Source organism: Kribbella sp. NPDC050470 (assembly GCF_044458365.1).
Classification (GTDB): Bacteria; Actinomycetota; Actinomycetes; order Propionibacteriales; family Kribbellaceae; genus Kribbella.
The window spans coordinates 1-55038 of record NZ_JBITHV010000013.1 but is presented as its reverse complement, the minus strand read 5'-3'; the positions used below and the strand labels follow the sequence as shown (position 1 = coordinate 55038).

Below are 55038 nucleotides of genomic sequence, written 5' to 3'. Positions count from 1 at the left end.
CAAGCGCTGCCATGACCGCAATTCAACCGGAATCGTGTTTCGCATGCGTAACGCAACCCGCAACATCACGATAAGTCACAAGAATTCCGGAACCGCTTGTTACCGGGTGGTCCATTAACCGGGCAGCCAGGAAAGCCGGACCTGCCGGCGCGGATTGTCCACGTTGGTGTCGACCAGGCAGATCGACTGCCAGGTGCCGAGCATCATCCGGCCGTCGAGCACCGGGATCGTCGCGTACGGCGGGATCAGCGCCGGCAGCACGTGGTCGCGACCGTGCCCCGGCGTACCGTGCCGGTGCCGCCAGCCGAAGTCCCGCGGCAGCAGCTCCTCGAGGACCGCCAGCAGGTCGGTGTCGCTGCCGGCGCCGGTCTCCAGGATCGCGATCCCGGCGGTCGCGTGCGGCACGAACACGTGCAGCAGTCCGTCGCCCTGGGCCTGGTGGGCCTCACGGTCGACGAACTGCTCGCACCTGCTCGTCAGGTCGAAGACAACCTCGCTACCACCGGTCGCGACATCGATCAGCTCGGAACGCATCCCGTCAGCTTAGGCCGGGACGATGTTCACCAGCTTCGGCGCGCGGACGATGACCTTGCGGACTCCGCGGCCGTCCAGCGCCTTCTGGACCGCCTCGGACGCCAGCACCAGCTGCTCCAGGTCGGCCTCGGCGATGTCCGGGGACACCTCCAGCCGGTCCCTCACCTTGCCGGCGATCTGGACCACGCAGGTGACCGTGTCCTGGACCAGCAGCGCCGGGTCGACCTTCGGCCAGCCCGCCTTGGCGACGGTCGGCTCGTGGCCCAGCGTCTCCCACATGTCCTCAGCCGTGTACGGCGCGACCAGGCTCAGCAGCACCGCCACCGTCTCGACCGCCTCGCGGACGGCCGGGTCGGCCGCACCCGGTCCGGCGTCGATCGCCTTCCGGGTCGCGTTCACCAGCTCCATGATCCGGGCCACCATCACGTTGAACCGGTGCGAGTCGACCAGCTCGGCCGCGTCCGCCACCGTCCGGTGGGTGATCTTGCGCAGCTCGACGTCACCGGCCGCGGGGTCCGAGCCCAGCGGCGCCTCGACAGACCCGGCCAGCCGCCAAGCGCGCTGCAGGAACTTCAGCGCGCCACCCGGCGACATGTCGGCCCAGTCGATGTCGTCCGACGGCGGGCCGGCGAACACCATGGTCAGCCGGACCGCGTCGACGCCGTACAGGTCGATCTGGTCGCCCAGGTTGACGCCGTTGCCCAGCGACTTGCTCATCGACTTGCCCTGGTTGATCACCTGGCCCTGGTTCAGCAGCCGGGTGAACGGCTCGACCGCGGACAGCAGGCCCATGTCGTGCAGCGCCTTGACGAAGAACCGCGCGTACAGGAGATGCAGTACGGCGTGCTCCTTGCCGCCGACGTACTGGAACACCGGCATCCAGCGCTCGGCCGCAGCCGGGTCGAACGGGCCCTCGGTGTAGTCCGGCGACAGGTAGCGCAGGAAGTACCAGGACGAGTCCACGAAGGTGTCCATGGTGTCGGTGTCCCGCTCGGCCTTGCCGCCGCACTTGGGGCAGTCGACCTCGACCCACTCGCGTGCGGCCGCCAGCGGCGACACACCCTTCGGCGCCAGGTCGGCGCCGCGCAGGTCGGGCAGCTCCATCGGCAGCTGGTCGTCCGGGACCGGCACCTCGCCGCAGGACGGGCAGTGGATGATCGGGATCGGGCAGCCCCAGTACCGCTGCCGGCTCAGCAGCCAGTCGCGCAGCCGGTAGTTGATGGTGCTCTCGCCCAGGCCCTTGCTCTGCAGCCACTCGCTGATCCGCGCCTTGGCCTCGACGACGCCCAGCCCGTTCAGGCTGATTTCGTCGTTCGCGCTGTTGATCGCCGGGCCCTCGCCCGTGTAGGCCTTGCCCTCGAAGCCGTCCTCCGGCTGCACGGTCCGCACGATCGGCAGGCCGAACTTCTCCGCGAACTCCCAGTCCCGGGTGTCCTGGCCGGGCACCGCCATGATCGCGCCGGTGCCGTAGTCGGCCAGCACGTAGTCGGCGGCCCAGATCGGGATCCGCTCACCGGTCACCGGGTTGATCGCGTACGAGCCCAGGAAGACACCGGTCTTCTCCCGCTCGGTGCTCAGCCGCTCGATCTCGGTCTCACCCTTGACCTTGGCCAGATAGGTGTCGAAGGCCTCCCGCTGCTCCGGCGTGACCAGCTCGGCGGCCAGCTTGGCGTCCGGCGCGACCACCATGAAGGTGGCGCCGAACAGCGTGTCCGGACGGGTGGTGAACACCCGGATCGGCTCGTCGCGGCCCTCGACCTGGAAGTCCGCGAAGGCGCCCTCGGACCGGCCGATCCAGTTGCGCTGCATCAGCAGGATCTCTTCCGGCCACTGCAGCAGCTCCATGTCGTCCAGCAGCCGCTGCGCATAGTCGGTGATCTTGAAGTACCACTGGGTCAGCTCGCGCTTGGTGACCTCGTGCCCGCACCGCTCGCACCGGCCCTGCACGACCTGCTCGTTGGCCAGCACGGTCTGGTCGTTCGGGCACCAGTTCACGTACGACGCCTTGCGGTAGGCCAGACCGCGCTCGTAGAACCGCAGGAACAGCCACTGCGTCCACCGGTAGTACTCCGGGTCGGACGTGTGCAGCCGGCGCGACCAGTCGAAGCTCAGGCCGTAGCGCCGGATCGACTCCGCCTGGGTCTCGATGTTGCCGTAGGTGTACGTCGCCGGGTGCTCGTTGCGCTTGATCGCCGCGTTCTCGGCCGGCAGCCCGAACGAGTCCCAGCCGATCGGGTTCAGGACGTCGTACCCCTGTTGGAACCAGTAGCGCGCCAGCACGTCGTGCAGCGCGAACACCTCGGCGTGGCCCATGTGCAGGTCGCCGGAGGGGTAGGAGAACATCGTGAGCGCATACCGACGCTCCGCGGAGCCGTCGTCGCGCGTCTTGAACGGGTCCAGCTTCTCCCATACCGGCCGCCACTTGGCCTGCAGGACGTTGAAGTCGTACCCACCCCGGTCGATCGGGGCGTCCTCCACCTGCTCGCTCACGGTCCTACTCCATGTATTTCGTGTGTTGGTTGAGCCTAAATCTGCCAGAAGGCACACCGCGAAATGACAGTGCCCTAAAAAAGAAGAGCCCCTCGCGCAGGAGGGGTTGCCGCACTGACCGGCGCTCAGGCGCCTGGTTGCCAGTACGGCTAACTAAGGAGCAGGCTCACTCGCATGTGATCAGTCTAGCGCCTTCGGCTCGAGTCCGGACAGCAAGGCGTCGAGAGCGAACTCGAAGCGGGCTTCAGTGCCTCTGGGAGCCGTCTTGCTCACCGCCTCCGCCAGCAGCGGGTACTCGGCCGGGTCCAGTGCGTCCAGCTGGTCCACGGGGTCGCCGTCCGGGGACGTGACGACGTGTCCCAGGACGAAGCCGGTCACTGCGTACAGCACGTCCAGAGCGTCGGCAGGCTGCAGTCCGGCGGCTCGCATGCTCTCAAGGGCGGCCTCCATCACCTGCAGGTTCTGCGCGGTGACGGCCGGCCGGGACGCGACCAGGGGGATGACGTTCGGGTGGGCGAGCAGGGTGGTGCGGAGCTCGCTCGCGTAGGCACGCAGCGCCTCCTGCCATGAGCCCGCCTCGAACGCCGGTGGGGCGATCGGTGCGACCAGCAGCTCGACCAGACCGTCCAGCAGCGCGTCCTTGCTCGGCACGTGGTGGTAGAGCGTCATCGCCTCGACATCCAGCTCTGCTCCGAGCCTGCGCATCGAGAGCGCCTTCAGTCCTTCGCGATCGGCGAGTGCCAGCGCGGCCTGCAGCACCACCTCACGGGTAAGGCCGACGCGCTGACCAGGGGTACGGCGACTCACTCGAGGCTCCTCGCTTGAAGATTCTTACGGCGTAAGTATAGAGTCAATCTTACGTTGTAAGAATGACGTGGGGAGGAAGTTTCGGATGAGCACCATCACCGCGCCGGCACGGACGGCGTCGTACGTCCGGCGGGCGCTGTACGGCGGGCTGCTGCTGACCGTGGTCGCAACGCTGGCCCCGGTCGTCGACCTCATGACGGTCGACACCATCGGGGATCACGTGCGGGCCGCGTACCCGGACTGGTCAGCCAATCTGGTGACCAAGGACCGGAACGCCATCACGATCTACCTGGTCGCCGTCGGCGTACTCGGGCTTGTCGGCTGGGTGTGGTCGATCGTGGCGGTGGCTCGGGCCTCGCGCCGGGTCCGGGCGATCTGCACCACGCTGTTCGCCGTCGGGGCGACGATTCAGCTGATTGGGCTGTCCGTCGGCGGGGAGGCGTACACGACGATCGTCCCGCCACTGCACGGCGTGATCGGCTTCCTGCCGTCGTTGGCAGGGCTGGTGGTCGTTGTCGGTGTCTGGAGACGTCGGCAGCAGCCCGGGCAGCACTGGTGCCGCGACCCCACTGACACGGGTCGCGGCACCAGTAACGACGAGCGTCAGCCGATCGGTACGCCGAACGTCTTCAGCCAGTCCTGGACAACCTTGATGTCGATCCGCTGCAGACCGTCGAGGTAGCGGCAGTTCTGCGTGTAGCCGTAGCTGGTCACGGTCACGACGTAGCCACCGTGGTACGTCGGGCCGCCGGAGTCACCGAAGCAGGTGCCGCCGGTGCCGCGGTTGTCGTTCTCGTTGCCGTTCACCTGCAGGATCTGCGGGGTGAGCTTCTGGCCGGGCTCCTCGGCCCGGCGGCGCAGCAGCGGGTACGACATCGGCGTCGGCTTCTGCGGGCCGGAGTCGGCCTTGCGGACCTCGGTGCCGTAGCCGACCGACAGGAAGATGGTGCTGTTCAGCTTCGGCTGCTGGTAGGCGTTGAGGTAGTTGGCCGGAGCGATCTTGGCCGGAGCGATGTTCGTCACCGGCCGGTCGAGCACGATCACACCGACGTCGTTCCAGTTGTCCAGATCGGTGAAATCGGAGTACTGCGGGTGCGTGGCCGCCGTACCGGACTTGTAACCGGCCTTCTCGAGCTCGGCCTGGGTGTAGCCCTTCGACGGGTCCGCCGCGACCGGGAACGGCGACGGCGGCTGCTCGGCGATCACCGAGTCGAACGTGATCAGTGTCTTGCCCAGCGTGCCCTTCGTGCAGTGCGCTGCGGTCACCAGCACCGTCGGCGACACCAGGGTCGCCGTACAGCGGAAGCGCCCGTCAGGCATGTAGAACAGGATCAGGCCGACGTTCGGATGGCCGTTTCCGTCCGGCTCGCCTCCGGTGATGGCGGACGCGGGAACCAGGGATGTGGCTGCGAGGCCGAGCGCCAGCGCGATGACGCCGGCGATACGGCTGAGGCGACCCCTCATATGTCTCCTCCAGGAGTACGGCGGAAATACCTGGATGCATTTGAGCAGTCACGGTCTGCCCTGTCCATGATTTTGATTGACTACTCTGAGTGACAGATCCTTCGGGCCGAGCGGGCAGAGCTCGGCGGGAGCCGCTTTTTGCCGTGATTGCGCGGTTAACGTTCCAGCCACACCACGACTTCTTGGGGGACCAACCGCATGATGCACCTGGGCAAGACGACCGCGACGGCCGCAGAAATCCGCGACACCTACGAGAAGAAGTTCCACCAGCAATCAGTCCTACGAACCGACACCACCGAACAGGTGTCGTCTAGAACCAGTCGCGCTGGGCAGGACTACATGAATTCGGTGCCGCCGGTTTGGCGGTGGTTGCCTGGGGTTCGGCCGTAGTGGCGGCGGAAGGCGGTGGAGAAGGGGCGTACGTCGGAGTAGCCGCAGGCTCGGGCTACTTCGGTGACGGTCAACGACGGGTCGAGCAGGAGTTGGGCGGCTAGCTCGAGACGTAGGCGGCGCAGAGTGGACATGATCGACGCGCCGGTTTGCTGGTGGAAGAGGCGTTCGGCGTGGCGTTCGGACAGGTGGGCAACGGCGGCGACGTCCCGGACGGTGATCGGGCGGGAGAGGTTGTCGCGGAGGTGGCGTTGCATCGCCTCGACCACGAGCGGTCCGCGGTCACGCCGTACCGGTTCTACTGCGAGATCGTCGTCCAGGGCGAACGCTCTGGACGTCTCCATCACCAGCGTGGCCCCCAGCGCCGCAAGCGCGGCGCTGTAACCGGACACCGGCGCCGCAGCCTCAGCCGCCAACGCAGTGATGAGAGCCGGCAACGAGCCGACCCGGTCGGACATCACCGGCCCGTCCTGTCGAGTCAGCCCTGACCACCACCCCGGTTGGTCCGAGCCCGGCCGGAACGTGAAGCCCCAGAAGGCGATGCCCAAAGGCTCCGAGTGACTGGACTCGATTTCGTGGACGTCGCCTGGACGGGCGAGGAAGACAGCACCCGGGTACACCTCGTACTGCGAGGAGCCGGAATTGAAGCGGCCGGCGCCGGAGTAGGCGAGGCAGACCTCATGGAAGGAGTGGGTGTGCCAGTAGTTGCGCCAGTACTCCGGGCGGTAGTGGCCCCAGCTCAGGAAGTCCGCGCGGAAGCCGTCGACCTCGCAGGACTCCAGGAGCCCCGCGAGGTCGACGAAACGGTCCGCGGAAGCGACGGACTCCAGGGTCAAGAAGCGCTCCTGCCGGTCGGGTCGACTCCTCGCAGCATCATGCCCTGACCGAGCGAGTGATCGTGGGTCTTGACCGTCGGCGGGTCTCCCGGGTCGCGGTACTGGACCAGCCAGGTGGTCCGCGCCTCGTCGCTCACGTTCACCCCGGACCCGTGCACGGTCAGGTAGGTGAAGAACAGTACGTCGCCCGCCTCGGCCGGCTGCGGTGTCGCCGACTCGAACGGTACGTCGGGCAGGTGGAACGAGCCCTCCGGGTCGTGCTCGCGCGGCCCGTCCTTGTGGCTGCCGGGGATCACCCGCACGCAGCCCTTCTCCTCCGGCGCGTCGTCGAAGTGGAAGATCGCCGCACCGACGCGGTGGTACTTGTGCGGGAAGAACGGGTAGTCCTGGTGCAGCGGGAACGGCGACCCGTTCTCCGGCGGCTTCACGAACAGCTTGGTGTGATGCAGTTGCACGCCGTCGACACCCATCACCGCAGCGGCCACGTCGGTGAACCGCGGGTCCACCAGCAGCCGCGAGAAGGCAGCGTCGTAGAACTGTGCGTCGTGCAGGTGCTGCAATCGGGTCGCACCGTCGGACAGGCCCATCGCCGACTTCCAGGTCGGGTCGTCCTTGCGGTTCAGCTGGGCCAGCAGGTCGTGGCTGCGCTGCCGGTAGTAGGCCGCTTCTTCCTTGCTGAGCAGGCCTTTCACGAGCACGAACCCGTCCTCGGCATACTGCTGAGCGAGCGTGGACAGATCCGCGCCGCTGGATGTGATCGTCATCTCGAAGTCCTCCTGATCGGGTACTTCGAGCCTAGGAAAGTCGGCGCCGGGACGGCAGGACCGCCCCGGACGCCGATGTTCGTCAAACGGACACGAACCCCCAGGCCATCACAATTCCCTGCCGGCGCGCCGACTGAGCGGGCGCTGGCGCCCGTAGGCGTAGTTGTGATGGCCTGGCGGTCCGCAGTCAGAGCCCGAGTTGCCCCAGCCGGACGCTGATCCGCGGATCCGTGGACACCACAGGGGAGCTCGAGTGCACCCACGGGTCACCGTCGAAGTAGGTCTGGAAGATCTTCTCCGCCGTCCGCGTCGCCAGCGCCTGCGCCGTCAGCGTCGGGTTCGGCCCGCCGAGCCCGTTCGACAGGGCGGAGTTGTCGGCCACGAACAGCCGCTTCACCGCGCGGGTCTCACCGCGCGGGTCGAGGACCGAGGTCCGCGCCGACGATCCCATCCGCATCGACGACTGGACGTGCAGGATCAGCGGCGCCCCGTCGATCCGGTAGACCTTGCGAGCGCCCGCGCCACGCAGCAGCTCAGCCGCCTTCCGGGCCATGAACTCCCGGTTCCGCAGCGTCCGCGCGGTCCGTTGCCGCTGCTTGAAGGTGACCTTCGGGATCGGCCCGTTCTCGTCCGCGGGCAGCGCCGAGAGGATGACCCGGTTCTGCGCCTCGACGTCGTCGTCGGTGATCACCAGCACGCTGAGCAGCCGGTCCAGCCCGTGCGACAGGACCTCCTTGAGCTCCGGCCCCATCACCCGCCCGGCGGGCCCGTCCCACGGTCCGCCGCGTCCGCGCCCGTTCTTGTACTGACCGCGGATCCCGCTGTCCGACAGCGTTGCGGAGAAGGCCATCAGCGCGGGTGGCAGGCCGACGTTCTCCAGGCCGCCGTACGGCGGATAGTCGAGCCGGGCACTCGAGCCGACGCCCTTCGGGTTGCCGGTGTAGTCGTCGAAGACCCCGAACACCCAGTCGAAGAAGTGGTCGGTGTAACCGCGGCCGACCCAGCCGTTCGGGTTCGGCAGGCCGCTGTTGAACCAGAGCCGCGGGTTCTCGGTGCAGCCGCCGGACATCACCACGACGCGGGCGTCCTCGCGATGCTCCGCTCCCCCGGACCGCCACGTGACCCCGGTCGCGGTCAGTACGCCGTGCCGCTTCTCGGCGTGGACCCGGGTGACGAAGGCGTCCGCGATCAGCTCGACCGGACGACCGCCACGCCACCACACCTCGGCGGTGAGCGCCATCGGCACGTAGCTGTTGTCCGTCGACCGCTTGGCGAACTGGTTGCGTGGGGCACCGTTCGGCCGCATGCAGCCCTGGAAGCAGTAGCCGCAGAACGTGCACCCGGTCGCCTTCGGATAGACCAGCAGGTCCGAATTCGACGTCTTCCCCGCCGTTCCGCCCGGCTGCAGGATCGCGTTCTCCTGCGGCCGGTACGACGGCCGGTGCGTAGTCTTCGTGGTCTGCACCGGCAGCCCGAGCGTCTCGGCGCCGCGGAAGAACGTCTGTTCCTTGTGCCCCATCGCGGCCGTCATCACCGGCATGGTGGCTTCGACCCACTCGAAGTACGGCACCAGCTCGCCGTAGGTGAACGGGAAGCGGTGGTTGACGTCGTACCCGGACTTGTCGGCTCCGTCGTACCCCTCGAAGACGCCCGGGTACGCGCGCGGGTGGTTGCCGTAGAAGTGCTGCGTGGTGCCGCCGACCCCGGACAGCTGCCAGACGAAGGAGTTCTGCGGCCACGTTGCGGTCGCTGTGCTGTCGACCTCCCGGCCGGCCGAACCGTGGGCCTGGCTCGTCCTCGGCGGCGGCTTTGCCGTCTTCGTGGCCGGCACCCTCCTGATGACGGTGCGTCCGGGCCTCGCCTTCGGCCTCCTCACGTCCGTTGCCGTCAGCAACGCCTTGATCGCCGGGATGGAAGGCTCGAACGCCCTCGTCCTGGTCCCCGTCGCGGTGGCGGACATCGCGGTGATGGACTTCCGCCGGAGGGACGACTCAGCCGGCTGCCGGAACAGCAACCGGCCGATCGTCGGGGTCGGTACCGGCGTCGTCATTGCCTTCGCCCTGTCGGCCGTGTGGTTCGACCAGCCGGACAGCTGGTACTTCAGCCAACTGCTGTGGACCGCGGTGCTGGCCGCGTTCGGCCTGAACCGGCGGCAGTACGAGATCCAGGTCCGGCAGACCGAGCAACTGCTGGAGCAGACGCGCCGCGCGCAGAGCCAGCAGTCCCGTGCGGCAGCACTGGAGGAGCGCGGACGGATCGCTCGCGATCTCCATGACGTGCTCGCCCACTCGCTCGGCGCGCTCAGTGTGCAACTCGAGTTGGCCGAGGCACTGCTGGACGAACGGGACGACAGAACGGCTGCCCTCGACCACATCCGGCGCTCGCGACGACTCGCCGTACAAGGGTTGAGTGAGGCGCGGAACGCGGTGGCTGCGTTGCGGGCGGACGACGTACCGGAGGTGCCGCAGGCGCTTGCGGCGCTGGCGGAGCAGCACGAGGCGGATCACGGGGTCGCCGTCCGGGCGACTGTGGAAGGTACGGCGCAGACCGAGTCGGGTGTCACGGTCGCGCTGTTGAACGCGGCCCGGGAGGCGCTGACGAATGCGGCGAAGCACTCGCCTGGACAGCGCGTCGACGTGGAGCTCAGGTACCAGGACGGCGTACGGCTGACGGTGCGGAACAAGGGTGTGACGGCCGGGGAAGGGTTCGGGCTGGCGGGGATGCGGGAGCGGCTGGCCCTGGTCGGTGGGACGCTGACGGCGGGTCCGGACGGGGACGACTGGCTGGTGGTCGCGGAGGTGCCTGATGAGTGATGTGATCCGGGTGGTCGTGGCCGACGACCAGCAGGTGGTCCGGGAGGGGCTGGTCGCGCTGCTCGGCCTGCTGGACGGGATCGAGGTCACCGGCGCGGCCGCGGACGGGGTCGAGGCCGTCGATCTCGTTGCTCAGGGCAACGTGGATGTGGTGCTGATGGACCTCAGGATGCCGGTCCTCGACGGGGTCCAGGCGACGGCCCGGATCACGGCCGGATTCCCGGACGCCGTCCTGGTGCTGACGACGTACGCCGACGACGACTCGATCGCGACTGCGCTGCGCGCCGGCGCCCGCGGGTATCTCACCAAGGACGCGGGCCGAGCCGAGATCGGGGCTGCGCTCCGGTCGACCGCGGCCGGCCAGTCCACGTTCGACCCCGAGGTGTCCCGGCGGCTGGTCGCCGGGCTGAACCCCGGCCGGGCCAAGGAGACCGACGGCCTCACCGCCCGGGAGACCGAAGTACTGCGCTTGATCGCGCAGGGACTGAGCAACCCGGAGATCGCCGGGCGGCTCTACATCAGCGAGGCAACAGTGAAGACGCACATCAACAACACCTTCGCCAAGATCGGCGCCCGGCACCGCGCGGAAGCCGTCCGCTACGCGACCGCAAAGGCATCGCCGAGAACTAGACGCGAAGCTCGGCGACGACCGGGCGGTGGTCGCTGCCGGTGTTGCTCATCACCCAGGCCTTCGTCGGGGTGACGCCGCGCACCATGATGTGGTCGATCCGCGCCATCGGGAACTTGGCCGGCCAGGTGAATCCGAACCCGTAGCCCGCCGCGCCCTGGGCCGACCGTAGTCCGGCGGTCAACGGGGCCAGGCTGCGGTCGGTCGCCGTACCGTTGAAGTCGCCCATCACGACCACGCCGGCCAGTTTCTCGTCGGCGATCTGCCGGCCGAGCGCCTTGATCGTGTCGTTGCGCTGGTCCGAGGTGAATCCGCTCGCTCCGACCCGGACCGAGGCGAGGTGGGCGACGTACACCGCGACCTTGCCCTCCGGCGTGCTGACCTCCGCGCGCAGCGCCCGGGTCCACTTGAAGCCGACGTCGACCGACGTGCTCTCCTCGACCGGGAACTTCGACCACAGCGCGACCGTGTCCCGGGAGACCTCGTACGGATAGTCCTTGGCGAACGCGGCCTTGTAGATCTTCATGTCCGCCGCGGTGATCTCCTCCAGCGCCATCACGTCGGCGTCGGCCTTCAGCAGGTCCTGCGCGGTCCGCTGCGGATCCGGGTTGGCCGCGTCGACGTTGTGCGACAGCACCCGCAGGTCGTGCGCGCCACCACCCTTGCCCGGGATCAGCAGGTTGCCGAACATCAGGCCCCACACGACGATGGGCAGCAGCAACGCGACTCCGGCCGTGGCGGACCGGCGTACCAGCGCGGCGACGGCCAGGATCGGTACGGCGAGGCCGACCCAGGGCAGGAACGTGTCGAGCAGACTGCCGAGGTTGCCGACCGAGTTCGGCACCCAGCGGTGGAACAGCAGCGGCAGCACGGACAGCACCGCAAGGAACGCGATCAGCCAGCCGCGGCGCCACATGCTGCTCTTCTGGCGCCGACGGGCTGTGCTGCGCGTCGGCGGCTTCCGGGAGGCGACGGCGGTCTGGCGGTCCGGCATGCAGCGATTCTTGCGGACGGCCGCGCCGTACCAAAGTCCGCGTCCGGTCCTGGAGCCCTTTTCATCCCTATGGACGAGTGGTACGGACCGAAATGATTAGGGTTGCGTGAGGGTGCTGGTGCGTACGGCGGATGCGCCCGACAATGCCGGTATGCCGCCCGAGCAGACCACGCAGCCGTTCGTCGTCAAGCGCCGCGGCCTCGGCACTACCAAGACCGCGTTGTACCTCGGCACGCTGCTGTTCGGGCTGATGGTGCTGCTCACTGCGCTCGTGGTGGTGGCTCAACTGGTCAAGGGTGAATCGGTCCGCGAGCCGCTGGAATCCATCTGGCTGTCCTGGGGCGGGATGCCGTTGATCTTCGCAGTCGGGTTGCCGGTGCTGCTGCTGGTCGGCGCCGTGACCGCGTTCGAGGAGTCCCGCGAGGCCGACGACGAGGACGTGCTGCTGACGATCGACGAGAGCGGGATCTACCTCGGCGGCGAGCAGCCGCGGACGATTCCGTGGGCGGACGTCCGCGGCGTCTGCCGGATCGAACGGCACGAGGTGAACCCCGACGGCGGCGAGTGGTGGGCGCCGTACCTCGTCGTCCTCCTGCACGACGCCGACCCCCTCCCCCACAACCCGAAGTCCTGGGGCCCCTCCTGCCCCTGGCCCGGCACCTTCGAAATCCTAGGCCGCGAACTCCCGTACGACGACCTAGCCACAGCGGTAGCCCGCTACGCCCCCCACATCCAGGTAACCAACCGAGGCCGAGTGCCGAACTAACCCCGGCGGAGAACGCCGCCGCGGGGAGTCGATCGCACGCGACACAGAAGCCTCCAGACCGCACCAGGCTGGCTGTTGTGGTCGCCTACCGCGGCGGACGACACCGCGCGGAGAGCCGGGGACAAACGGACAGGTAGTGCACCGGCGGGACGCCGTACACACTGACCCGAACGCGCTCAACCGCACTACCGGCGGCTCCGCACTACCTGTTGAAATGCACGCCCTCCCGTCTCGCCGCCACCGCAGACTCACCCACGGCCCGGCCTTGAGACCCCGACGCGGGGGTCGAACGCACGCGACGCAGGAGTGTGCAGCCGCGGGCGGTAGCCCGCAGGAGGTTCGGGTGGGTGGGAGCGCGCGTAGCAGGTGCGACGGAGGAGTGCCTGCGTAGCACGCGTGGGCTACTTACCCCTTGGGGCCGAGCAGCTTCTCGAGGTCGGTGAGGACGTCCATGGCGCCGAGCGGGCCGAGGCCGAGGAACCAGACCTCGTCGTCGACGCGGGCGACCTGGCCGGACTTCACGGCGGGCAGCGCCTTCCAGAGGTTGCCGTTGACAACGACGTTCTCGGCGGTGGTCTCCGGCTTGCCGTAGCTGGAGTAGAAGATCCAGTCCCCGGTCGCCTGCCCGATGTTCTCCTGCGACACCTCGACCGCGAGGTCCTGGACGTCCTGGATCTTCGGCCGCGGCAGCCCGATGTCCTTCAGGATCACGCCGATGAACGACAGGTTGCCGTAGAGCCGGATCTCGGCCGGCCGGAACCGGACCAGCGAGATCGTCGGCGTCCCCTGCACCTTCGACTTCACCTCGTCGGCGCGCTTCTGGTAGTCGTTCAGGATCCCGGTGGCCTTGTCCTCCTCGCCGACCGAGTCCGCGACCAGCAGGAAGTTCTCCTTCCACGGGAACCCGGGCCGGATGCTGAACACCGTCGGCGCGATCGCGCTGAGCTTGTCGTACAGGTCGTTGGCCCGCAGCTTGCTGCCCAGGATCAGGTCCGGCTTCAGCGCCGCGATCGCCTCCAGGTTCAGCTCGCTGATCCCGCCGACGGTCTTGATCCCCTGCGCCTTGTCCGCCAGGTACGACGGAACGCCCGCCTGGCCCGCGGTCGTTGCCATCCCGACCGGCGTGATGCCGAGCGCGAGCACGTCGTCGAGCTCACCGCTGTCCAGCACCACGACCCGCTCGGGCCTCTTCTCCAGCTTGGTCTCGCCGAGCGCGTGCTTCACGGTCCGCGGGAAGGCGCCCGGTTGCGCGTCCGACCCCAGCTTGGCGGTCTCCTCGTCGGCGGTCTTGAACAACCGCCCGCCGGTCGCCACCTCGGTGTCGCCGACGCCGGTGTCGGCGGATCCGCTGTCATTACTTCCACCACACCCGGCCAGCACCAGCAGGGCGGCCGTAACGGCTATTACGATGCGCATTTTCACGGACGCGAGGATACAACAACTTTGGTTAGGCAGTCCTAACCAGGTCCATCTTCTGACCAACCTCCAGCGAGACTGTCCGTTCCCCGGACGGCAGGGCGATCCGGTACGTACCGGACTGAGCCGCCACCACCGACGCAGCGACCAGAACCCCGCCCCGCCAGCTGACGTCGAACACCAGCCCGCCACGAGCCCGGAGACCGCGGAACGAGCCGTCCGGCCAGTCGGCCGGAAGCGCGGGCAGCAGCCGGATGGTGTCCGTGTGGCTCTGAATGAGGAGCTCGGGGATGCAGCCGGTCATGCCGAAGTTGGCGTCGATCTGGAAGATGTCGCCGTCCCGGTGCAACAGGTTGTCCGAGACCAGACGGCTCAGGTAGTCCTGGATCACCGCGGACGCCTTCTCCGGCTTGAGCAACCGCGCCCAGAGCGCCACGAGCCACGCGGCCGTCCAGCCCCCGTTCGTCGCGCCCTTGGTCCGCAGCTCAAGCGAAGCACCTGCAGCTGCGGCCCACTCCGGCGTACGCGTCGGGTCGATCTCGACGCCCGGGTACAGGCCGTACAGATGCGACTGGTGACGGTGGTCGGTCTCCGACGGTTGCCAGTCCGTCGGCCATTCGAGCAGCCGGCCGTCGGGCGTCGTACCGATCTCCGGAAGGCGTTCGCGGGCTTGGCGCGCACGTGCTGCGAGATCGCTGCCCAGGTCCAGCGCGGCCTCGGCTTCCAGCAGGTTGGCGAACAGTTCGCGGATGAGCCAGATGTCGTACGTCGAGGTGAGATCGACCGATGCCTTGTCGCCGGAAGGCAGGACGAAGTGGTGTTCCGGCGCGGTCGACGGGATGAACTGCAGTCGCCCGTCCTGATCCTCGACGAGCATCGCCAGCACGAACTCGGCCGCACCGGCGATCAGCGGATAGGCGCGATTGCGCAGGAACTCCAGGTCCAACTGGAACCGGTAGTGCTCCATCAAGTGTGCGGTCAGCCAGACACCACAGGTCGCGCACATCGCCCACACCGGGTCGTCGCCGCCTTCGCCGACCGGCCAGGTCGCACGCCAGATGTCGGCGTTGTGGTGCGACACCCAGCCCGGGGCGTCGTACAGGATCCGGGCGGTTTCCGCACCCGACTCGGCGAGGCCCTCGATCAGGTCGGTGAGTGGGTCGAAGCACTCCCCCAGGCCGGTGAGGTCGGCGGGCCAGTAGTTCATCTGGGTGTTGATGTTGTTGGTCCAGTCGCTGGCCCACATCGGCCGGCGGTCCTGGTTCCAGATGCCTTGCAGGTTGGCCGCCTGCGTCCCGGGGCGAGAGGACGCCATCAGCAGGTACCGGCCGAAGTTGAACGTGAGCGCGACCAGATCCGGATCGGTCCCGCCGGCCGCGACCGCCCTGATCCGCTCGTCTGTCGGTAGATCGCGCGATTCACCGAACTGAAGCTCAGCTCGCTCGTACAGCGCGGTGTGATCGTCGACGTGCCGCTCCCGCACCTTCTCCAGGCTGACGTTGCCGAACACGTCGGTGGCCTCGCGCAACGCCACCAGCGGATCCCGTCCCGGCGGCACCTTCCACCCGGCGAACGTGCTTGCCGCCGACAACAACACCGTCAAGCTGTCGGCCCCGCGGACGCTCACGCCCGCCTCGCTCACCACCGCAGTTCCACCAGCGTTGTGGACCTGCAGCGCGACACCGAAGCCGATCCCGCGCCCCTCCTCGTAGCGGATCGGGTCCGGACTCTGCCGGTACTCGATCGTGAGATCCGACGGCGCGTGCCCGACGACTCCATAGGTGCCGTCGGCAGCCTCCGCCCGGATCGGGTGCTGACTGGTCAGCTCCAGGTCGAGGTCGATCGACCCCGGCCGGTCGGCGGTGATCGTCCACACCATCACCTGGTCCGGTGTGGACACGTACGTCTCCCGGCGGAACCGCACGCCGTCGACCGTGTATTCGACGGCGGCGGTCCCCGTACGGAGGTCCAGGCTCCGCCGGTAGTCCTCCAGTTCCTGCGGTTCACCAGCTGTCCGGATCAGCAGGTCGGCGAGCGGTTGGTACGACTCGACCAGCGGCCCCTGCAGGGCCCGGGTCCGTTCCGTCGCCGCCAGCTGATCACGCTCGTCCAGCAACAGCCGCCGTACGTCGGCCAGCGCCTGCGGACCGTCCGTCACGGTCAGCGTGCGCGGGCCGTCGCCCGACCAGACGTCGTCGAGGTTGAGCGCGATCCGCTCCTCGCCGACCCGGCCGAACACCTTGGCGCCGAGGTGCCCATTGCCGAGCGGCAACGCCTCGAACCAGTCCGGCGCGGCAGTGGTGAACCACAGTTCGTGGGACATAGGAGTTACTTGCTCCCGGACTTGTACTTGTCGTAGGCCTCTTGCTGGATCTGCAGGTACCTGGTCATCCCGGTGCTGTCCAGACCCTTCACGTAGGCGTCCCACTCGGCGTCGATGTTCTTCGACCCGGTGATGAAGGCCAGCTGGTTCTGGTTCACGTAGCTGTTCAGGTTGGTCTGCAGGGTGGCGAGCTCACCGCTGAGGCTCGGGTCCGGCCAGACCGAGGTCTGCGGGAACCACTGCGCCTTGTCCTCCTTGCCCTCGTACAGCTTGGTCGCCTGGAACAGCCGCCGCTCGAGGCCGGCGCCGGTGTAGATGTCGGCCGGCACGACCTGGGCGTTGCGGTAGGCCAGCGTGTTGTTGTACTGCCCGAGCGCACCCCAGTTGATGTTCTTCGGCGCGTCCTGCTTCGGCTTGTACAGCGGCTTGACCTTGTCGTCGAGCGCGATGTCACCCGGTCCGGGCTTGGTCCAGCCGACGTTCTCCGGGCCCATGTTGGTGATCATCTGGCCCTCGTCGGTGTAGATCCAGTCCAGCATCTTGATCGCCGCGACCTGTGCCTCCTTGCTGGCCTTGTTGGTCAGCATGAAGGTGTAGCCGGTCGACGTCGGGTAGTTCAGGCCGGTGTAGCTCTTGCCCTCCGGCCCGGTCAGCGGCGGCACCGCGTCGTACTGCTTGTCCCGGCCGTCCTTCGAGTCGAGCTGGACGAAGATGCCCGGCCAGAGCACCGGCACCGAGCCGAGCACGACCGCCTTCGGGTTGTTGCCCTGGGCCTGCAGCGCCTGCGCGTTCTGGGTGAACGCAGCCTGGTCGATCAGGCCTTCCTTGTAGAGGGAGTTGATGTACTTCAGTCCCTCCTTCCACGCCGCCGACGTCACCGGCGTGACGACCTTGTCGCCGTCGAGCGTGACCAGCGACCGGACACCGTTGTTCGCACCGACCGGGTCGTAGGCGAACGCGTTCATCAGGTACGCGATCAGGCTGCTGTCCTGGACGTCGGTGGTCATCGGGATCTCGTCGGCCTTGCCGTTGCCGTTCGGGTCCTGGGTCTTGAACGCCTGCAGCACCTTGCGCAGGTCCTCGGTCGTCTTCGGCATCTGCAGGCCGAGCTTCTTCAGCCAGGCGCTGTTGATCCACAGTTTGTCCGGGTACGTGCAGTGGTAGCAGTCGGCCCACTGCGGCAGCGCGTAGATGTGCCCGTCGGGTGCGGTCGACATCTCCTTGTAGGTCTTGTTGGAGTCCAGCGCCTTCTGGATGTTCGGCGCGTTCTCCTTGATCAGGTCCTCCAGCGGTACGGCGACGCCCTGCTGGCCGAGCTTGAGCACCTCGGCCTGGGTGAACGCGTCGACCCACGGGATCAGGAAGAACAGGTCCGGGTAGTCGCCGGACGCGAGCGCGATCTGCCGCTTCTCCTTGGCCGGACCGGCGTCGTACGTGGTGTTCTGCCAGCGGAACTGGATCTTGAACTTGTCGCTCATGATCTTGGTGACCTGGTTGGTGTCCAGGTTGGTGTTCTGGTCGGCCGGGGTGAAGGTGTCGATGACGACCTTGCCGTCGGCCGTCGTCTCGTTCGCCGCCCCCTGCGCCGACTTGTCCGAGCTGCACGCCGCGAGGGCGAGCGTGCCGGCCACTGCCAGAGCGGCCATTTTGCTCACGGTTGAGCGCATTTCCAGTGTTCCCTTCTTGGTTTAACCCTTGACCGCGCCGACCATCACGCCCTTGGTGAAGTGGCGGGCGACGAACGGGTAGATGATCAGTACGGGCAGGCTCGAGATGACGATGAGCGCGTACTTGAGGACATTGGCCAGCTGTTGCTGTTCGAGCTGCTGGGCCAGGTTCTGGGTGGTCGAGCCACCGGTGACGGTGTTCAGGATCAGGACGTTCCGCAGCACGATCTGCAGCGGGTACAGGCTCGGGTCCTTCAGGTAGACCAGGGCGTCGAAGTAGCTGTTCCACTGGAAGATCGCGTACATCAGCGCGATCACCGCGATCACCGGCTTCGACAGCGGCAGCACGATCGACCACAGGAACCGCAGGTCGCTCGCCCCGTCGATGGTGGCCGCCTCGTACAGCTCGTCCGGGATGGTCGAGCGGAAGAAGGTGCGCGCGATGATCACCTGCCAGACGCCGATCGCGCTCGGGATCACCATCGCCCACCGGGTGTTCAGCATGCCCAGGTCCTGCACCACCAGGTATGTGGGGATCAGGCCGCCGGAGAACAGCATGGTGAAGATCAGCAGGCTCATGATCACGTTGCGGCCGAAGAAGGTACGGCGCGACAACGGGTACGCGATCGCGATCGTCAAGGTGACGCTGATCAGCGTGCCGCCGGCGGCATAGATGAACGAGTTCAGGTAGCCCTGCATGATCTGCGGGTCGCCGAACGCCACCTTGTACGCCTGCAGACTCGGCTCGACCGGCCAGAGCAGCACCCGGCCGGCGCTCACCGCGGACGCGCTGCTGAACGAGTTCGCGACGATGTAGACGATCGGCACCAGCACCAGGACCAGCGCGATCCACAGCATCACCTTGATGCCGACGAGGAAGATCTTGTCGGTCCGGGTCTCCGCGATCACGGCCGACTCGGGGCGTTCCGTCGTACGGCGGAATCCCTGCAGTGAAATGGTCATGACCAGAGTCCGTTTCCGGTGATGCGCTTGGCGGCGAAGTTCACGCCGAGCAGCAGGAACAGGTTGATCACCGAGTTGAACAGCCCGATCGCCGTCGCCATGCTGAAGTCGGCGTTCAGCAGGCCGGTCTTGTAGACATAGGTGGCGATGATCTCGGACTGGGCCAGGTTCAGCGGGTTCTGCAGCAGGAACGCCTTCTCGAACCCGATCGACATGATGTTGCCGACGCCGAGCACCAGGATGATGACCGCGGTCGGCATGATGCCGGGCAGGTCCACGTGCCAGATCCGCTGCAGCCGGCTGGCGCCGTCGATCTTGGCCGACTCGTGCAGCGCCGGGTCGATCCCGGCCAGCGCGGCCAGGTAGATGACGGCCGAGTACCCGGTCGTCTGCCAGACGTCGGACCACACGTAGATGTGCCGGAAGTAGTCCGGGTTGCCGAGGAAGTCGACCGCCGGCACCCCGAACAGCCCGATCGCGTCGTTGACGAAGCCGAGCCGCGGCGACAGCACCAGGATCGTCATCGAGACGACCACCACGGTCGAGATGAAGTACGGCGCGTAGGTGACCAGCTGGACGGTCTTCTTGAACCGGCCGTTGCGGATCTCGTTCAGCGCGATGGCCAGGATGATCGGGATCGGGAAGCTGGCCAGCACCGTGTACGCGGCCAGGATGAAGGTGTTCTTGACCAGCGTCCAGAACACCGGGTTGGCGAAGAACAGCTCGAAGTTGCGGAACCCGACCCACTCGCTGCCCCACGGGCCCTTGACCGGGCTGTAGTTCTTGAACGCGATCACCGCGTTCGCGATCGGGATGTACTTGAAGATGACGAAGTACGCGAGCGGGACGAGCACCAGCAGGTACAGCTGCCAGTGCCGGCGCAGGCTGCGCCGGGCCTGGGTGCGGCGGCTCGCGCGTGGTAAGCGGGCGGGTTTCACCGCCTCGGGGCGGACCGGCCTGGGCGGCGCCGCCGGCTTCAGTGTTGTGCTCACTCCCCATCCTTTCCAACCCGATATCCGATAGGATCCCGGGCTCTACTTCCGGGAGGATGACACAGAACCCGCAGTAGTGGAAGAGCCGCGCCGGGCCCGAGACCAGATGTTGACCGAACGCCCGGAACACCTTGTTTACAAGGGATTCCTTAAGTTGCCCCCAGCAACCGATACCCAGAGAACGCCAGCTGATCCGATGGCCACGCCACCGGATCCGGGCACACCACAGTCCAGCCCGAAGTCGCTCTGAGCCACCGACCCCGGACCGGGTTCTATTTTATTTCCTCTGTGAACTATGTCGCAGTCAACCCGTCCCCGGCATGTCCTGTCAAGACCCGACGCGGCCCGGCACGAAAGCCTCGGCTGCCGCTTCAGTGGGCGGCAGCCGAGGTGTCGCAAAGCGTTCTAGTCCACGACCGCGCCGCACGACAGGTTGAGTACGGCGCCGGTGATCGGGCCGGCGTGGTCGGAGGCGGCGAAGGCGGCGGTGGCTCCGACTTCGGCCATCCGGGGCAGGCGGCGCAGTGCGGTGCCCTTGATGAGGTGGTCGAGGCCGTCGTCGGGGATGTTCCACTCGGGGTGCGTGTCCGGGGTGAAGTTCGGGCGCAGGGCGACGACGCGGACGCCGTACCGGCCGACCTCGCCGGCGAGTGCGCGGGTCAGGCACTCGATGGACGCGCAGGCCAGGCTGAACCCGCCCATCTCGAAGTCGGCGCCGGACTCACGCGCGGCCGATGACGACAGCATCATGATCACGCCACCGCGCTGCGCGATCATCCGGCGGGCGACGGCGGTCGAGGTGATGAAGTTGGTCCGCGCCGCGTCCTCGACCGGCCGGACGAAGTCGTCCACCGACAGGTCGACGAGCGGTACGTCCTGCTTCACCCGCACGCTGACCGCGTTGAACACGATGTCGATCCGGCCCTCGATCGACGCGACGTGCTCGTTGACCGCGTCGGCGTCGTACGCGTCGACGACGGCGACCGAGGCGGCGTCGATCTCGGCGGCGACCTTCTCCAGCTTGGCCAGGGTCCGGCCGGCCAGGTGCACCCGCGCGCCCTCCGCAGCGAACGCCCGGGCGATCGCGCCGCCCATCGCGCCGCCGCCGCCGTACACGATTGCGGTCTTGTCCTGGAGCAACATGGTGGTTTCCTCTCCTCGGGGTCTGCAGGAGCGACGGAACCACCATCCGATTCTCGACATCGGACGCGAAAAACCTGACCCGACCATCACGGGGGAACGGCCGGGCCAGGCACTTCGATGGTACCTCCGATCACCAGCAGTGGCCGGAAATTCGCGGGCGGACTCGCCGGATCTTCCCTACCCTGACGCCATGCAACGTCGCTCCTGAAAGCGCACCTCCCGCCGCTCGCCCACACCGGGCGGGCCGCCGTCGTGCGTCACGTCACGCGTTGACCTCGCGAGGTCACGCTTGGTCATGCCCGCACACGTTTTCGGGAGCCATCCACGATGTTTCTTCCTGCCTACCGCTCCGCCGACCCGGTCCGGACGTACTACGCCTACACCGGCACCTGGGCGTTCTTCGGCGCGCTGACGTTCACGCTCACCCTGGTGTACTACGTCCGCGACGCCGGCCTGGACCCGCTCCAGATGGTTCTGGTCGGGACCACTCTCGAGCTCGCCTGCTTCCTGTTCGAGGTGCCGACCGGCATCGTCGCCGACCTGTACAGCCGCCGGCTGTCGATCATCATCGGCGTCGTCCTGATCGGGGCCGGCTTCCTGCTGCAGGGACTGGTGCCGACGTTCCTGGCGATCCTGGCCGCCCAGGTGCTCTGGGGCGTCGGCTACACGTTCACCTCCGGCGCCGACCAGGCCTGGATCACCGACGAGATCGGCGCCGACCGGACCGCCCACGTGTACGTCCGCGGCCAGCAGGTCGGCCTGGCCGCGACGATCGCCGGCACGATCAGCGCCGGCGCGCTCGGTCTGATCAGCCTGCCGCTGCCGATGACGCTGTCCGGCGCCGGGATGATCCTGCTCGGGCTGGCCCTGGCGGTGTTCATGGGCGAGGACAACTTCCACCGGACGCCGAAGGCTGAGCGGGAGACGTTCCGGCAACTGGCCGAGACCCTCAAGCACGGACTCGGGGTCGCGCGACGGCGCCCCGTCGTACGCACGCTGGTGCTGATCAGCCTGATCTCCGGGCTGTCCAGCGAGGCGTTCGACCGGTTGTGGTCGGTGAAGATCCTGGACTTCAGCTTCCCGACGGTCTTCGGCACGTCGGACCCGGCGTTCTGGTTCACTGTGCACGCCCTGGTCGGCACGTTGCTGTCGTTGATCACGTCGGTGGTGCTGAACAGGTTGTCGCCGGTGCGGTTGAGTTCGGACCATCCGAACGGCGTACTTGCGATCCTCAGCATGGCGCAGGTCGCCGGCGTGATCGCGTTCGCCCTGCTCGACCACCTCTGGCTGGCGCTGGCCGCGATGTGGTTGCGCACGATCACCGGCACGCTCGCCACACCGATCGAGGCCGCCTGGCTGAACCGGCACGTCGACTCCCGGTCGCGCGCGACCGTGATCTCGATGGTGTCGCAGGCCAACGCGATCGGCCAGGTCGTCGGCGGTCCGCCACTCGGCGCCGTCGGCCGTACGTCGTTGCGCACGGCCCTGCTCGCCTCCGGCCTGATCCTCACCCCGATCCCTGCGCTCTACCTTCGGCAGCGCGCGGACCGCCGTACCGAGGTCGAGGTCAGTCGTCGATCCTGACCTTGACCTCGACCCGGCGCCGGTCGTACGACGACTTGACCAGGCTGGCGACCGTGGTCACGAACAAGGTGCCGGCGATGAAGCCGAGCGAGGTCAGGATGCCGATGTGCGGCAGGTGGATCGCGCCGATGTCGTCGATGTGCGAACCGTGCAGCGCCTCGACGATCAGCTTCACGCCGATGAACGCGAGAATCACCGACAGCCCGACGTTCAGGTAGATGATCCGCTCCAGCAGCCCGCCGATCAGGAAGTACAGCTGGCGCAGGCCCATCAGCGCGAACGCGTTGGCGGTCAGCACGATGTAGGCGTCCTGGGTGAGCCCGAAGATCGCCGGGATCGAGTCGAGCGCAAAGATCACGTTCGCCATCCCGATCGCGGAGATCACGATCACCAGCGGCGTCACCATCCGCCGGCCGTCGACACGGGTCGTCAGCTTGGCCCCGTCGTAGTCGTGCGACAGCGGCAGGATCCGGCGCATCCCCCGCAGTACGGCGTTCTCCTGGAAGTCCGACTCGTCGTTGTCGCCCTCGAGCGCCAGCCGCACGGCGGTGTACACGAGGAACGCGCCGAAGATGTAGAACACCCAGCTCGCCGCCGCGATCGCCGCCGCCCCCGCCAGGATGAACACCGCCCGCAGCACCATCGACACCACGATGCCGACGTACAGCACCTTGTCCTGCGCCAGACCCGGTACGGCGAACCGCGCCATGATGATCACGAACACGAACAGGTTGTCGACACTCAGGCTGTACTCGGTGATGTACCCGGCAACGAACTCACCGCCCGTCGTCCCCGCCCCCGGGCTGAACAGAAACAATCCGACCGCGAACAACGCCGCCAGCCCGCCGTAGAACAGCACCCACCGGGTCGCGTCCTTGATCGTCACGGCGTGATCGCGCCTGGCGATCACGATCAGGTCGAACGCGACGATTGCCAACAATCCGACAATCGTGAGGATCCAGACGACAGGGGGCATGACAGAGACCATGACGAACCTCCGGACGACGGCGTGCAGCTTGGTCCGGAGGTCTCTTCCGCCCGGACGACGCCCAGGCCGGCAGCACCGGTTCGGCCGCCCAGGCCTCCCGTGATGACGACACTGCCGATACGAGCGCACCCAAGTCCGCCCGAGAGGAATACTCCCCTCCTCGTGTGTTCAACTATATCCATTACCAATGGATCTCCGGCATCGTATACCGCATACAGCCTCCGTCGCCAGGGGTTCCCCCGCCGCCTGCTACGCCCGCTCCGACGTCGCGTGCTACGCCGCTAACCCCACCCACCCCTTCGTGCACTCGCGACGCTCGCTGGTGCGCTCGCTCCGCTCGCGGTCGACTGCGGCGCCGTCCGGGGTTGGCGTGGGTGGTCGAGCGGGATGTTCCTCGAGGCCTAGTAGCACAACCACTCAGACATTGCTGCCGATGAACCCAGGAGAACCTGCACCTCGTCCGGTAGACACTCGGGGGCCAACGCCATGGCTGTGAGTCTGGCGTGGCCCTCCAGCACCACGATCGGATGGTTGCCATCGGCCCGTACACAGATGATCGGCTGCCAGGTGACTCCCTGACGGAAGGAATCTGCGAGAGCGAGAAAGTGTCCGGTGGGCATGGAACCGAACACCGTGCCGCCGCCGCGGATGAACCGAACGGCATCGGTTGGTCGCCGGCTTCCTTCGGTGAATGCCGTCCAGTAGCTGTAGTCGATGTAGCGCACGTCCAGCAGCTCACCCTGCGAGAGAGCCACACGCTGCCAGCTGACCCCATCCGGGAAACCCGTGAACAGCTCGCGATCCTGCCGATAGCCCCGGAAATCCCCAAGCACGTGCCGCCGAAGCTCGTTCCCCTCGGCGTCGCCCAAATCCGCTTCGGTGAGCAATGTCGCCGGCTGACCCAGTTCTTCCAGAACCTGCACAAGATTCGGCCCGAACCGCTCCGAACCGAGTTTGCCGAGAAGAAAGCTCGCGACCATCTCCTCCTCCGAGCTCACCCCGACGATCCGCATAAACCCATCCTGCCGCCCGATGCCCGCGCGTCACCGCGGCAGAGTTACGACCATGAGCGGGAGCTACTCCCCCGCGGCGCGATCGAGTGCATCCGGTCGGGGGTGTGCGCAGGTTCTCGGGACCTTGCACAGGCTATCTACTGTCCACGGGAACCGGAGGGTGTTCACGGTCCCGACACTTGCCAACCCGACGGCCCACGGACGGCTGCAGACCCGTGCTCGCGACCCGCAAACACACGACACGGCCGACGAGGGTCGACCACATCCGCACCGACCCAACCACCACCCACCCCGCACTCAACTCGCGAGGCAACCGAGCAGCGCGAGCGCAAAGAGGGTGGGTGGGGCCGGCGGCGAACCACGCGACGCAGGAGCGCGCGGAGCAGCTGGCGAGGGCAACCACCTGCACCTGAACCAACCACACCTCCCCGCGACCCCCCCGCGGTCGACCGGCGAGCACCGCGAGCCAACCCGGCGAGCAGCCCGAGCCAGCCGCGAGCAGTGCGAGCGCACCCAACGAGCGTCGCGAGCGCAAGAACGGTGGGGGGCTGGCGGCGGAGCACGCGACGCAGGAGCGCGCGGAGCAGCCGGCGCGGGGCGACCACATCCGACCTTTTCCATGCGGGTGAAAAAGTTTCCGTTTCGGGATTGAAGTCTGTGAGATTCCGCTCGATCGCGGTACAAAGAAATCAGAAGGTCTGTCCGCCCCTAGACCTGGAGGAAATCGTCATGGCCGGAATCAACGGCGAAGTCTCATGGTTCTGTTGCGGAAACGCATGGGGACCCTGTGCGAGCACCGGACGTGGTGCTTGCGGAACTTGTCACTCGGGGAACTACCAGCACGCGTGGCCGAACACCTCGGACGCGTGCTACGCGATCACCCGGCCGGACTCGTGCGGGATCACCGGGATGTCCCGGCGGACCTGTGGGTTCCGGCACTCGACGACCAACCTGTGCAACGGGGCGCGGGTGGTCACGTCGATCGCGGACTGCGGTCCGCAGACCGATCTGTTCTGTGGTGAGCGTGCCTGCTGCGGCGGCACCTGTGCCTCCAACCGGATCATCGACCTCACTCCGGCCGCGTTCTCCGCGATCGCGAGCCTGAGCGCCGGTCTGGTCCCCTGCAGGGTCGACGTGGGCTGAAAAGGGGATGTGTGAGATGACCACGAAGATGGACCGCAGGTCCCTGCTCACCCGCGCCGCGCTCGGCGCCACCGGCCTGGTTGCGGCCAGCGCCATGGGTTCGCTCGCGCCGGAGACCGCGTTCGCCGCGGCCTCGCAGTTCCCGGACGCGGGTCAGCCGGACCCGAACTTCGCGGAGGGCCTGATCATGGGCCGGAACCGGGATCTCCTGCAGGTGCAGGGTTCCGACGGCCGGTTGCACCGGATCCAGCTGACCGGAGTGACGAGTGTCTGGAAGCTGCGGCCGACCACCTTGGACGAAGTCCGGGTCGGCGACGGCATGTACGCGCGCGGTGTCATGATGCCGGACGGGATCCTCGCCGCGGAGTCGGTGTGGGTCAACATCGTGAACCTCACGGTGAGCATCAACTCGATCGGGCGCGGCGCGCTGCACCTCGACCACCACGGCCAGAAGGTCGTCGGGCACGTGCAGCCGGGTCTGACCGCGGCTGTCTACAACGGAACGCCGGCGGTGTCGGATCTGTCGATGCTCAAGGTGGGCCGGCACGCGCAGGTGATCGGCGCCTGGCGGCCGGGGACCAACGAGATCGACATCGCGACCATCTACGCGTCGAACTGACCGGGAGGCCGCGATGTTCGCACAGCAGGTGGCGGCTGCCCAGCCGCTGCTGATCGGGTTGCTCCTGCTCTGGTCGTCGTACAGCAAGTTCGGGAAGGACAGCGCGGAGCAGGCGAAGCGTACGGCGTTGCCGCGACTCGTCGGCGAGGAGCGCACGGCGACGGCCTATCGCGCGGTCGGAGTCGTCGAAGCGGTGATCGCACTGGCCTTGTTGGCGCCACCGGTGGCGACTGTCGAGGCGATCGCGGCCGTGGCGCTGGCGGCCGGCTTCACCGGGTACCTGGTCTACGCCAAGATCGTGGTCCCGGAGGCGTCCTGCGGTTGCCTGGGCGCGTCGGCGAAACCCGTCGGACAAAGGGCGATCGCCCGAGCCTTGTTGCTACTGGCAACCGCCGTGCTAGCCGCGACGGCAAGCACCGGCTGGTGGTCAGCAGGGGTCCTGATCCTGATCCCGGAGGCGGCGCTGTTCGTCGTACTGTCTGCCGAGCTGGATCGGTACTGGCTGCTGCCGTTGCGGCGGCTGCGGTTGCGGATCACGCATCCGCTCAGTGGCACCAAGACGGACGGCGTACCGCTGGCGGCGACTCAGCGCCGACTGATCCTCAGTCCGGCGTACCGCGCGGTCAACGGGTTGCTGCGGTCCGACATCCACGACTACTGGGACGACGAGGACTGGCGGTTCGTCAGCTACACCGCCTGGTACGACGGCAAGCCGGCGACTGCCGTGTTCGCCGTACCGCATCACGACTCCACACCGGAGTCTGTCCGGGTCGCGGTCGTCGACGAGACGTCCGGTCAGACTCTCTACCGGCCGACCGTCTTGGCCACGGCCGGCTGACGAACCACCCCACGAAGCCCTCGCGGTGAAGATCCGCGAGGGCTTCGTGCTGTTGACACCCCTTGCGCGCCAATGGTGTGATGCCGACTATCGTTAGGAAGGTTTCCTAATGAATGCATGGTTCCCCTGCCGCTCCTCCGCCCCGGACAACAGGAGACCGCCCGCCCGATGGACTTCACCGTCAACGGCGTGGCCGGCGCGGTCGGGATCACCTTCCCGGGCACCGGCGCCTGGACCACCTGGCAGACAAAGACCGTCCGGCTCCAACTCGTTGCGGGGACCAACACGATCCGGGTTCGCGCCACCACCGCGGACGGCGGCCCGAACGCGGACAAGCTGACCGTCTCCCCCACGACCGACGACACCGAGCCATCGGCGCCGCAACCCGCAGGGCCTCGCCTGGGACTCGCGCGGTCAACTGTGGGCCGCCGAGTTCGGTGAGAACAGCCAGGACGAGCTCAACCTGATCCAGAAGGGCGGCAACTACGGCTGGCCCGCCTGCGAGGGAACCATCGGCGACTGCGGCGGCTACATCGCGCCGAAACGCACCTGGTCCACCGCCCAGGCCGGACCGAGTGACGTCGAGATCGTCAACGACTGGATCTACATCGCCGGGGTCACCGGCCGGCAGTTGTGGGTGACGCAGATCAACTCGTCCGGCACCGGCGTCGGCACCCCGCAAGCCGTTTTCTCCGGCCGCTGGGGCCGCCTGCGCAGCATCACCCGCACCCCCGACGGAGCCCTCTGGCTCACCTCCACCAACAACGACAAGAACGGCGGCACCCCGACCGTCATCGACAACGTCATCGTCCGCCTCAAGTTCTCCTGACCACGGTCGCCGGCTCCCCGCCGTCAACGGGGAGCCGGCGCGGTTCACCGCAACGCGTGCCGGTCGATCCAGGACGCGATCTCGGTGCCGATCTCCTTCGGGCGGTCCTCCTGCGCGTGGTGACCGGCCTCCCCGCAGTGGGCGGTTTCGAGTGCTGCGATATTCGAAGCACACCATTCGGCCATCGCCGGCCCGATCAGCAACGTCGGCGATCCCTCGAACGTCAGCAACAGCTTCGGTACGTCGGCACTCGTCGCGAGCCAGCCGTCGTACGCCGCGATCCGGGCGACGAGCTCCGCCGGATCACCACCCAGCGGGAGCTGGCGCGCCCAAGCGAGGATCGGGCGCCGGCTCTCCGGAGTCGGGTACGGCGCCAGGTACGACGCGAGGTCGTCGTCGCCGACCGGGTGCAGCACACCGGCGGTGAACGCCTGCCGGACGAACAGGTTCTGCTCGAGGATCAAGTCCTCGCCGATGCCAGGCGTGCGGATCCGCTCGGAGCGCTCACGCGCCTGCGGCGTCAGGTCCTCCCAGGCCATCGGCTTCACGATGCTCTCGAAGAACGCGATCCCGAGGACCCGTTCCGGATGCCGCGCCGCCCAGTCGAACGCGAGCGCGCCACCCCAGTCGTGACCGACCAGGATCACCCGGTCGAGCCCCAACGCGTCGAACCATGCATCGAGGTACCGAGCATGGTCGGCGAACGCGTAGCTGACCTCCGGCTTGCCGGACTGCCCCATGCCGATCAGGTCGGGGGCGAGCAGCCGGCCGGCGCCGACGTACGGAATGACGTTGCGCCAGATGCGCGACGAGGCCGGATTGCCGTGCAGGAAGACGATCGGCGACCCACTGCCGGTGTCTTCGTAGTGGATGGTGGAGTCGAGTACGTCGATCACAGGCATGACAGACCCCTTCAGAGTGGAGTGTCGAGCAGTTCGGTGAGGTCACGAACGAACGCCTTCGTGCGGTCACCGCCGCGACCACCGAACGGCTCCAGCAACCGGTCCAGCAGCCCGGCGACCTCCGCGATCGCCGGCTCGACCGTCGTACGCCCCTTGTCGGTGAGCTGCAGTCGCACCGTCCGGGTGTCGCGAGCGTCGCGGGCGCGCTGGATCAGTCCGTCGGCGTCGAGACTGCGCGCGAGCTTGGAGACGTACAGCGCCTCGAGACCGGTGTGGTCGGCCAGCTCACGCTGACTCGGCGACTGGCCGTCGCGCTCCAGGCCGTAGAGGGACGCGAGCATGACGTACTGCGCGTGCGTGAGGCCGCGCGGCGCCAGCGCCCGGTCGACGGCCACTCGCCACTTCATCGACAGCCGCCAGACGAGGTGACCGGGAGTCGGTTCGTTCACGGCAAATACTGTACATGGCTATTAAGTACATGGCTACTATCGGCCGAAGTCGGTGTACGCCGGGGTGTTGGTGGTGAGGGCCTGGAGGGCGCGGGCCAGGCGGCGGGCCATGGACGGGCGGAGGCGAGGGGCGGCCTGGTCGAGGGTGAGAAAGTGGTGGGCCCGGGCTTCGGTGGGGTCGAGGACCAGGCGGTCGATCGTGGGTTGGTCGAGGACGCCGCCGTCGAAGACGAAGGCGAGCGCGTCGGACCAGACGCCGAGGGCCGGGACCCAGTCGACGACCAGGAGCGGGCCGATCGGCAGCGCGAGGTCGAGCTCCTCCTGGACCTCGCGGACGCAGGCCTCGTACGGCGACTCGTCGTACTCGACGATGCCGCCGGGGATGTCGAGGGTGGGTTTGTAGGTCGGCTCGAGGAACAGGATGCGGCCGGCCTCGTCGCGGACGAGGGCGCCGCCGGCCACGGTCTTGCGGGGCAACCGGGCCGCGATCCCGGGGTTGAACTCCTGCTCCGGCTCGCCCTCGGCGAGCAGGTCGCCGCGGCGGATGTCGTCGTCCACGGTTCAGCACCCTCCCAGCCGGTGCACCGATCCGCAATCCGGGCTTGTTTTCGGTCCACCGAACTTTTAGATTTTCGGTGTGCCGAAAACTCTCGCTGCCCTGCTGTCGGTCCTGGCGCTCGCGGTGCTGCCCGCGTGTTCGACCAGCCAGGCGTCGGGTGACGGCAAGCCGGTGGTGCTGACCACGTTCACGGTGCTCGCCGACGTCGCGCGCAACGTGGCCGGCGACCACCTGTGGGTCGAGTCGATCACCAAGGTGGGCGCCGAGATCCACGGCTACGAGCCGACCCCCGGTGACATCCGCAAGGCCTCCGACGCCGACCTGATCCTCGACAACGGGCTCAACCTGGAGGTGTGGTTCCAGCAGTTCGTCGAGTCGGTCGACGTACCGCACAAGGTCGTGTCCGAGGGGGTCGCGCCGATGGACATCACCGAGGACTCGTACGCCGGCAAGCCGAACCCGCACGCGTGGATGAGCCCGAAGAACGTGCAGATCTACGTGGACAACATGGTCGACGCGTTCTCCGAGCTCGACCCGCCGAACGCGAGCGCCTACGCGGCGAACGGCGCGAAGTACAAGGCTGAGCTGCAGAAGGTGCAGGACGAGTTGGTCACCGAGCTGTCGGCGGTGCCCAAGAAGCAGCGCGCGCTGGTGACGTGCGAGGGCGCGTTCTCCTACCTGGCGCGCGACGCGGGGCTCACCGAGAAGTACATCTGGCCGGTCAACGCCGAGCAGCAGGCGACGCCGCAGCAGATCGCGTCGGCGACGGAGTTCGTGAAGGCCAACGCCGTACCGGCGGTGTTCTGCGAGTCGACCGTCTCGGACAAGGCGATGCGGCAGGTCGCCACCGGCACCGGCGCCGACTTCGGCGGGACGCTGTACGTCGACTCGCTGTCCGAGGCGGACGGCCCGGTCCCGACGTACCTGGACCTGATCAGGTACGACTCCGACACCATCATCCGCGGACTGACAGGACGCACCTCATGACGGTGTTGAATGCTGCGCTGCCGCGCAGCGGGTCATGCGGCTCGAACTCCCGGCCTTCCCTCGTCTCTCCAGTCGCTTCGCTCCCTCCGTTCCTCAGTCCAGGCCGGGAGGCCCCATGACCACGATCCAGGTCGACAACATCGTTGCGCGGTACGGCAACGTGCTCGCGCTGGACCGGGTGTCGCTGACTGTCGACCCGGGCAAGGTGACCGGGCTGATCGGCATGAACGGGTCCGGGAAGACGACGCTGTTCAAGGCGATCATGGGCATGATCCGGCCGGACGAGGGCCGGGTCCGGCTCGACGGGGCGGATCCGGCCGTGGCGCGGAAACGGGGGCGGGTCGGCTACGTCCCGCAGAACGAGGACGTGGACTGGGCGTTCCCGGTGTCGGTGCACGACGTGGTGATGATGGGCCGGTACGGGCACCAGGGATTCACCCGGCGGCCGCGGCCGGCTGATCGCGCGGCCGTTGCCGAGGCGTTGGAGCAGGTCGAGTTGACCGAGTACGCCGACCGTCAGATCGGGCAGCTGTCCGGCGGCCAGAAGAAGCGCGCGTTCGTTGCCCGGGGCATCGCACAGGGCGCGCAGATCCTGCTGCTGGACGAGCCGTTCGCCGGGGTCGACAAGCGCTCTGAGGCAACGATCGTGGGGCTGCTCCGGGAACTGGCGGCGGACGGCCGGACTGTGCTGGTGTCGACGCACGACCTGCATGCATTGCCTGCGCTCGCGGACGAGGCGGTGCTCCTGCTGCGGCGGGTGCTGTTCCACGGGTCGGTCGAGGAGGCGCTGCAGCCGGTCAATCTGGCCCGCGCTTTCGGTCTCGACGTACTCGAGCAAGAAGGTGCGGCGTGACCCCGGTCGACTTCCTGCTGGAGCCGTTGCAGTACGACTTCATGGTGCGGGCGCTGATCACCACGGTGTTCGCGGCGGTCGTGTGCGCGGTGTTGTCCTGCTGGCTGGTCCTGCTCGGGTGGTCGTTGATGGGCGACGCGGTGTCTCACGCCGTACTGCCAGGGGTGGTGATCGCGTACATCCTCGGCGCTCCGTTCGCGCTCGGCGCGGTTGTGTTCGGGTTCCTCGCGGTCGCGTTGATCGGGATCGTCCGGGACACCAGCCGGGTGAAGGAGGACGCGGTGATCGGTATCGTGTTCACCACGTTGTTCGCGTTCGGGCTGGTGCTGGTGTCGGTGACGCCGAGTCAGACCGATCTGAACCACATCATCTTCGGCAACATCCTGGGCGTCTCGACGACGGACCTGCTGCAGATCGCCGTACTGGCGGTTCTCGCGTTGGTGGTCCTGGTGCTGAAGCGGCGCGACCTGACGCTGTATGCGTTCGACCCGATCCATGCGCACGCGATCGGGCTGTCGCCGCGGCGGTTGGGTGCGTTGCTGCTCGGCATGCTGGCGCTGACCGCGGTCGTCGCCCTGCAGGTGGTCGGGGTGATCCTGGTGGTGGCGATGCTGATCATCCCGGGCGCGACGGCGTACCTGCTCACCGATCGGCACGGCCGGATGCTGGTGATCGCGCCGGTGATGTCAGCCGCATGCTCGGTCCTGGGTATCTACCTCAGCTACTGGCTCGACGCCGCATCCGGCGGGCTCGTGGTCGTCGTCCAGGGTGTGGTGTTCGCCCTGGTCTACCTGTTCAGCCCGCGCCACGGAGTGCTCGGCCGGCACCTGGCAGCCACCCGCCGACGGGCGGCAGCGGTGGCATGAACGGCGGCGGTGCGATGAAGCGGAAGGACGCGATGGAGTCCAGAGTCGTCGAGAACTACCTCAAGGCCGTTTTCAACGCCCGGGAGTGGTCGGACGAACCGGTGACCGTCGGCGCACTCGCCACTCGCCTCGGCCTGTCGCCGTCGTCGGTGTCCGAGCTGGTCCGCAAGCTCACCGTTCGCGGCCTGCTCGCGCACGCCCGGTACGGCGCGATCGAACTGACCCCGGAAGGACAGCGGATCGCGCTCGCGATGGTCCGCAAGCACCGGCTGATCGAGACGTTCCTGGTCGACTACCTCGGCTACACCTGGGACGAGGTCCACGAGGAGGCCGAGGACCTCGAGCACGCGGTGTCCGACACGTTCATCGACCGCCTCGCCGTCCGCCTCGGCGAGCCCGACCACGACCCGCACGGCGACCCGATCCCCCGGTCGGACGGCTCGCTTCCGGACGACGACCAGCTGCGGCTGGACGCGGTCGACCCCGGCGTGCGTGCGCGGGTCGCGCGGGTCTCGGACAGCGACCCCGAGCTCCTGCGCCAGCTCGACCAGCTCGGCATCACGATCGGCACCGACCTGAGGGTCAACCACCACCACGACGAGTACGTCGACGTCGACCACAACGGGACGTCAGTCGTGCTGGACCGCGAGACGGCTTTTGCCATCCGCGTCGTACCGAAGGCTAGTCCTTCCTGAGGCCTCGCGGGCATTCATAGGTCATCCAGATCGAGTTTCCTCGGTGTGGGTTCTCGTCGACGCGGCCGCTGTTGTAGAAGCCGAGCTTCTCCAGGACGCGGAACGACGGCGCGTTCCACTCCCTCACCGTTGCCCACAGTCGCTTCCGGCCGGTTGCCACCGCGGCCTCGAGCACAGCTTGCGCGGCCTCGGTTGCGTAGCCGAACCCGTGGGCCCGCTTGGCCAGCTCGTACGCGATCTCGGGCTCCTCGAAGCTCGCTTGCCCGACAGTGAGCCCGCAGTACCCGATGACGTCTCCCTCGCGCCGCCGCACGATCGGCAGCAGCCCCAGCCCCTCCACCGCCGCCCGCGGATTCTCGATCAACCAGCCCCGCATCTCGTCAAGCGTCGGTCGCCCGTCAGCCCCGATCCGCCGCAACGCCCGCGAATCACGCTCCAGCCACAAGCCCCGGTAGACCTCGGCATCCGCCGGCTCCCACCGCCGCAACCACAACCGCTCAGTCTCAAGCCGCTCCGGGAACGCGCTGAACTCCACCACATCCGGATTTTAGAGCATCAGGCGCCGGGCATCAGGCCGAGTTGCATGAGCATGCCGGCGGTGTCGGGGTAGGCGCTGAACTCGACTACCTTGTCGCCTTCGAAGCGGGCGAAGTAGGCGCCGCGGCCGATCACGCCGCGACCGGTCGGCGGAATCTGGTTGCCAGCAGCAACCAGCGGTCCGGTGTTCGTCCCGGTGAACTCGAGCTCGCCGGCGACCGCGTCGTCGGCCAGCACCCGAACCAGTCATCAGCGCCCCCAGGCCCTACACCCCACGCTAAGCCCGCGCCCACCGCTTGATAAGACCACCTCACCCCCGGTTGCGCGCCATCCACTCCCCAGCGAAGTCGACAACCGCCCGCTGCGACATCAGCCGCGCGGTCGCCGCCCCGACCGGGCCGATCCGCGCCCCGCCGGCGGCCTCGAACGCCGTACCGATCGTCCCGAAGTCGCTCTCGTCCTCCTCGACGTCCTCCCACTCCTGCCACGAACTCGTGCCGTCAGGCGAGCGCACCGAGGCGCCGACGACGTGCCGAGGCGCGTTGGTACGGCGCCACTCGGACAAGTGCATCGAGGTGTTGTTGTCGTGTCCACATCCGAGCAGCAGCACCGACCCGTCCAACCGGTACACCGCCCCCAACGGCGACGTATCACCCAGCCCGTCGTCCAGCCGGTGTCCCGCGACGACCTCCTCAGCCCGCGCGCCCAACGCGGCGAACGAGAACTGCGGATGACTGCTACGCCGCGCCCCGGGCCACGTACGCACCAACTCCGCCAGCCTGCCCATCCACCGCGCCGCAGGCGTCAACCCCGGATCGAATCCCGGCGACTGATCCCGGATCACCGGCCACCACTCGGACGGGACCGGCGGGTTGGACCAGGTCGCCGGATCAGTGTTCTCAGGCGTGTGCGTCGGTACGACGAGCGTCCCGGCCGGAGTCAGCACCTCCAGCAACGCCTCCACCACCGCCTGCGGCCCGCCGGCGAGGAACCCGACGCTCCGCAGCGACGAGTGCAGCAGCACCACACCACCAGCCGGTACGCCGAGCGCCCGGAAGTCAGCCGCCAAAGACCCAACTGTCGCGCACCCTTCAACCATCCCCAGACCCTAGTTGCGACCTGGTCCCGGATCGATCAGTTTTCGAGAAGCAGCCTCGGCAGGCCGGTCCTTACGCTGAAGGTGTTCGATTCGATCCGATCAAGCAGGCAGGGAGCACTCAGATGGCGACCAAGCGTTCAACCTCCAAGGCCAAGTCGTACGACGGGTTCACCGAGGACGAGCGGGACGCGATGAAGCAGCGGGCCCGGGAGCTCAAGGCGGCGCGGGGCAAGGCGGACGAGGAGACCGCCGTACTGGAGAAGATCGCGGAGTTGCCGGAGCACGAGCGGGCGATGGCGGAGCGGATCCACGAGATCATCAAGGACGCCGCGCCGGAGTTGTCGCCGAAGCTCTGGTACGGGATGCCGGCGTACTACAAGGACGGCAAGAACGTCTGCTTCTTCCAGAGCGCCGGCAAGTTCAAGTCCCGCTACTCCACCTTCGGCTTCAACGACCCCGCCAACCTCGACGACGGCGACATGTGGCCCACCGCCTACGCCCTCACCAAGCTCACCCCCGCCGTCGAGAAGCAGATCACCACCCTCGTCAAGAAGGCCGTGAGCTGACCCAGCACCGAACCGCCGTGTCAGAGCCGTGACTGTTCGGTGTCAGGCGGGCGGACGAGTGTTGGGGGCATGAAGAGAACCAATAGTCCAAGGGTCCGGCGTGTGGCGGTGGTGGCATTGGCGGCCACCGTGTTGGCCGGGGTGGCAGCGCCGGGCGTGGCGACTGCCGATAGTACGGCGACGAAGACGGCCGCGGCGGTGCAGGAGCGGCCGGAGATGCAGCAGGCGCTGCAGGAGTTCGTCGATGCCGGCTTCGGTGGGATCCAGTTGCGGCTGCACGACAAGCAAGGCGACTGGGTCGGCAGCGCCGGAGTGCGCAAGCTGGGCTCGGCCGCGAAGCCGCCCACGAACGGGAGCTTCTGGGTCGGCAGCGTGACCAAGACGGTCACCGCGACCGTCGTACTGCAACTGGTGGCCGAGGGCAAGATCAAGCTCGACGCCCCGGTGTCCGACTACCTGCCCACACTCGGAATCGACCGCCGGATCACGATGCGAATGCTGCTGCAGCACACGAGCGGGTTGTTCAACTACACCGGCGACACCTACGACGGGAAGTTCACCCCTGGAATCACCGTCGCGGGCCAGGAATGGGTGGACAACCGGTTCCGCAGCTACCAGCCGGAGGAGCTGGTGAAGGTGGCGCTGTCGAAGCCGCCGGTGTTCGCGCCGGGGACGGACCAGCGCTATTCCAACACCAACTACACGCTCGCGTTGCTGGTGATCGAGAAAGTCACCGGGCACTCGTACGCCGACGAGGTGCAGCGACGGATCCTGCGGCCGCTCGGGCTGAAGAACACCGTCGTACCAGGCAACCGGTCGCAGCTGCCCGGACCGCACGCACACGGCTACTACCGCTACCAGGTGGACGGCGAGTGGAAGGTCGTCGACGTGAGCCGGCAGAACCTGTCCCTCGTCGCCGGCGCCGGTGACATGCTGTCGACCACGAAGGACCTGCAGACGTTCATCAGCGCACTGATGCGCGGCAAGCTCGTGCCGGAGCCGCTGCTGACCGAGATGCGCACGCCGTACGGACCGTATGGGTACGGCTTCGGACTGTGGGTGCAGGACCTGGGCCCGGACTGCGGTGGCATCGTCTACCAGCACAACGGCAGCCCGCCCGCCGGGTACGGCGCCCTGATGTACAGCTCAGCCGACGGCAGCCGGATCCTGACCGCCGGTATCACCACCGGAGACGCCCCCATCGACGTGCTGACGGACTTCCCGCCCGCGCTCGCCAAGCTCCTGAAGGCGGCCTTCTGCAAGTGACGCACGCCTCCGGCCACGCCGAGCCCTCGAGCTCGGCGTGGCCGATCCATGTGCCGTGCTGCGCCAACCCTGATGGCACAATCAGCCGAGTGCAGATCGGGATGCTGGGATCGTTCGAGGTTCGCACGGACGACGGCGTTCTCGCCGACGTGCCGGGCGCGCGGCTCCGTGGGCTGCTGGCCGCCCTCGCGCTCGAGCCGGGCCGGGTGGTCCCGAAACCCACCCTGGTCGACTGGATCTGGGGTGAACAGCCGCCCTCCGACGCGGCGAATGCCCTGCAACGCTTGGTGTCCCGGCTGCGGAAGGTGCTCCCGCCGGGTGCGGTCGAGGGCCTGACCGACGGCTACCGCTTGAAGGTGGAGCCCGACGCCGTCGACGCCGTACGGTTCGAGCGCCTGGTCGCCCAGGCCCGCAACGACGAGGACTCCCAAGGGGTACGCCGACTGCGCGAGGCGCTCGCCTTGTGGCGGGGCGCGGCCCTGCAGGACGTCGGACTCGAGGAGAGCGCGGCCTTCGACGCAGCGGTCACCCGCCTCGAGAGGCTCCGCCTGGCCGCCATGGAGGACCGGTACGACGCGGAAGTCAGCCTCGGCCACGGCGCCGAACTGGTCACGGAACTCACCGACCTGGTCGCCGCACACCCGGTCCGGGAACGGCTCGTCGCCGCGTTGATGCGTGCCCTGGTCGCGAGCGGCCGCGACACCGAGGCGCTGATGGTGTTCGAGCGTACGAGGGAAACCCTCGCCGACGAGCTCGGAGTAGACCCGTCACCGGAGCTGTCCGCACTCCACGTCGCGCTGCTGCGCGGCGAGTTGGTACGGCGGGAGGAGAAGCGCCAGACCAACCTCCGCGAGGAGCTGACCTCCTACATCGGCAAGGAAAGCGACATCGCCGCGGTCCGCGACCTCATGTCCGAACACCGCCTCACCACCCTCATCGGGCCGGGCGGTTCGGGCAAGACCAGGATGGCCACCGAGACCGCGCGCCAGCTGCTCGGCGACGTGCCGGACGGGGTCTGGCTGGTCGAGCTCGCGGCGATCAGCGCCGAGGGCGACGTGGCGCAGGCGGCGCTCGACGCGCTCCGACTGCGCGATGCGCTGGTCGGCGAGGCCCCGGACGCGGAGCCGACGGATCGGTTCATCGCCGCGGTCCGCGAGCGGGAGATGTTGCTGGTCCTGGACAACTGCGAGCACGTGGTCGAGTCGGCCGCGGAGTTCGCCCACCGGGCCCTTGGCGAGTGCCGGCGGCTGCGGATCCTCGCGACGAGCCGGGAACCGCTCGGCATCACTGGCGAAGCACTGTGGCCGGTCGCGCCCCTGGTCCTGCCCGCGGAAGGCGCAGATCCCGGCGGTTCCCCGGCGGTCAGGCTGCTGCAGGACCGCGCCGCCGCCGTCCGCAACGACCTCACGACCGACGCCGCGACGATGGCGACCATGGCGCGCATCTGTCGCGCGCTGGACGGCATGCCGCTCGCGATCGAGCTCGCCGCTGCCCGCTTGCGCACCATGACGCTCGATCAACTCGCCAACCGCCTCGATGACCGGTTCCGGCTGCTGACCGGCGGCAGCCGTACGGCGTTGCCGCGCCACCGCACGCTGCGCGCAGTGGTCGACTGGAGCTGGGAGCTGCTCAGCGACGCCGAGCGGATGGTGCTGCGCAGGCTGTCTGTGTTCGCCGGCGGCGCCAGCCTCGAGGCGGCCGAGCAAGTCTGCGCGGGCGGCGCGGTCGAGTCGTGGGAGGTGCTGGAGTTCCTGACCGCGCTGACCGAGAAGTCGCTGGTGGTCACCGTGGGCGAGGGGGCGCCGCGCTACCGGATGCTCGGCACGATCAAGGAGTACGCCGAGCAACGTCTCGAGGAGGCGGGTGAGTCGGAGCTGACCCGCCGTACGCATCTCGCCTACTTCACCGAGTTCGCGCGGACGGCGGAGCCGCACCTGCGCCGCGCCGAGCAGCTGGAATGGCTTGCGGCGCTCGAGGTTGAGCACGACAACATCGCCGCGGCGATGCGCGCTGCACTCGCGGCCGGCGACGCGGCCGGGGCGATGGGGCTTGCCGCGTGGTCGGGCTGGTACTGGTGGTTCGGCGGGCACAAGGTGGAGGGCAACGAGCTGCTGATGGCGGCCACCGCCGTACCCGGTGAGGTGCCCGAGGAGATCCAGGCCTTGGCGTACGCGTTCATCACGGGGTTCCTGACGTCGGGGCGGGGGCGTGACCAGTTCCAGGCCGAGGAGTGGATCCGGAAGGCTCACGCCCTCGGCCAGCGGGTCAACAGCTCACACCCGGCGGTGCGCATGTCCGCCACCCTCGAACAGCTGTTGCAGGGGCCGGACTCCTTCCTGACCGCGTTCGAGCCGTTGCTGGCCGACGATGATCCCTGGGTCCGGGCGCTGGCCCGACTGCAGCTCGGCAAGATGCGGATCCTGCTCGGCTCCGGCGAGCGGCAGGCGGACATCTACCTCGAGGAGGCGCTGGCCGAGTTCCGCGCGATCGGCGAGCGGTGGGGGATGTCGTTCGCGCTCACCGAGCTCGCGGACCGCATCGCCGTACGTGGTGAGTTCGCGGCCGCCTGCGAGTACTACGACCAGGCGATCAAGGTCGTCACCGAGGCCGGCGCTCTCGAGGACGTCGTACGGATGCGGTCGCGGCAGGCCCAGCTGTACTGGCTCCTGGGCGACGAGGAGGCGAGTGCGACCGCGATCGCGGAGGCACAGCGCTACGCCGAGCGGGTCGCCTGGCCGGAGGCGTTGATCGAGCTGGCGTTGTGCAAGGCGGAGCTCGCACGCTGGAGCGGCGACGCCGAACAGGCCCGACGCCAACTCGGCGTCGCGACGGCCTTGCTGGGCAGCGAGGCCGAGCGGCCCAACCTGCGCGCCATGCAGCACGACCTGCTCGGGTACCTTGCCGAAGATCTGGCCGAGTCCCGCGAGCAGCGCGTCGCCGCCTTCCATGCCGCGTCCGAGTCGGGGCAACCGATGGCAATCGCGGCGATGCTCGTCGGGATCGCAGACCTGGCGCTACGCACCGAGCAGTACGAGCAGGCCGCCCGGCTGCTCGCGGCGAGCGCCGGCGTCCGCGGCCTGCCGGACCGGTCCGATCCGGACGTCACCCGGATCGAGGAGGAAACGCGACGTCGCCTCGGTGACGTGGGGTTCACCGAGGCGACGCAGGAAGGGGCACAGACGAGCTGGGCGGAGCTGGCGGAGGTCACGCTCGCTTCGTGAACGTGGAGTTCGCCCACAGGTAGCCGACCAGCGCGATGCCGACGCACCAGGCGAGCGCGGGGATCACGTCACCGGCAGCCGGTGCGCCGTTCAGCAGGCCGCGCAGGGTCTCGATGATCGGCGTGAAGGGCTGGTACTCCGCGAACTGCCGGACGCCCGGGCCCATCTTGTCGGTCGGCGAGATCGCGCTGCTGAAGAACGGCAGCATGACCAGCGGCAGCGAGGCCAGACCCGCCGTCTCCGGCGACTTCGCCGACAGCCCCATGGCGATCGTGAGCCAGCCGGCCGCGAAGCTGAGCAGTACGACGAGACCGACCACGCCCAGCCAGTCGAGGAAGCCCGCCGACGGGCTGAACCCGAGCAGGAAGGCGACTCCGATCAGGGCCGCGACCGCGAGCAGGTTGGTCAGCACGCTGGCGACCACATGGCCGGTCAGCACCGCGCTGCGCGGGACGTCCATCACCTTGAACCGGTTGATGATGCCCTTGGTGGCGTCGGAGTTCACCGACACCGCCACCGACCCCAGCCCGTAGCAGACGGCCAGCAGGAGCAGGCCCGGCGTCGCGTAGTCGACGTAGTCGACCCCGACGCTGAACGCGTCACCGAACACGTACACGAACATCAGCATGACCACGATCGGCATCAGGACCGCGTTGAACACCGTGGTCGGGTTCCGGGCGATGTGCTTGAGGTTGCGGCGCACCATCACCGTCGACTTGGACTTCATTTCGCTACAACCTCCGTGGTGTGGCCCGTCAGGGCGAGGAAGACGTCATCGAGATCGGGAGTGTGGACAGAGAACTCTTCGGCGCTGAGCGCGTACTCGTCGAGCCGGTCGAGCAGACCGCGCACCGACCTCGTCCCGCCGTCGCTGGGGACCCGCAGGGTCAGCGCGTCGTCGTCGCGGGTGGAGTCGGCGAAGATCACCGCGGCCTTGCAGAGCTCCTCGACCGTGCTGAACCGGAACCGGACGTGCGTCCCGGGGATCTGCCGCTTGAGCTCGTCCGGGGTGCCCTGGGCAACGATCTTGCCCTGGTCCAGGACCGCGACCTGGTCGGCCAGCTGGTCGGCCTCGTCGAGGTACTGCGTGGTGAGGAAGATGGTGACGCCGTCGGCCACCAGCTCGCGGATGATCGTCCACATCGTGCGCCGGCTGCGCGGGTCCAGACCCGTCGTCGGCTCGTCCAGGAAGATGATCCGCGGGTTGCCGACCAGGGTCATCGCCAGGTCGAGCTTGCGCCGCATACCGCCGGAGTACGTCGACGCGGGCTTCTGAGCCGACTCGACCAGGTCGAAGCGCTCCAGCAGGTCGGCGACGATCTTCTTGCCGTCCTTGGCCGGCACCGGGCTGAGGTCGACCATCAGCTGCAGGTTTTCCTGCCCGGTCAGCAGCTCGTCGACGGCCGCGAACTGGCCCGTGACGCCGATCGCCGAGCGGACCGCCTTGGCCTCGGTCGCGACGTCGTACCCGGCCACCCGGACCGCCCCGCCGTCGGCCTTCAGCAGCGTGGTCAGCACGTTCACGGTGGTGGTCTTGCCGGCGCCGTTCGGGCCGAGGAGGGAGAAGATCGTCCCCGCGGGGACGTCCAGGTCGATGCCGTCGAGCACGACTTTGTCTTGGTAAGCCTTCCGGAGACCGGAGGCCGTGATCGCTGAACTTGTCATGGCAGTACTGTCATCGGCCGGCCAGACACCCCGCTGACACCGTCCTGACACGGCCTCTGACACGCCGGGGCCCGCGTCAGCACAGTGGCTGGGCGGTGTCAGTACGGCGCGCGACCTTGGTTCCTGTGGTTGACCGAACGACGCCTCAGGAAGGTACTGCGATGACTGCATTCGACACGCCCGCCCCGATCTCCGCGACGGTCGACATCGTCTTCGGGGACATCCGGTTCATCGCCGGCGACCGCACCGACACCGTGGTCCAGGTCCGTCCGGTCGACCCGTCCTGGGAACTGGACGTCAAGGCGGCCGAGCAGGTCGTCGTCGAGTTCGCCGACGGGAAGCTCTCGGTCAGGCACCCGAAGCTGCGGACCGTGCTGTCCAAGAAGTTCGGGCGCGTGGAGGTCGTGGTTGAGCTGCCGGCCGGGTCCGACGTCCACGCCGACACCGCGCAGGGCGACTACGTCGTCGAGGGCGTTGTCGGCTCGTGCCGGCTGAAGACGCCCGCCGGAGACATCCGGGTCGAGCAGGCCGGCAGCGTGGAGCTCAAGACCAGCGGCGGCCGGGTGCTCGTCGACCACGTGCGGGGCCAGGCCGAGGTCCGCGGGAACCGTGAGATCCGGATCCGGCGGGTCGACGGCGGCGCCGTACTCAAGAACATCGGCGGGGACAGCTGGGTCGGCGAGGTGGCCGGCGAACTGCGGGTGAGCGCGGCCAACGGCGACATCACCGTCGACGTGGCGCGGGCCGGGGTCGACGCCCGGACCGCCATCGGCAACGTCCGCGTCGGCGAGGCCGGCGGCGACGTCGACCTGTACACCGCCACCGGCGAGGTGGAAGTCGCCGTCCCCGAGGGCACCGCCGTACACCTCGACGCCCGCACCACAGCCGGCCGAGTCTTCGACCACCTCAAGCCCACCCCTCAGTCCGCCCGCCCCCTAAACCTCCGCGCCCGCAGCCACAGCGGCAACATAACCATCCGCACCACCTGACACCCCGTCTTGACCGATGGCAGGCACGCGCTCCTTCGCCGGGCGCCTGGAGTCCTTCGGTCAGGCGTCTGGGTCGTCGAGGAATTTGCGGACGTCTTGGGGGCAGCGGCAGGCGGCTGCGGTTTTCGCGGCCCAGACCAGCGCTTCCTCGCGCGTGGGTACGTCGACGATCATGACGCCGCCGATGAGCTCCTTGCTCTCCGGGTACGGGCCGTCGGTGACCATCCCGTCGACGGCCACGACCGCGGGGTCCGCGTCGCCGTCGTCGTACCGCAGCCCGCCGGAGAAGACGTACACCCCGGCATCCTTGGCCTCCCGAACCACCGCATGAGCGTTCTTCCCCACCTCGGGGAAGTCCTCCTCCGGGATGTGGTCCATCGCGCCCTTCTCGAACGAGATCAGGTACTTCGGCATCGCATCACTCCTTGTCCGGGCAGCCTTCACCGACCACCCCTAACCCTGCAACGAACCCCACCCACCGAATCCGACAACCGTCAGGGCAAGAATGGCCGTTATCGGCCGGGGCGGGCGGCGAATCGGCCGGCACCTTTGGAGCCTCGTGGCACGCGTGGCTGCCGGCCCGCAGGCGGCCGCGCTCGCTCGTCGGCCGTCGCGCCAGTGGTGATCGACGCGATGTGCTCACGCAGCCCTTCGAAGGCCGGTTCGAAACGATGACGCTCGGCCTCGCCGATCCCATGTGAGGCGGCGACTCTGCGCCAGTCCGCTGTCGCATCGCTGACTTCGCGCAGAATCTGCTGTGCCTCGAGCACACTCAGATCGAACGTCTCGGCGTACGTCATCAGCCCGGTCAGCTCGTCCGTCCGGCCGCGCGCGCCACCGATTCCGGTGACTCGTTCCTCGGAGACGATCGGGTTCGGGTTGACGTCGAAGACCGGCGACAGACCCCACCCGCCTCGTGCACGCAGGAAGCCGTGGTTGCGCAGATGGTCGTCGGTGTTGTGGATCGCGACCGAGAACGCGATCCGCCGCCACAACTCGTGCAGGTCGGCCCTGACCCGCGCACCGTGCTCGGTGAGTGTCTCTGCGACCTCGACGTAGTCCCGGACGTCGCCGTCGCGCCCTTCGATCAGGGTCATGGCGCTGATGTACCCACGACGCCGTACGCCGTCCCGGTCAAACCGCTCGAGCACCAGCACATGCCGGCCATCGATCTGGACCAGCTCACTGCCGGGGACCTCGATCCCCGCCTGCTCGGCCAGGTCGAGCGCCGTCTTCTCCCAGGCCATCACGTCCCACTCGTCGCTGCGATGAGGAAACTTTGCGATCAGCAAACGATCTGCGTCGCGGACCGACGCCTTCGGGCGCGCGCCACCAAGTGAGCCCGAGCCCGCGTCCAGCAGCGCTTTGATGGCGGCCAAGTCGTCTGCACCGTCTCCGGCAACCTGATCGGCGGCGCGGAGCAGTCGCGGCAGCTCGACCAACTTCGGCACCTGCAGGTCTGGGTCGAGAAAGGGACCATCTGCGTCGAGCCTGAACCGAAGCGCGCCCTGTCGAGTCTGATCGCTGACGCCGATGAGGAAGTCGAGATCGCCTAGCGAGGGTGGGGTTCGGCCCTCCCGAAGGGCGAGCGCCTGGAGTCGTTTGGTGATCAGGCTCCTACCCCAGCGATCCGGCGAACAGTCCGCGAACGCGCCCGGGAGCCCATCGATCTGTTGAGGGCCGGCGAACAATCCGAGTGCCGGATCAATGGGGTAGGCACCCTTGCGGCTGAGATAGCTCGGAGCGTAGTGAAACGAGGTCGACGACGTACCTCGACGACGGGTGAAGTACGCCGTACCGACCTCGACCGTCTCACCGTCGATGTCGACGTGAACCGACAGTGACGTCGTCACGGCCGCACTCGCTTCGGGAGGGCCTCGTCAGCGCGGGCCCGGCCCAGCTCGGTCTCGTAGGGATCGAACGACTCGACCACGCGGTCAAGCGCGCCGAGGACACGTGTCACGTTGAGGAGCACATCGAGACCGACACTGGTCTCGCCGTTCTCCAGCCGCCGCAGTGTGCCACGAGAGATCCCAGCCCGTTCGGAAACTTGCTCAGCGGTCAGCGCCTGGAGCTTGCGCCAAGCAGCCAGGTGCGCACCGATGCGTTGCGCACCCAACCGAGTCCGAGTAGGCACCGGCCTGGACATCTCACATCACCTGCCTCATTAATGACCGCTATAGCGTCCACTGTATCACTTAATGGTCTGTATAACGGCCATTATTGTTCGCTCACAGTGCGCAGTCGTAGGCGGTAATTCTGGTGACGTTGGTGGTGGGGCGCCTCGATAATGGCCGGTGTGGATGAGGTCGAGGTCGTTGTAGCGCATCGGGATTGTGCGACGCTGCGGGTCGGTGACGTGTTCCTGAAGGTCGACGGCGATCAGGCGCGTTCCGACGTCGAGGTCGAGGCGATGGCAATGGTGCCGATCCCGACTCCGGAGGTCCTGTGGCGGAAGCCGCCCGTGCTCGCGCTCGCCGCCGTCCCGGGTACGGCGCTCGGTCGCCTCGGCGAGCCGTCGACCGCGTCGGCGGCGGCGTGGGCCGCGGCGGGCGCCGCCGTACGGATGCTGCACGACGCGCCGCTGCCTCCGTGGCCTGGTCGAAGCGTCGACGAGATCGCAGCGCACCTCGACGGCGAGTGCGAGTGGCTCATCGCGAACGGCGTCCTTCCCGCCGACCTGGTCACGCGCAACCGCGAGATTGCCGAGGCTGCGCTGCGGCCATGGACGCCCGTGTTCACGCACGGGGACCTGCAGATCACCCACGTGTTCGTCGACGGTGACAAGGTCACCGGTGTGATCGACTGGACCGAGGCGAGCCAGGGCGACGCGATGAACGATCTCGCCAGCTTGACGCTCGGGCACGAGGAGCACCTCGCCGACGTCGTTGCCGGGTACGGCGCCGACGCCGTCGACCTCGACGTGATCCGGGCGTGGTGGTCGCTGCGCAGCCTGCGCGCGTCCCGCTGGCTGATCGAGCACGGCTTCGACCCGAACACGCCGGGCTGCGAGTTCGACGTACTGAGATCCCAGATGTAAGTCAGCCCAGCGCGGCGGCCTTGCGGAGCAGGACCGAGCGTTCGCGCTCGTTGGCACACAGCCGGGCCGCCAACTCCAGCTCGGCGCGCGCCTCCGGTAGCCGACCGAGGCGGGTCAGCAGCTCACCGCGCACGGTCGGCACCAAGTGCGAACCAGGAAGCCGATCCCTGGCGATCAGCTCGTCCACCATGTCCAGGGCCTGTGCCGGACCCGACGCCATCGCCACGGCCACGGCCCGGTTGAGCTCGACCACCGGCGAAGGCGCGACCCGGCCGAGCGCTTCGTACAGCACCACGATCCGGTCCCAGTCGGTCGCCTCCACCGAAGGCGCCGTCGCATGGGCGGCAGCGATCGCAGCCTGCAGGCCGTACGGGCCGAGCCCGCGAGCCGACGCCTTGGTCAGCGCGGCCAGCCCACGGTGTACTGCGGAGAAGTCCCACCGCCGCCGATCCTGATCCTCCAGCAGGATCGGCGTACCGTCCGGGCCGGTCCGGGCCGGGAAGCGCGCGGCCGTCAGCTCGCACAGCGCGAGCAGACCGTGTACCTCGGGTTCGTCCGGCTGCAGCGCGGCCAGCGTGCGGGCCAGCCGGATCGCCTCGTACGCGACGCTGGGGCTCAGCAGCCGATCGCCCGACGTAGCCGTCGACCCCTCGGTGAAGATCACGTAGATCACGCTGAGCACACCACCCAGCCGTTCCCGGCGCTCACCGGCCGGCGGCAGCTCGAACGGCACCCCGGCCGCCGCGATTGTCTTCTTCGCCCGGGTGATGCGGGCCTGCACGGTCGGCACCGGCACCAGGAACGCGCGGGCGATCTGTTCGGTGGACAGCCCGCCGACCACGCGCAGGGTCAGCGCCACCCGGGCCTCGGGAGAGAGGACCGGGTGGCAGCTGACGAACATCAGCGCCAGGATGTCGTCGTCGATCCCGTCTGGGTCGATGTCCTCGTCGACCACCGGGTCAGCCGCCAGCAGCGCGTACCGATCCCGCAGGACGGTACGGCGGCGGATCGCGTCGATCGCCCGCCGCCGGGCCGTCGCCATCAGCCAGCCGGCCGGACTGGCGGGCGGGCTGAGTGGCCACGACACGAGCGCCTCGGCCACTGCCTCCTGCGCGGCATCCTCGGCCAGCCCGAAGTCGCCGGTGAACCGGGCCAGCGCGGCGACGATCCGCGCTGACTCGATCCGCCAGACGGCCTCGACGTCGGCCGCATCCATCAGGTGCGGCTCTCGCTCCCGGCCCGTTGCTGGGCGGCCCTCTCGATCCCGTCCGGCAGCTCGTCGTCCCCCGCGACCCGCCGTACCTCGATCTTGGACCCGGTCACCGCCGGGACCCGCTTGGCCCACTCGACCGCCTCCGCCTTCGAGGCGACGTCGAGCAGGAAGTAGCCCCCGAACAGTTCCTTGGTCTCGCCGTACGGCCCGTCCGTCACCACCGGCGCCTCGCCGCTGAAGTCGACCACAACGCCCTGGCCCGCATCGTCGAGCCCCTCGGCCGCGACGAACACGCCGGCCTTCACCAGCTCCTCGATGTAGCGGTACGTCGAGGCCGCCAGCTCCTCGAACTTGGCCATCATGGCCGCGTTCGACTCATCGGTGCCCCGCATGATCAGCATGTACTTCGCCATCGTGCTCTCCTCGTCCGGCGGGACCGCCTCTCGGCCCTCGCCCCCACTGGTCGAACGAGCGGCCCACGGATCGACAAGCCCCGCAGAAATCTCTCCCCGAATCCGCTCATCGTCGCACCTCTGGGATCCGGCGGTCCGATGTCAGGCGCTGCCGCCGTCGAGGAAGGCGATCGCTTCCCGGACGCAAACCTCGACCGGCCGTGCGGTGTCCAGGCGCAGGTAGCCGGCCTCCGGGCGCTTCGCCCGATCGAGCCCCTCCCGGAAGGCAAGGGTTTCGTCGCGGCTCTGATCGGGGGCGTCGACCGGCGGCGTACCGACGGATGGCCGCTGGCTGCGCGTGGGCCGCCGCTCCCGGAGCCGGCGATCCAGCAGCGGGAGGTCGTCGGCGAAGCATTCGATGTACCGGTACGCGGCCTGGTGTCGCTCGGCCAGACGCTGGCCGGCGTCGAGCAGTTCGTCGTACTGGCAGGGACTGTCGATGATCACCGAGCAGGTCGTGCCGAGCATGTCCTCGGCAAGAGCCAGAGTGGTCCGGTAGCTCGGCGGGCCGACCTCGCCGTAGCCGATCCCGGAGTCCAGCAACGCGGACTTGACCACGTCGACATCAAGAACCGCGAACTGCCGACTGCGCGCGAGCGCCCGCGCGATCGTCGACTTCCCAGCACCAGGCACCCCGGACATCTGAACCAGCATCAGCATCAGGGCGTGCACCAGAGCGCGTTAGCAATCTTCCAACCCTCACGAGTGCGCACCAGATGAAGGTACTCGTGATACGGCTCAGACCGCACAAGCACCGAAGCGATGTCCCGCTTCACGTCGAGCACAACAACCTCGATCGCCCGATCCCCCAGCCCACTGGCAACCTCCACCCCCTCACCCTCACCCGTCCAGGCAACCATCTGCTCAGCCGTCACAAACGACAGCCTGGCCCCCTGATCCTCGCCCCGCGACCGCTTCACCAAATCCCGATGCAACGCCCGCCCCATCCGCGAGACATCCCCCTCAAACCACCCCTCAAAGTAATCCCGAACCACCCCGACAATAAGCGCCCTGTCGTCATCCATGAGTTCCCCCTGAGCAGCCGACTGCCCCGACTCTATTCGCTGAAACAGCAGGTCCTCGACGTCCGAATGGCTCCCGGCAGGTGAGACGCTGGTGGAAATTCCGGACTACATGATCCCGCTCTTCAACAACCCGCAGCCGTAGGGAAGCCGTGCAGGAGATTGCAGAAGCTGATCTGACCAAGCTGACCGGCAGCTTCAAGCGCAGCATGGTCCACCTCGAAGCTCGGGACGCCTACGGCACCGAGACCGAGTTGCCGTACATGGCGGAGTGGAAGCGCGGAGAACCGGACGACTACCTCTGGCTCGAGGAGTGGTGCCAGAAGATCCGCGAGCACGTGGCCGCCGGCCGAACGGCCAGAAGGGTCAAGATCGTCTCGGAGCCACTGAGCGACTACCAGCGCTGGGCCTACGAGGTGTTCACCCCGATCGCCAGAGCCGGTGAAGACGTTCACCGCCTACACCACGACGACCGACCCTGACGTGGCTGAGATGTGCGCCACCGCCTTCGAGAAGGTCTGGGACCTATCAGTACCGCATAGTGAGTACAGGGAGCAGCGTCCAGGCTGGCCAGCGCCGTTGCCGGCCACACCGAGACCTACGTGCGGTCGCGAGCCATGAGCGGCATCAAGCTCGCGTCGCTGGCCATGACGGTCGGCGATCCACAGGAAGCGGCTGCGATCGGTGCGCAGGCGCTCAAAGACGCGCGGTCCCTGCGCTCACGTAGGGCCGCCGATGACCTTCGTGATCTGGCCAGCCGCGCCACGGTGTTCGAGCGGGTCGCCGAGCTCTGCCACGACATCCGCAACGTACTGGTTGCCTCGTGACCGTGCCTCCGGCAGAGGTTCTGCTCAAGCAGGCCTGCGCCCAGGCTGGCCTGTCATCGTCTGGCGCCGAACCAATCCGGCTTGGTGAGAACGCGATCTACCGTCTCCCCGGCGAGTTGGTGGCGCGCATCGGACGGCGCGGCCAGGTTGGCGCCGCCGAGAAGGAAGTCGCCGTCGCACGCTGGCTCGCCTCGGTGGATGTGCGAGCTGTCGAGGCGCTGCCCGATCTCGACCAGCCAGTTGTTGTCGACGGCTCGCCGGTGACCTTCTGGCGTGAACTCCCGGAGCACCGCCACGGCACACCACCCGAGGTCGCCGCTGCGCTGAAACGACTGCACGCCAGCCCACTGCCGACGGACTTCGAGCTTCCGCCGCTCGCGCCGTTCGTCCGCCTGTCTGAACGCATAGATGGCGCTACGACGCTAAGCGAGGATGACCGAGCCTGGTTGCGTGAGCAGCTAGCTCGCCTCAAGGACGCCTTCGACGATCTCCCAGCCGGCCTGCAGCGGAGCGCGATCCACGGCGATGCCTGGGCGGGCAACGTCGTCGTGACTGCCGACGGGCCAGTTCTCCTCGACCTTGAACGCTTCGCACTCGGCCCACCGGAGTGGGACCTGGTCAGCACGGCTGTTCGGCTGACCACGTTCGGCACCATGAATGCCAAGGAATATGAGGCCTTCGCGACGGCGTACGGACATGACGTGCTCGAGTGGGACGGATTCGAAATCCTGCGCGACACACGTGAGCTGCGCGTCACCTGCTACGCCGCCCAGCAAGCCAGCGAGGAGCCAGCAGCTCGTGCCGAAGCAGCATTGCGAGTTGCCTGCCTCCGCGGCCTGCGTGGCCCACGCCCGTGGCCCGAGTGGAAACCCCTGACCTGACACTGAGCGCTCGACCCACGCAACCTGGTGTTCGTCGCTCATCGCCGGTCCCTCGACCATGTTGCAGAACCCGCCCGCACGACTCCTTAGGCAGGGTCCTACATCCTGTCAGCGTGCCGCGACCACGGCCATGTCGTAGCGTCGTCACATGATCCAAGAGGTACGCACCGGAGTCGTCAACACCTGCCCGAACCGTGGACGGTCGCGCCGTGCTGGTGGACGCGCCTGATCGTAGAGTCGATCTCCGCGATTCAGTCGACGACTCGGCACGGGCATGCCCCGGACCTCGGCGTCGAGCACGTGCCGTTCTCAGCACGGGCAACGCCTTCCTCCTGTCGCGGTGTAGCCGTGTGATGTCCATCCCGCTGCGTAAGCTGTTGGCTCGTGCATCTATCTGTAACGTCAGGACGCGCACTGATGGTTATGCCGTTCGACCCGAGGGACTGAGCCGTGCCCGACCGACCTGAGATTGTGTGCATCTGCGGTTCTACCCGGTTCATGGAAGAGATGCTCGCGGCGAACCGCGACCTGACCTTCGCGGGCGTCATCGTCGTCGCACCAGGCGTCTTCAGCCGCCCCGAGGATCGCGAGACAGACGAGAAGATCACCAACGAGCAGCAGACCGCGCTGGGCGCACTCCACCTGCGAAAGATTGACCTGGCTGACCGAGTTCTGGTTGTCAACCCCGGCGGGTACATCGGCGAGTCCACGAGCCGGGAGATCGCGTACGCTCACGCCACCGGCAAGCCAGTCTCATTTACCGATCCCGTCTAACCGGTCGAGCCCGTAAATGACTCGCCAGACACTCTGCTGCCTTAGCTAGGTTGGCGGTGTGAGCCTCGACATTCCTGACCAGGTCCTCAAGACGGTCATAGCCGACGGAAACGAATCCTGGCTGGACGAACTGCCAGGCATGGTCGATTCGCTGGCCCAGGAGTGGTCTCTGATGATCGGGTCCAGCTTCGCGGGCGGTCACGCCGCCCTGGTCGTCGACGTGACGCTTGTCGACGGAACTCCGGCGGTCCTCAAGATCGGTGTGCCAGGTCGGGACGTCGGGCAGGAGGCCATGGCGTTGCGCCTGGCGAACGGACGGGGATGCGCCAAGCTGTTGGGCGAAGACGTGGGTCGACAAGCCCTTCTGCTGGAGCGCCTCGGGGCTCCGATGTACGACGTCGTGGCCGACCCGGCGAGCCGCCACAACTTGCTATGCGAAGTGGCGGTTCGCCTGTGGCGTCCGATCGGTCCTGACATCGACCTTCCAACCGGCGCGAAGCTGGCTGAGCAGTACGCCGATCGGCTGCCAGAACTCTGGGAGCAGGCCGGTCGACCGTGTTCGCCGGCCACTGTGGCGGACGCGCTGAACTGCATGAATCGTCGTCGCCTTGCCCACGACGATCGGTCCGCGGTTCTGGTCCACGGTGACATCCACGAGATGAATGCCCTGCAGGCGAGTGACGGCAGCTACAAGCTCATTGATCCAGCCGGGCTGCGGGCCGAACCGGCGTGCGATCTCGGCACCATCGTGCGTTGCAATCCGGATCTCGGCGACGACCTCTGGGCGCGGACTGAGCAACTGGCTTCTCGTACGGGCGTGGATGCCACCGCCATCTGGGAATGGGGAACGATCCACCGAGTCTTCAGCGGCGTCTACGCCTGCAGTATCGGCTTCCAGCCCTTCGGCGATCTGCTATTGGCCGAAGCGGACCGCCTCACGGCGTAGTCACCGGATCGTGCACCAGTCCGAACCCCGGACCGGCGCGTGCATGCGTGCTGGACCACAAGGAATACCAGGACGTACGGCGCAAGGCGGCTGGGACGCGGTGGCACGAACACGCCTCGTGTCGCATTCGACGGCGGACACGGTAGTGGTCGCCCACCTGTGATCCGCCAACTGATCCGCGACACATCTCCGCCAACTGATGTGCGACAGGCTAGAAGTCTGCCCTCGTATCGGATCAACGCACGGATCTGCCGATGTGCGGACCTTCGGATCTAGCCGATGAGCGTGTGCTGAGTCCGTCGGGCGTCCGGCGGATCTAGGGTCGCTTCATGTACAACGACGCCGACGTTGATGCTTGCGCCGAGCGGCTCCGTTCGACTGACAGCACAGCGCGCGCCCTGGCCGCCGATGAGGCGACGGACGGGTTGTCCGACTGGGGGCACCACTCCTACACAGAACCCCAGGCTCGCCGGATCACGCAGGCGCTTGTAGATGCTCTGGCAGCCGAAAGCAACGGCACGGCACGCGAGTCGATCGTCAAGGCCCTCGCGGCCCTCGTCGCGTGGGACCTTGCGCCGGGCCATGAGGTCTCTCGCGCAATCTCGATACCTCGTCCTGCGAACGATCCCGTTGGGGAGTACTGGAAGGACATCGAGGAGTGGGCCAGCCGCCACGAACCTCGTGGCTGAAACGACCGCTCATGCCGCTGTCCGCGAGTTCGTTCACGGCCATGAGCGGACCGGCGAGTGTCCTGGGCCATTAGGCTTTCGCCATGCCCGATCAATACCGAGAGCATCCTATGTTGACCTGTCACACCGTGGATGGGGCGCTGGTTCCGATTCCTGCGACTCGGGAGGCCGACGCGACCGTATGGTTCGCGCTGCCGGCTGAGCCGGATGCTCCGCGGATCTGGGAGGGCCTTCTTGCGCGTCGTAGCCCGGGCGGCGAGACTGCACAGATCTGCGCTGTGCCCTTGTTCGCCTACGACCTCAACTTCGGCGACGAGGTGGCAGTCATCGCATCGGGTGAGGGTGCGCTAGTCGCGACTGCCATCGTGGTCGACGGGGGCAACTACACGTTTCGGATCTGGCAGGAGGATGCGGACGAGGCTGCGCTGCGTCAGGTTGCGATCGCATTCGCTGAGATGGGTTGCCTGGTCGAGGGCTACAGCGGGCACCTGCTCGGTCTCTCCTGTGACCGGGAGTCGGCCCAGGCAGTCGCGGACGAGCTTGATGCCGGCGAGCGGGCCGGGCGATTCATCTACGAGACTGGACGACAGCGAACACACTGATCTGCCGCGTTCCGAGCTCGTTACGAACGAGGGGGTCAGGACGCTGGCGATGCACCTATCCTCATTCGGGTGAACGAAGAGGCGGTCGGATGAGCCAGTACTACCAGGCTCGGGACATCGTGCTGTGGAATCCGTCATCGGGGGTCTCCCGAGTGTTTCGCGCCCAGGTCCGCCTCTTCGAAGACGAACTGTCGTTGGCATCCGGCGTGGGGCCAATGGAGGCCGACGAGTGCGAAGTCGATGTCGAGCAATTCGGCACGTTCGCCGCGGCGCTCCTCACCTACCGTGGAACCTCGAACCACCAGATTCTCCGCGCCATGATGGACGGGTTCGTCATCACGGTTCTTGCCCTCGCCGAGAGAGCTGGTGTCGAGGTCCGGCCATCCGGCCTCGTCGGCCGTCAACACGACGTCCAGGTTGGCAGTGGGCAAGTACCCTCAGTCGAAACCGAGAACGACCTGCGTCAGCGAGCGCATGCCATGCTGCGCTTCACGCCGCGCTAGGCAGCAAACGCACTCTCATGCCGCGATCCGCGCTCATGCCGATGCGCGGACGCCGGTAGGCCAGCCGCCAACCAGCAGCAGGCGGCCGTAGAGTCGTGCTGTGGTCGACCAGTTCACACGAGGTATGAGGATGATGCGAAAGCACAATCCTCAGATCCGGGAAGACGGGTTCGGGCTCGTGAAGCAGGTCGCGCCCGAACACGTCGCCGACCTGGTCACGGCCTACTCACGCGAGGAAGACCATGGATTGCGCTGCTGGCTCCTGGAGTTGATCGGCGAGGCACGCTCTCCCGAGACTCTCCCCGTGTTGAGCGAGGCCCTCGCCAGTCAAGACGAATCCATACGTGACTGGGCACGAATCGGGCTGGACAAGCTCGGACAAAGGAGGCGCGCACCCTGCTCTGGCGTCAGCAGCAGTAGAACCACGATGACTTCCGGATCTGCCGCGAAGAGTGAAAGCTCGGAACTGCCGAATTGAGGATGTTGCCAGTAGCGATGCTCGTGCGCCGTCAAACTGGCGATACATGCCTACGCCGAGGGAGATTCGCCGACTAACGCGATGCTGACAGTGTCCTCCGGGGAAAGTGTCGCCAGGTTTGGCGGCTCGCCTCCGCTCCGCGCCACGAGAGCCTCAACCGCTTCCTTGAATCCCTCGACCCCGTCGGTGATCGACAGGAAATCGCCACTGACATGGTCGACCTCCACCGTGATGAGGCGCTTGGCGTCCGGCGGCAGCAGCAACACGGAGATGCCCGCCCCCGTCACCTCCGACCAGGGGTAGCCAAACCTCCTACCGGAATCGGTCAGCCAGACTCCGTCCTCGTCAACGATCACACGATCGGTCACCTGCGTACCCTACCGATGCGCCATGGTGATGGCCTCCGTTGCTCGGCTCTCGCGCCCTCAACGTGGTCAAGTAGTTGGCAGCCTCCGGAAACCTCAGTCGCACTCTCATGCCGCCGAGGGCGAAGGGCGCTCACACTGATCTGCGAGCAGAACTCGGTGGCGCCTTGTACGTTACGAAAGTGACGATGTCTGGCAGTTGTTGCACGGCGGGGAGGTCGTCGCAGAGCTTCACGTGACCTCCGCCGACTTTCCGTGGCTCAAGGCACAAGTCGTGCGCCGTCAGGGTTTCGAGTTGGTCGAGCCGCTCTTTGAAGACGAGCTCAGACACTTCAACTCGTCGCTGGACGAGGAGACTGACGGGTGGACTCGGGCCTATGAGCGAATCCGCAGCGCAACATCTTCGAAGAGCCTGCTGGCAAGCTTGTCCCGGAGTAACTGCTCCACATCGCTGGTGACGAGGCATGGTGGTGTACGGCGGACGAGCCGTTCCGGTCAAGCCCCTGGAAGTGGTGTAGTGCTGCGTGATCCTGGGGTGAGGTTAGGCGGTGAGTGCGGGTAGGTCGTCGGTTTCGATCTCGGTTTGGG

Annotated in this window: 59 protein-coding genes and 1 pseudogene (1 of these 60 only partly in view); 27 read left to right on the top strand and 33 right to left on the bottom strand. The window is 67.7% G+C overall.

Annotation, left to right across the window (positions count from 1 at the left end; all coding sequences use genetic code 11):
* From ACIBGM_RS35935 to ACIBGM_RS35920, 4 genes are all read right to left on the bottom strand, one after another.
* Window positions 1-13 carry the 5' portion of a hypothetical protein gene (locus tag ACIBGM_RS35935; protein WP_396388086.1) on the bottom strand. The gene continues 194 nt to the left of window position 1, outside the view, so only the first 13 of its 207 coding nucleotides appear in the window; it begins with the start codon at window positions 11-13; its stop codon lies off the left edge, out of view.
* A gap of 101 nt (window positions 14-114) precedes the next feature.
* A complete protein-coding gene (locus ACIBGM_RS35930) occupies window positions 115-534 on the bottom strand; it encodes a YjbQ family protein (RefSeq protein WP_396388085.1) in 420 nt (139 codons plus the stop codon).
* Between the two features lie 9 nt (window positions 535-543).
* Entirely contained in the window at window positions 544-3012 is a 2469-nt protein-coding gene (gene leuS / locus ACIBGM_RS35925; protein WP_396388207.1) for a leucine--tRNA ligase, read from the bottom strand.
* A 192-nt stretch (window positions 3013-3204) separates the two neighbouring features.
* Complete coding sequence (locus ACIBGM_RS35920; protein ID WP_396388084.1) at window positions 3205-3831, bottom strand: TetR/AcrR family transcriptional regulator C-terminal domain-containing protein; 627 nt, start codon at window positions 3829-3831, stop codon at window positions 3205-3207.
* 85 nt (window positions 3832-3916) lie between these two features.
* Between ACIBGM_RS35920 and ACIBGM_RS35915 the strand changes: the two genes are divergently transcribed.
* Window positions 3917-4513: a hypothetical protein gene (locus ACIBGM_RS35915; RefSeq protein ID WP_396388083.1), complete on the top strand. Its 597-nt coding sequence runs from the start codon at window positions 3917-3919 to the stop codon at window positions 4511-4513.
* Here ACIBGM_RS35915 and ACIBGM_RS35910 read toward each other — a convergent pair.
* The 4 genes from ACIBGM_RS35910 to ACIBGM_RS35895 all read right to left on the bottom strand — a co-directional run bounded on the left by ACIBGM_RS35910 (window position 4435) and on the right by ACIBGM_RS35895 (window position 9116).
* Complete coding sequence (locus ACIBGM_RS35910; RefSeq protein ID WP_360538669.1) at window positions 4435-5295, bottom strand: trypsin-like serine protease; 861 nt, start codon at window positions 5293-5295, stop codon at window positions 4435-4437. The genes ACIBGM_RS35915 and ACIBGM_RS35910 overlap by 79 nt on opposite strands.
* Before the next feature lie 335 nt (window positions 5296-5630).
* Entirely contained in the window at window positions 5631-6521 is an 891-nt protein-coding gene (locus tag ACIBGM_RS35905; RefSeq protein ID WP_396388082.1) for a helix-turn-helix domain-containing protein, read from the bottom strand.
* Window positions 6518-7285, bottom strand: coding sequence for a phytanoyl-CoA dioxygenase family protein (locus ACIBGM_RS35900; protein WP_360537160.1), 768 nt, complete (start codon window positions 7283-7285; stop codon window positions 6518-6520). Before ACIBGM_RS35900 ends, ACIBGM_RS35905 begins: the two co-directional genes overlap by 4 nt.
* Before the next feature lie 187 nt (window positions 7286-7472).
* Window positions 7473-9116: a GMC oxidoreductase gene (locus ACIBGM_RS35895; RefSeq protein WP_396388081.1), complete on the bottom strand. Its 1644-nt coding sequence runs from the start codon at window positions 9114-9116 to the stop codon at window positions 7473-7475.
* Window positions 9117-9123: 7 nt separating this feature from the next.
* Here ACIBGM_RS35895 and ACIBGM_RS35890 point away from each other — a divergent pair, with 7 nt between their 5' ends.
* Both ACIBGM_RS35890 and ACIBGM_RS35885 read left to right on the top strand, forming a co-directional pair.
* Window positions 9124-10098 carry a sensor histidine kinase gene (locus tag ACIBGM_RS35890; RefSeq protein ID WP_396388080.1) on the top strand — a complete coding sequence of 325 codons (975 nt, stop codon included), beginning with the start codon at window positions 9124-9126 and terminating at the stop codon, window positions 10096-10098.
* Window positions 10091-10801: a response regulator gene (locus tag ACIBGM_RS35885; RefSeq protein WP_396388079.1), complete on the top strand. Its 711-nt coding sequence runs from the start codon at window positions 10091-10093 to the stop codon at window positions 10799-10801. Before ACIBGM_RS35890 ends, ACIBGM_RS35885 begins: the two co-directional genes overlap by 8 nt.
* On the opposite strand, the gene ACIBGM_RS35880 is transcribed toward ACIBGM_RS35885, so the two are convergent.
* Window positions 10725-11720, bottom strand: a complete 996-nt coding sequence (locus tag ACIBGM_RS35880) for an endonuclease/exonuclease/phosphatase family protein (protein ID WP_360537169.1) — start codon at window positions 11718-11720, stop codon at window positions 10725-10727. The two genes, ACIBGM_RS35885 and ACIBGM_RS35880, sit on opposite strands and share 77 nt — an antisense overlap.
* 106 nt (window positions 11721-11826) lie before the next feature.
* Between ACIBGM_RS35880 and ACIBGM_RS35875 the strand changes: the two genes are divergently transcribed.
* On the top strand, window positions 11827-12486 hold the full coding sequence (locus ACIBGM_RS35875; RefSeq protein WP_360537171.1) for a hypothetical protein: 660 nt from the start codon (window positions 11827-11829) through the stop codon (window positions 12484-12486).
* A 405-nt stretch (window positions 12487-12891) separates the two neighbouring features.
* Here ACIBGM_RS35875 and ACIBGM_RS35870 read toward each other — a convergent pair whose 3' ends face one another.
* The 6 genes from ACIBGM_RS35870 to ACIBGM_RS35845 form a co-directional block, all read right to left on the bottom strand.
* Window positions 12892-13902, bottom strand: coding sequence for an ABC transporter substrate-binding protein (locus tag ACIBGM_RS35870; protein WP_396388206.1), 1011 nt, complete (start codon window positions 13900-13902; stop codon window positions 12892-12894).
* A gap of 31 nt (window positions 13903-13933) precedes the next feature.
* Complete coding sequence (locus ACIBGM_RS35865; protein ID WP_396388078.1) at window positions 13934-16225, bottom strand: glycosyl hydrolase family 95 catalytic domain-containing protein; 2292 nt, start codon at window positions 16223-16225, stop codon at window positions 13934-13936.
* A 5-nt stretch (window positions 16226-16230) separates the two neighbouring features.
* Complete coding sequence (locus tag ACIBGM_RS35860) at window positions 16231-17871, bottom strand: ABC transporter substrate-binding protein (RefSeq protein WP_396388077.1); 1641 nt, start codon at window positions 17869-17871, stop codon at window positions 16231-16233.
* A gap of 42 nt (window positions 17872-17913) precedes the next feature.
* Window positions 17914-18855, bottom strand: a complete 942-nt coding sequence (locus ACIBGM_RS35855) for a carbohydrate ABC transporter permease (RefSeq protein ID WP_396388076.1) — start codon at window positions 18853-18855, stop codon at window positions 17914-17916.
* On the bottom strand, window positions 18852-19847 hold the full coding sequence (locus ACIBGM_RS35850) for an ABC transporter permease subunit (RefSeq protein ID WP_360537179.1): 996 nt from the start codon (window positions 19845-19847) through the stop codon (window positions 18852-18854). The genes ACIBGM_RS35855 and ACIBGM_RS35850 overlap by 4 nt, the downstream gene beginning before the upstream one ends.
* Window positions 19848-20252: 405 nt before the next feature.
* Window positions 20253-20990, bottom strand: coding sequence for an SDR family NAD(P)-dependent oxidoreductase (locus tag ACIBGM_RS35845; RefSeq protein WP_396388075.1), 738 nt, complete (start codon window positions 20988-20990; stop codon window positions 20253-20255).
* 327 nt (window positions 20991-21317) lie between these two features.
* Between ACIBGM_RS35845 and ACIBGM_RS35840 the strand changes: the two genes are divergently transcribed.
* Window positions 21318-22574 (top strand): MFS transporter, encoded by a 1257-nt coding sequence (locus ACIBGM_RS35840; protein WP_396388074.1) that lies wholly within the window; start codon window positions 21318-21320, stop codon window positions 22572-22574.
* Here ACIBGM_RS35840 and ACIBGM_RS35835 read toward each other — a convergent pair.
* Entirely contained in the window at window positions 22558-23550 is a 993-nt protein-coding gene (locus ACIBGM_RS35835; RefSeq protein WP_396388073.1) for a TerC/Alx family metal homeostasis membrane protein, read from the bottom strand. The genes ACIBGM_RS35840 and ACIBGM_RS35835 overlap by 17 nt on opposite strands.
* Window positions 23551-23963: 413 nt before the next feature.
* Window positions 23964-24575, bottom strand: coding sequence for a hypothetical protein (locus ACIBGM_RS35830; protein ID WP_396388072.1), 612 nt, complete (start codon window positions 24573-24575; stop codon window positions 23964-23966).
* A 909-nt stretch (window positions 24576-25484) separates the two neighbouring features.
* On the opposite strand from ACIBGM_RS35830, the gene ACIBGM_RS35825 reads away from it, so the two are divergent.
* The 5 genes from ACIBGM_RS35825 (at window position 25485) to ACIBGM_RS35805 (ending at window position 28004) form a co-directional block, all read left to right on the top strand.
* Window positions 25485-25718 (top strand): hypothetical protein, encoded by a 234-nt coding sequence (locus tag ACIBGM_RS35825; protein WP_360537189.1) that lies wholly within the window; start codon window positions 25485-25487, stop codon window positions 25716-25718.
* 16 nt (window positions 25719-25734) lie between these two features.
* The gene (locus ACIBGM_RS35820) at window positions 25735-26337 is read left to right on the top strand and encodes a cell wall protein (RefSeq protein WP_396388071.1); all 603 of its coding nucleotides are present in this window, start codon (window positions 25735-25737) and stop codon (window positions 26335-26337) included.
* Between the two features lie 13 nt (window positions 26338-26350).
* A complete protein-coding gene (locus ACIBGM_RS35815) occupies window positions 26351-27175 on the top strand; it encodes a MauE/DoxX family redox-associated membrane protein (RefSeq protein ID WP_396388070.1) in 825 nt (274 codons plus the stop codon).
* A gap of 117 nt (window positions 27176-27292) precedes the next feature.
* Window positions 27293-27616: a hypothetical protein gene (locus ACIBGM_RS35810; RefSeq protein ID WP_396388069.1), complete on the top strand. Its 324-nt coding sequence runs from the start codon at window positions 27293-27295 to the stop codon at window positions 27614-27616.
* Window positions 27594-28004, top strand: a complete 411-nt coding sequence (locus ACIBGM_RS35805; RefSeq protein ID WP_396388205.1) for a PQQ-dependent sugar dehydrogenase — start codon at window positions 27594-27596, stop codon at window positions 28002-28004. The genes ACIBGM_RS35810 and ACIBGM_RS35805 overlap by 23 nt, the downstream gene beginning before the upstream one ends.
* A 44-nt stretch (window positions 28005-28048) precedes the next feature.
* Here ACIBGM_RS35805 and ACIBGM_RS35800 read toward each other — a convergent pair whose 3' ends face one another.
* The 3 genes from ACIBGM_RS35800 to ACIBGM_RS35790 are packed head-to-tail and all read right to left on the bottom strand — an operon-like array spanning window position 28049 to window position 29913.
* Complete coding sequence (locus ACIBGM_RS35800) at window positions 28049-28906, bottom strand: haloalkane dehalogenase (protein WP_396388068.1); 858 nt, start codon at window positions 28904-28906, stop codon at window positions 28049-28051.
* An 11-nt stretch (window positions 28907-28917) separates the two neighbouring features.
* On the bottom strand, window positions 28918-29355 hold the full coding sequence (locus ACIBGM_RS35795) for a MarR family transcriptional regulator (protein WP_360537196.1): 438 nt from the start codon (window positions 29353-29355) through the stop codon (window positions 28918-28920).
* A 36-nt stretch (window positions 29356-29391) separates the two neighbouring features.
* Complete coding sequence (locus ACIBGM_RS35790; RefSeq protein WP_396388067.1) at window positions 29392-29913, bottom strand: NUDIX domain-containing protein; 522 nt, start codon at window positions 29911-29913, stop codon at window positions 29392-29394.
* A 79-nt stretch (window positions 29914-29992) separates the two neighbouring features.
* Here ACIBGM_RS35790 and ACIBGM_RS35785 point away from each other — a divergent pair, with 79 nt between their 5' ends.
* The 4 genes from ACIBGM_RS35785 to ACIBGM_RS35770 all read left to right on the top strand — a co-directional run bounded on the left by ACIBGM_RS35785 (window position 29993) and on the right by ACIBGM_RS35770 (window position 33315).
* Window positions 29993-30901 carry a metal ABC transporter substrate-binding protein gene (locus tag ACIBGM_RS35785; RefSeq protein ID WP_396388066.1) on the top strand — a complete coding sequence of 303 codons (909 nt, stop codon included), beginning with the start codon at window positions 29993-29995 and terminating at the stop codon, window positions 30899-30901.
* Between the two features lie 115 nt (window positions 30902-31016).
* Window positions 31017-31754, top strand: a complete 738-nt coding sequence (locus ACIBGM_RS35780) for a metal ABC transporter ATP-binding protein (RefSeq protein ID WP_396388065.1) — start codon at window positions 31017-31019, stop codon at window positions 31752-31754.
* On the top strand, window positions 31751-32620 hold the full coding sequence (locus ACIBGM_RS35775; protein WP_360537204.1) for a metal ABC transporter permease: 870 nt from the start codon (window positions 31751-31753) through the stop codon (window positions 32618-32620). Before ACIBGM_RS35780 ends, ACIBGM_RS35775 begins: the two co-directional genes overlap by 4 nt.
* On the top strand, window positions 32617-33315 hold the full coding sequence (locus ACIBGM_RS35770) for a metal-dependent transcriptional regulator (protein WP_360537206.1): 699 nt from the start codon (window positions 32617-32619) through the stop codon (window positions 33313-33315). The genes ACIBGM_RS35775 and ACIBGM_RS35770 overlap by 4 nt, the downstream gene beginning before the upstream one ends.
* Here ACIBGM_RS35770 and ACIBGM_RS35765 read toward each other — a convergent pair.
* From ACIBGM_RS35765 to ACIBGM_RS35755, 3 genes are all read right to left on the bottom strand, one after another.
* Complete coding sequence (locus tag ACIBGM_RS35765; protein WP_396388064.1) at window positions 33302-33853, bottom strand: GNAT family N-acetyltransferase; 552 nt, start codon at window positions 33851-33853, stop codon at window positions 33302-33304. The two genes, ACIBGM_RS35770 and ACIBGM_RS35765, sit on opposite strands and share 14 nt — an antisense overlap.
* Before the next feature lie 17 nt (window positions 33854-33870).
* Entirely contained in the window at window positions 33871-34089 is a 219-nt protein-coding gene (locus ACIBGM_RS35760; protein ID WP_396388063.1) for an ester cyclase, read from the bottom strand.
* 73 nt (window positions 34090-34162) lie between these two features.
* Entirely contained in the window at window positions 34163-34921 is a 759-nt protein-coding gene (locus ACIBGM_RS35755) for an aminoglycoside N(3)-acetyltransferase (protein ID WP_396388062.1), read from the bottom strand.
* A 152-nt stretch (window positions 34922-35073) separates the two neighbouring features.
* Here ACIBGM_RS35755 and ACIBGM_RS35750 point away from each other — a divergent pair, with 152 nt between their 5' ends.
* The 3 genes from ACIBGM_RS35750 to ACIBGM_RS35740 all read left to right on the top strand — a co-directional run bounded on the left by ACIBGM_RS35750 (window position 35074) and on the right by ACIBGM_RS35740 (window position 40004).
* Window positions 35074-35517, top strand: a complete 444-nt coding sequence (locus tag ACIBGM_RS35750) for a DUF1801 domain-containing protein (RefSeq protein WP_360537214.1) — start codon at window positions 35074-35076, stop codon at window positions 35515-35517.
* A gap of 69 nt (window positions 35518-35586) precedes the next feature.
* Window positions 35587-36783 (top strand): serine hydrolase domain-containing protein, encoded by a 1197-nt coding sequence (locus tag ACIBGM_RS35745; RefSeq protein WP_396388061.1) that lies wholly within the window; start codon window positions 35587-35589, stop codon window positions 36781-36783.
* Window positions 36784-36872: 89 nt separating this feature from the next.
* Window positions 36873-40004 carry a BTAD domain-containing putative transcriptional regulator gene (locus tag ACIBGM_RS35740; RefSeq protein ID WP_396388060.1) on the top strand — a complete coding sequence of 1044 codons (3132 nt, stop codon included), beginning with the start codon at window positions 36873-36875 and terminating at the stop codon, window positions 40002-40004.
* Here ACIBGM_RS35740 and ACIBGM_RS35735 read toward each other — a convergent pair.
* Together ACIBGM_RS35735 and ACIBGM_RS35730 are read right to left on the bottom strand one after the other, a co-directional pair.
* Window positions 39988-40731 carry an ABC transporter permease gene (locus ACIBGM_RS35735; RefSeq protein ID WP_396388059.1) on the bottom strand — a complete coding sequence of 248 codons (744 nt, stop codon included), beginning with the start codon at window positions 40729-40731 and terminating at the stop codon, window positions 39988-39990. The genes ACIBGM_RS35740 and ACIBGM_RS35735 overlap by 17 nt on opposite strands.
* The gene (locus tag ACIBGM_RS35730) at window positions 40728-41669 is read right to left on the bottom strand and encodes an ATP-binding cassette domain-containing protein (RefSeq protein WP_396388057.1); all 942 of its coding nucleotides are present in this window, start codon (window positions 41667-41669) and stop codon (window positions 40728-40730) included. Before ACIBGM_RS35730 ends, ACIBGM_RS35735 begins: the two co-directional genes overlap by 4 nt.
* 161 nt (window positions 41670-41830) lie before the next feature.
* On the opposite strand from ACIBGM_RS35730, the gene ACIBGM_RS35725 reads away from it, so the two are divergent.
* Window positions 41831-42658 (top strand): DUF4097 family beta strand repeat-containing protein, encoded by an 828-nt coding sequence (locus ACIBGM_RS35725; RefSeq protein WP_396388056.1) that lies wholly within the window; start codon window positions 41831-41833, stop codon window positions 42656-42658.
* 60 nt (window positions 42659-42718) lie between these two features.
* Here the strand turns inward: ACIBGM_RS35725 and ACIBGM_RS35720 are convergent, their stop codons facing one another.
* From ACIBGM_RS35720 to ACIBGM_RS35710, 3 genes are all read right to left on the bottom strand, one after another.
* Window positions 42719-43072: a YciI family protein gene (locus tag ACIBGM_RS35720; protein ID WP_396388055.1), complete on the bottom strand. Its 354-nt coding sequence runs from the start codon at window positions 43070-43072 to the stop codon at window positions 42719-42721.
* A gap of 98 nt (window positions 43073-43170) precedes the next feature.
* On the bottom strand, window positions 43171-44511 hold the full coding sequence (locus ACIBGM_RS35715; protein WP_396388054.1) for a type II toxin-antitoxin system HipA family toxin: 1341 nt from the start codon (window positions 44509-44511) through the stop codon (window positions 43171-43173).
* Window positions 44508-44807, bottom strand: a complete 300-nt coding sequence (locus ACIBGM_RS35710) for a helix-turn-helix transcriptional regulator (RefSeq protein ID WP_360538451.1) — start codon at window positions 44805-44807, stop codon at window positions 44508-44510. Before ACIBGM_RS35710 ends, ACIBGM_RS35715 begins: the two co-directional genes overlap by 4 nt.
* A 150-nt stretch (window positions 44808-44957) precedes the next feature.
* Between ACIBGM_RS35710 and ACIBGM_RS35705 the strand changes: the two genes are divergently transcribed.
* Entirely contained in the window at window positions 44958-45698 is a 741-nt protein-coding gene (locus ACIBGM_RS35705; RefSeq protein WP_396388053.1) for a phosphotransferase family protein, read from the top strand.
* 1 nt (window position 45699) lies between these two features.
* Here the strand turns inward: ACIBGM_RS35705 and ACIBGM_RS35700 are convergent, their stop codons facing one another.
* The 4 genes from ACIBGM_RS35700 to ACIBGM_RS35685 all read right to left on the bottom strand — a co-directional run bounded on the left by ACIBGM_RS35700 (window position 45700) and on the right by ACIBGM_RS35685 (window position 48388).
* Entirely contained in the window at window positions 45700-46914 is a 1215-nt protein-coding gene (locus tag ACIBGM_RS35700) for an RNA polymerase sigma factor (protein ID WP_396388052.1), read from the bottom strand.
* Window positions 46914-47324, bottom strand: coding sequence for a YciI family protein (locus tag ACIBGM_RS35695; protein ID WP_360538445.1), 411 nt, complete (start codon window positions 47322-47324; stop codon window positions 46914-46916). The genes ACIBGM_RS35700 and ACIBGM_RS35695 overlap by 1 nt, the downstream gene beginning before the upstream one ends.
* Before the next feature lie 141 nt (window positions 47325-47465).
* A complete protein-coding gene (locus ACIBGM_RS35690) occupies window positions 47466-48023 on the bottom strand; it encodes an AAA family ATPase (protein WP_396388051.1) in 558 nt (185 codons plus the stop codon).
* Complete coding sequence (locus ACIBGM_RS35685) at window positions 48023-48388, bottom strand: nuclear transport factor 2 family protein (protein ID WP_360538441.1); 366 nt, start codon at window positions 48386-48388, stop codon at window positions 48023-48025. The genes ACIBGM_RS35690 and ACIBGM_RS35685 overlap by 1 nt, the downstream gene beginning before the upstream one ends.
* A gap of 206 nt (window positions 48389-48594) precedes the next feature.
* Between ACIBGM_RS35685 and ACIBGM_RS35680 the strand changes: the two are divergent.
* The 8 genes and pseudogenes from ACIBGM_RS35680 (at window position 48595) to ACIBGM_RS35645 (ending at window position 53607) form a co-directional block, all read left to right on the top strand.
* Window positions 48595-49006: pseudogene (locus ACIBGM_RS35680) on the top strand (DUF6879 family protein).
* On the top strand, window positions 49003-49212 hold the full coding sequence (locus ACIBGM_RS35675) for a hypothetical protein (protein WP_360538439.1): 210 nt from the start codon (window positions 49003-49005) through the stop codon (window positions 49210-49212). The pseudogene ACIBGM_RS35680 and the gene ACIBGM_RS35675 overlap by 4 nt, the downstream one beginning before the upstream one ends.
* Window positions 49209-50093: a phosphotransferase enzyme family protein gene (locus ACIBGM_RS35670; RefSeq protein ID WP_396388050.1), complete on the top strand. Its 885-nt coding sequence runs from the start codon at window positions 49209-49211 to the stop codon at window positions 50091-50093. The genes ACIBGM_RS35675 and ACIBGM_RS35670 overlap by 4 nt, the downstream gene beginning before the upstream one ends.
* Window positions 50094-50591: 498 nt before the next feature.
* Window positions 50592-50867 (top strand): hypothetical protein, encoded by a 276-nt coding sequence (locus tag ACIBGM_RS35665; protein WP_360519425.1) that lies wholly within the window; start codon window positions 50592-50594, stop codon window positions 50865-50867.
* Between the two features lie 58 nt (window positions 50868-50925).
* Window positions 50926-51813: an aminoglycoside phosphotransferase family protein gene (locus ACIBGM_RS35660; protein ID WP_360519428.1), complete on the top strand. Its 888-nt coding sequence runs from the start codon at window positions 50926-50928 to the stop codon at window positions 51811-51813.
* 329 nt (window positions 51814-52142) lie between these two features.
* The gene (locus tag ACIBGM_RS35655; RefSeq protein ID WP_396388049.1) at window positions 52143-52502 is read left to right on the top strand and encodes a hypothetical protein; all 360 of its coding nucleotides are present in this window, start codon (window positions 52143-52145) and stop codon (window positions 52500-52502) included.
* Window positions 52503-52585: 83 nt separating this feature from the next.
* Window positions 52586-53104: a DUF4265 domain-containing protein gene (locus ACIBGM_RS35650; protein WP_396388048.1), complete on the top strand. Its 519-nt coding sequence runs from the start codon at window positions 52586-52588 to the stop codon at window positions 53102-53104.
* A gap of 89 nt (window positions 53105-53193) precedes the next feature.
* On the top strand, window positions 53194-53607 hold the full coding sequence (locus tag ACIBGM_RS35645; protein ID WP_396388047.1) for a DUF6086 family protein: 414 nt from the start codon (window positions 53194-53196) through the stop codon (window positions 53605-53607).
* A gap of 528 nt (window positions 53608-54135) precedes the next feature.
* Here the strand turns inward: ACIBGM_RS35645 and ACIBGM_RS35640 are convergent.
* Complete coding sequence (locus ACIBGM_RS35640) at window positions 54136-54453, bottom strand: hypothetical protein (protein WP_396388046.1); 318 nt, start codon at window positions 54451-54453, stop codon at window positions 54136-54138.
* Between the last annotated feature and the right edge of the window lie 585 nt (window positions 54454-55038).

Excerpts from the sequence above, each read along its gene's own strand:
- ACIBGM_RS35780 (WP_396388065.1), top strand. The coding sequence starts at position 31,017 with ATGACCACGATCCAGGTCGACAACATCGTTGCGCGGTACGGCAACGTG.
- ACIBGM_RS35665 (WP_360519425.1), top strand. The coding sequence starts at position 50,592 with ATGGAAGAGATGCTCGCGGCGAACCGCGACCTGACCTTCGCGGGCGTC.
- ACIBGM_RS35885 (WP_396388079.1), top strand. The coding sequence starts at position 10,091 with ATGAGTGATGTGATCCGGGTGGTCGTGGCCGACGACCAGCAGGTGGTC.
- ACIBGM_RS35750 (WP_360537214.1), top strand. The coding sequence starts at position 35,074 with ATGGCGACCAAGCGTTCAACCTCCAAGGCCAAGTCGTACGACGGGTTC.
- ACIBGM_RS35690 (WP_396388051.1), bottom strand. The coding sequence starts at position 48,023 with ATGCTGATGCTGGTTCAGATGTCCGGGGTGCCTGGTGCTGGGAAGTCG.
- ACIBGM_RS35840 (WP_396388074.1), top strand. The coding sequence starts at position 21,318 with ATGTTTCTTCCTGCCTACCGCTCCGCCGACCCGGTCCGGACGTACTAC.
- ACIBGM_RS35735 (WP_396388059.1), bottom strand. The coding sequence starts at position 40,731 with ATGAAGTCCAAGTCGACGGTGATGGTGCGCCGCAACCTCAAGCACATC.
- ACIBGM_RS35745 (WP_396388061.1), top strand. The coding sequence starts at position 35,587 with ATGAAGAGAACCAATAGTCCAAGGGTCCGGCGTGTGGCGGTGGTGGCA.
- ACIBGM_RS35930 (WP_396388085.1), bottom strand. The coding sequence starts at position 534 with ATGCGTTCCGAGCTGATCGATGTCGCGACCGGTGGTAGCGAGGTTGTC.
- ACIBGM_RS35825 (WP_360537189.1), top strand. The coding sequence starts at position 25,485 with ATGTCCCGGCGGACCTGTGGGTTCCGGCACTCGACGACCAACCTGTGC.
- ACIBGM_RS35835 (WP_396388073.1), bottom strand. The coding sequence starts at position 23,550 with ATGCCCCCTGTCGTCTGGATCCTCACGATTGTCGGATTGTTGGCAATC.
- ACIBGM_RS35890 (WP_396388080.1), top strand. The coding sequence starts at position 9,124 with ATGACGGTGCGTCCGGGCCTCGCCTTCGGCCTCCTCACGTCCGTTGCC.
- ACIBGM_RS35710 (WP_360538451.1), bottom strand. The coding sequence starts at position 44,807 with ATGTCCAGGCCGGTGCCTACTCGGACTCGGTTGGGTGCGCAACGCATC.
- ACIBGM_RS35870 (WP_396388206.1), bottom strand. The coding sequence starts at position 13,902 with ATGCGCATCGTAATAGCCGTTACGGCCGCCCTGCTGGTGCTGGCCGGG.
- ACIBGM_RS35855 (WP_396388076.1), bottom strand. The coding sequence starts at position 18,855 with ATGACCATTTCACTGCAGGGATTCCGCCGTACGACGGAACGCCCCGAG.
- ACIBGM_RS35725 (WP_396388056.1), top strand. The coding sequence starts at position 41,831 with ATGACTGCATTCGACACGCCCGCCCCGATCTCCGCGACGGTCGACATC.
- ACIBGM_RS35865 (WP_396388078.1), bottom strand. The coding sequence starts at position 16,225 with ATGTCCCACGAACTGTGGTTCACCACTGCCGCGCCGGACTGGTTCGAG.
- ACIBGM_RS35820 (WP_396388071.1), top strand. The coding sequence starts at position 25,735 with ATGACCACGAAGATGGACCGCAGGTCCCTGCTCACCCGCGCCGCGCTC.
- ACIBGM_RS35880 (WP_360537169.1), bottom strand. The coding sequence starts at position 11,720 with ATGCCGGACCGCCAGACCGCCGTCGCCTCCCGGAAGCCGCCGACGCGC.
- ACIBGM_RS35730 (WP_396388057.1), bottom strand. The coding sequence starts at position 41,669 with ATGACAAGTTCAGCGATCACGGCCTCCGGTCTCCGGAAGGCTTACCAA.
- ACIBGM_RS35910 (WP_360538669.1), bottom strand. The coding sequence starts at position 5,295 with ATGAGGGGTCGCCTCAGCCGTATCGCCGGCGTCATCGCGCTGGCGCTC.
- ACIBGM_RS35655 (WP_396388049.1), top strand. The coding sequence starts at position 52,143 with ATGTACAACGACGCCGACGTTGATGCTTGCGCCGAGCGGCTCCGTTCG.
- ACIBGM_RS35860 (WP_396388077.1), bottom strand. The coding sequence starts at position 17,871 with ATGGCCGCTCTGGCAGTGGCCGGCACGCTCGCCCTCGCGGCGTGCAGC.
- ACIBGM_RS35720 (WP_396388055.1), bottom strand. The coding sequence starts at position 43,072 with ATGCCGAAGTACCTGATCTCGTTCGAGAAGGGCGCGATGGACCACATC.
- ACIBGM_RS35830 (WP_396388072.1), bottom strand. The coding sequence starts at position 24,575 with ATGCGGATCGTCGGGGTGAGCTCGGAGGAGGAGATGGTCGCGAGCTTT.
- ACIBGM_RS35900 (WP_360537160.1), bottom strand. The coding sequence starts at position 7,285 with ATGACGATCACATCCAGCGGCGCGGATCTGTCCACGCTCGCTCAGCAG.
- ACIBGM_RS35770 (WP_360537206.1), top strand. The coding sequence starts at position 32,617 with ATGAACGGCGGCGGTGCGATGAAGCGGAAGGACGCGATGGAGTCCAGA.
- ACIBGM_RS35650 (WP_396388048.1), top strand. The coding sequence starts at position 52,586 with ATGCCCGATCAATACCGAGAGCATCCTATGTTGACCTGTCACACCGTG.
- ACIBGM_RS35695 (WP_360538445.1), bottom strand. The coding sequence starts at position 47,324 with ATGGCGAAGTACATGCTGATCATGCGGGGCACCGATGAGTCGAACGCG.
- ACIBGM_RS35915 (WP_396388083.1), top strand. The coding sequence starts at position 3,917 with ATGAGCACCATCACCGCGCCGGCACGGACGGCGTCGTACGTCCGGCGG.
- ACIBGM_RS35700 (WP_396388052.1), bottom strand. The coding sequence starts at position 46,914 with ATGGATGCGGCCGACGTCGAGGCCGTCTGGCGGATCGAGTCAGCGCGG.
- ACIBGM_RS35675 (WP_360538439.1), top strand. The coding sequence starts at position 49,003 with ATGAGCGGCATCAAGCTCGCGTCGCTGGCCATGACGGTCGGCGATCCA.
- ACIBGM_RS35815 (WP_396388070.1), top strand. The coding sequence starts at position 26,351 with ATGTTCGCACAGCAGGTGGCGGCTGCCCAGCCGCTGCTGATCGGGTTG.
- ACIBGM_RS35800 (WP_396388068.1), bottom strand. The coding sequence starts at position 28,906 with ATGCCTGTGATCGACGTACTCGACTCCACCATCCACTACGAAGACACC.
- ACIBGM_RS35645 (WP_396388047.1), top strand. The coding sequence starts at position 53,194 with ATGAGCCAGTACTACCAGGCTCGGGACATCGTGCTGTGGAATCCGTCA.
- ACIBGM_RS35685 (WP_360538441.1), bottom strand. The coding sequence starts at position 48,388 with ATGGATGACGACAGGGCGCTTATTGTCGGGGTGGTTCGGGATTACTTT.
- ACIBGM_RS35810 (WP_396388069.1), top strand. The coding sequence starts at position 27,293 with ATGGTTCCCCTGCCGCTCCTCCGCCCCGGACAACAGGAGACCGCCCGC.
- ACIBGM_RS35845 (WP_396388075.1), bottom strand. The coding sequence starts at position 20,990 with ATGTTGCTCCAGGACAAGACCGCAATCGTGTACGGCGGCGGCGGCGCG.